Source organism: Bradyrhizobium sp. (assembly GCF_004799445.1).
Taxonomy (GTDB): domain Bacteria; phylum Pseudomonadota; class Alphaproteobacteria; order Rhizobiales; family Xanthobacteraceae; genus Bradyrhizobium.
This window is the reverse complement of sequence record NZ_SSNA01000137.1, coordinates 1-57263: the sequence shown is the minus strand read 5'-3', so window position 1 is coordinate 57263 and position 57263 is coordinate 1. Positions and strand designations below refer to the sequence as shown.

Annotated in this window: 52 protein-coding genes (1 of these 52 running past the window's edge); 29 read left to right on the top strand and 23 right to left on the bottom strand. The window is 62.1% G+C overall.

Translation table 11 applies throughout. The features are described from left to right. The 5 genes from E8A46_RS19000 to E8A46_RS18980 all read right to left on the bottom strand — a co-directional run. A protein-coding gene (locus tag E8A46_RS19000) for a gluconokinase (RefSeq protein ID WP_291564321.1) crosses the window boundary here: on the bottom strand, positions 1–457 show its 5' portion. The gene continues 62 nt to the left of window position 1, outside the view; only the first 457 of its 519 coding nucleotides appear in the window; its start codon is at positions 455–457; the stop codon falls past the left edge of the window. A 38-nt stretch (positions 458–495) separates the two neighbouring features. Next, positions 496–1236: a 6-phosphogluconolactonase gene (pgl, locus tag E8A46_RS18995; protein WP_291564278.1), complete on the bottom strand. Its 741-nt coding sequence runs from the start codon at positions 1234–1236 to the stop codon at positions 496–498. 2 nt (positions 1237–1238) lie between these two features. Next, on the bottom strand, positions 1239–2750 hold the full coding sequence (zwf, locus tag E8A46_RS18990) for a glucose-6-phosphate dehydrogenase (protein ID WP_291564275.1): 1512 nt from the start codon (positions 2748–2750) through the stop codon (positions 1239–1241). A 5-nt stretch (positions 2751–2755) separates the two neighbouring features. After that, positions 2756–3748, bottom strand: a complete 993-nt coding sequence (gene gnd, locus E8A46_RS18985; protein WP_291564273.1) for a phosphogluconate dehydrogenase (NAD(+)-dependent, decarboxylating) — start codon at positions 3746–3748, stop codon at positions 2756–2758. Between the two features lie 223 nt (positions 3749–3971). Beyond that, positions 3972–6818: a bifunctional transaldolase/phosoglucose isomerase gene (locus E8A46_RS18980; protein ID WP_291564271.1), complete on the bottom strand. Its 2847-nt coding sequence runs from the start codon at positions 6816–6818 to the stop codon at positions 3972–3974. Positions 6819–7153: 335 nt separating this feature from the next. Here E8A46_RS18980 and E8A46_RS18975 point away from each other — a divergent pair, with 335 nt between their 5' ends. Then, entirely contained in the window at positions 7154–8413 is a 1260-nt protein-coding gene (locus E8A46_RS18975) for an alpha-hydroxy acid oxidase (protein WP_291564267.1), read from the top strand. A gap of 161 nt (positions 8414–8574) precedes the next feature. Beyond that, positions 8575–9348, top strand: coding sequence for a hypothetical protein (locus E8A46_RS18970; protein ID WP_291564265.1), 774 nt, complete (start codon positions 8575–8577; stop codon positions 9346–9348). Between the two features lie 29 nt (positions 9349–9377). On the opposite strand, the gene E8A46_RS18965 is transcribed toward E8A46_RS18970, so the two are convergent. The 10 genes from E8A46_RS18965 to pqqA form a co-directional block, all read right to left on the bottom strand. Then, a complete protein-coding gene (locus E8A46_RS18965) occupies positions 9378–10433 on the bottom strand; it encodes a 2-oxoacid:ferredoxin oxidoreductase subunit beta (RefSeq protein ID WP_291564262.1) in 1056 nt (351 codons plus the stop codon). Continuing rightward, a complete protein-coding gene (locus E8A46_RS18960) occupies positions 10430–12277 on the bottom strand; it encodes a 2-oxoacid:acceptor oxidoreductase subunit alpha (protein WP_291564259.1) in 1848 nt (615 codons plus the stop codon). The genes E8A46_RS18965 and E8A46_RS18960 overlap by 4 nt, the downstream gene beginning before the upstream one ends. Then, positions 12247–14049: an FAD-dependent oxidoreductase gene (locus E8A46_RS18955; protein ID WP_291564256.1), complete on the bottom strand. Its 1803-nt coding sequence runs from the start codon at positions 14047–14049 to the stop codon at positions 12247–12249. The genes E8A46_RS18960 and E8A46_RS18955 overlap by 31 nt, the downstream gene beginning before the upstream one ends. Positions 14050–14296: 247 nt before the next feature. Then, complete coding sequence (locus E8A46_RS18950) at positions 14297–14971, bottom strand: DUF4286 family protein (RefSeq protein WP_291564253.1); 675 nt, start codon at positions 14969–14971, stop codon at positions 14297–14299. Positions 14972–14985: 14 nt separating this feature from the next. Next, positions 14986–15975 carry a prolyl aminopeptidase gene (gene pip / locus E8A46_RS18945; protein ID WP_291564249.1) on the bottom strand — a complete coding sequence of 330 codons (990 nt, stop codon included), beginning with the start codon at positions 15973–15975 and terminating at the stop codon, positions 14986–14988. After that, complete coding sequence (gene pqqE, locus E8A46_RS18940) at positions 15965–17173, bottom strand: pyrroloquinoline quinone biosynthesis protein PqqE (RefSeq protein WP_291564246.1); 1209 nt, start codon at positions 17171–17173, stop codon at positions 15965–15967. Before pqqE ends, pip begins: the two co-directional genes overlap by 11 nt. Next, a complete protein-coding gene (gene pqqD, locus E8A46_RS18935; RefSeq protein ID WP_291564243.1) occupies positions 17170–17481 on the bottom strand; it encodes a pyrroloquinoline quinone biosynthesis peptide chaperone PqqD in 312 nt (103 codons plus the stop codon). Before pqqD ends, pqqE begins: the two co-directional genes overlap by 4 nt. A gap of 34 nt (positions 17482–17515) precedes the next feature. Then, a complete protein-coding gene (gene pqqC, locus E8A46_RS18930; RefSeq protein ID WP_291564317.1) occupies positions 17516–18280 on the bottom strand; it encodes a pyrroloquinoline-quinone synthase PqqC in 765 nt (254 codons plus the stop codon). Positions 18281–18291: 11 nt separating this feature from the next. Beyond that, positions 18292–19221 carry a pyrroloquinoline quinone biosynthesis protein PqqB gene (gene pqqB / locus E8A46_RS18925; protein ID WP_291564240.1) on the bottom strand — a complete coding sequence of 310 codons (930 nt, stop codon included), beginning with the start codon at positions 19219–19221 and terminating at the stop codon, positions 18292–18294. Positions 19222–19391: 170 nt separating this feature from the next. Further along, entirely contained in the window at positions 19392–19472 is an 81-nt protein-coding gene (gene pqqA / locus E8A46_RS18920) for a pyrroloquinoline quinone precursor peptide PqqA (protein WP_009031067.1), read from the bottom strand. A gap of 302 nt (positions 19473–19774) precedes the next feature. On the opposite strand from pqqA, the gene E8A46_RS18915 reads away from it, so the two are divergent. The 8 genes from E8A46_RS18915 (at position 19775) to E8A46_RS18880 (ending at position 28577) form a co-directional block, all read left to right on the top strand. Then, the gene (locus tag E8A46_RS18915) at positions 19775–20032 is read left to right on the top strand and encodes a hypothetical protein (protein ID WP_291564237.1); all 258 of its coding nucleotides are present in this window, start codon (positions 19775–19777) and stop codon (positions 20030–20032) included. A 204-nt stretch (positions 20033–20236) separates the two neighbouring features. After that, positions 20237–21508, top strand: a complete 1272-nt coding sequence (locus E8A46_RS18910) for a PQQ-dependent sugar dehydrogenase (RefSeq protein ID WP_291564234.1) — start codon at positions 20237–20239, stop codon at positions 21506–21508. A gap of 77 nt (positions 21509–21585) precedes the next feature. Beyond that, positions 21586–22152, top strand: coding sequence for a c-type cytochrome (locus E8A46_RS18905; RefSeq protein WP_291564231.1), 567 nt, complete (start codon positions 21586–21588; stop codon positions 22150–22152). Between the two features lie 173 nt (positions 22153–22325). Beyond that, on the top strand, positions 22326–23729 hold the full coding sequence (locus tag E8A46_RS18900; RefSeq protein WP_291564228.1) for an amidase family protein: 1404 nt from the start codon (positions 22326–22328) through the stop codon (positions 23727–23729). A gap of 19 nt (positions 23730–23748) precedes the next feature. Beyond that, positions 23749–24225 carry a glutathione peroxidase gene (locus E8A46_RS18895; RefSeq protein ID WP_291564226.1) on the top strand — a complete coding sequence of 159 codons (477 nt, stop codon included), beginning with the start codon at positions 23749–23751 and terminating at the stop codon, positions 24223–24225. A gap of 17 nt (positions 24226–24242) precedes the next feature. After that, a complete protein-coding gene (locus E8A46_RS18890; protein ID WP_291564221.1) occupies positions 24243–24494 on the top strand; it encodes a DUF3297 family protein in 252 nt (83 codons plus the stop codon). 170 nt (positions 24495–24664) lie between these two features. After that, positions 24665–25834 (top strand): mandelate racemase/muconate lactonizing enzyme family protein, encoded by a 1170-nt coding sequence (locus tag E8A46_RS18885; RefSeq protein WP_291564218.1) that lies wholly within the window; start codon positions 24665–24667, stop codon positions 25832–25834. A gap of 373 nt (positions 25835–26207) precedes the next feature. Next, complete coding sequence (locus E8A46_RS18880) at positions 26208–28577, top strand: TonB-dependent siderophore receptor (RefSeq protein WP_291564215.1); 2370 nt, start codon at positions 26208–26210, stop codon at positions 28575–28577. 91 nt (positions 28578–28668) lie between these two features. On the opposite strand, the gene E8A46_RS18875 is transcribed toward E8A46_RS18880, so the two are convergent. Both E8A46_RS18875 and E8A46_RS18870 read right to left on the bottom strand, forming a co-directional pair. Further along, the gene (locus E8A46_RS18875; protein WP_291564212.1) at positions 28669–30030 is read right to left on the bottom strand and encodes a malonyl-CoA decarboxylase; all 1362 of its coding nucleotides are present in this window, start codon (positions 30028–30030) and stop codon (positions 28669–28671) included. Between the two features lie 292 nt (positions 30031–30322). Further along, positions 30323–31123, bottom strand: coding sequence for a helix-turn-helix transcriptional regulator (locus E8A46_RS18870; protein WP_291564209.1), 801 nt, complete (start codon positions 31121–31123; stop codon positions 30323–30325). A 62-nt stretch (positions 31124–31185) separates the two neighbouring features. On the opposite strand from E8A46_RS18870, the gene E8A46_RS18865 reads away from it, so the two are divergent. From E8A46_RS18865 to E8A46_RS18845, 5 genes are all read left to right on the top strand, one after another. Then, entirely contained in the window at positions 31186–32364 is a 1179-nt protein-coding gene (locus E8A46_RS18865) for an MFS transporter (RefSeq protein ID WP_291564206.1), read from the top strand. A 166-nt stretch (positions 32365–32530) separates the two neighbouring features. Next, on the top strand, positions 32531–33991 hold the full coding sequence (locus E8A46_RS18860) for a caspase family protein (protein ID WP_291564203.1): 1461 nt from the start codon (positions 32531–32533) through the stop codon (positions 33989–33991). Positions 33992–34307: 316 nt separating this feature from the next. After that, positions 34308–35615 carry an MFS transporter gene (locus E8A46_RS18855; RefSeq protein ID WP_291564199.1) on the top strand — a complete coding sequence of 436 codons (1308 nt, stop codon included), beginning with the start codon at positions 34308–34310 and terminating at the stop codon, positions 35613–35615. Between the two features lie 123 nt (positions 35616–35738). Next, on the top strand, positions 35739–36371 hold the full coding sequence (locus tag E8A46_RS18850) for a DJ-1/PfpI family protein (protein WP_291564196.1): 633 nt from the start codon (positions 35739–35741) through the stop codon (positions 36369–36371). 350 nt (positions 36372–36721) lie between these two features. Then, entirely contained in the window at positions 36722–37465 is a 744-nt protein-coding gene (locus E8A46_RS18845) for a transporter substrate-binding domain-containing protein (RefSeq protein ID WP_291564314.1), read from the top strand. A gap of 146 nt (positions 37466–37611) precedes the next feature. Here E8A46_RS18845 and E8A46_RS18840 read toward each other — a convergent pair whose 3' ends face one another. Beyond that, positions 37612–38409, bottom strand: coding sequence for a substrate-binding domain-containing protein (locus tag E8A46_RS18840; protein WP_291564194.1), 798 nt, complete (start codon positions 38407–38409; stop codon positions 37612–37614). Between the two features lie 221 nt (positions 38410–38630). On the opposite strand from E8A46_RS18840, the gene E8A46_RS18835 reads away from it, so the two are divergent. Genes E8A46_RS18835 through E8A46_RS18820 form a run of 4 tightly spaced genes read left to right on the top strand, consistent with a single transcriptional unit; the run spans position 38631 to position 42797 of the window. Further along, entirely contained in the window at positions 38631–39833 is a 1203-nt protein-coding gene (locus E8A46_RS18835; RefSeq protein ID WP_291564191.1) for an acyltransferase, read from the top strand. 39 nt (positions 39834–39872) lie between these two features. Beyond that, positions 39873–41006 (top strand): ABC transporter permease, encoded by a 1134-nt coding sequence (locus E8A46_RS18830; protein ID WP_291564188.1) that lies wholly within the window; start codon positions 39873–39875, stop codon positions 41004–41006. Beyond that, a complete protein-coding gene (locus E8A46_RS18825; RefSeq protein WP_291564185.1) occupies positions 41003–41716 on the top strand; it encodes an ABC transporter ATP-binding protein in 714 nt (237 codons plus the stop codon). The genes E8A46_RS18830 and E8A46_RS18825 overlap by 4 nt, the downstream gene beginning before the upstream one ends. 28 nt (positions 41717–41744) lie before the next feature. After that, complete coding sequence (locus tag E8A46_RS18820; RefSeq protein WP_291564181.1) at positions 41745–42797, top strand: efflux RND transporter periplasmic adaptor subunit; 1053 nt, start codon at positions 41745–41747, stop codon at positions 42795–42797. 50 nt (positions 42798–42847) lie between these two features. Here E8A46_RS18820 and phaZ read toward each other — a convergent pair whose 3' ends face one another. Next, positions 42848–44071, bottom strand: a complete 1224-nt coding sequence (gene phaZ / locus E8A46_RS18815) for a polyhydroxyalkanoate depolymerase (protein WP_291564178.1) — start codon at positions 44069–44071, stop codon at positions 42848–42850. Between the two features lie 207 nt (positions 44072–44278). Here phaZ and E8A46_RS18810 point away from each other — a divergent pair, with 207 nt between their 5' ends. Beyond that, on the top strand, positions 44279–44932 hold the full coding sequence (locus tag E8A46_RS18810) for a glutathione S-transferase family protein (protein WP_291564176.1): 654 nt from the start codon (positions 44279–44281) through the stop codon (positions 44930–44932). A 56-nt stretch (positions 44933–44988) separates the two neighbouring features. Here E8A46_RS18810 and E8A46_RS18805 read toward each other — a convergent pair whose 3' ends face one another. Next, positions 44989–45165 (bottom strand): hypothetical protein, encoded by a 177-nt coding sequence (locus tag E8A46_RS18805; RefSeq protein WP_291564171.1) that lies wholly within the window; start codon positions 45163–45165, stop codon positions 44989–44991. Between the two features lie 88 nt (positions 45166–45253). Between E8A46_RS18805 and E8A46_RS18800 the strand changes: the two genes are divergently transcribed. Continuing rightward, positions 45254–45688 (top strand): cupin domain-containing protein, encoded by a 435-nt coding sequence (locus E8A46_RS18800; protein WP_291564168.1) that lies wholly within the window; start codon positions 45254–45256, stop codon positions 45686–45688. Positions 45689–45992: 304 nt separating this feature from the next. Here the strand turns inward: E8A46_RS18800 and E8A46_RS18795 are convergent, their stop codons facing one another. Then, positions 45993–46199, bottom strand: a complete 207-nt coding sequence (locus E8A46_RS18795; RefSeq protein ID WP_291564165.1) for a hypothetical protein — start codon at positions 46197–46199, stop codon at positions 45993–45995. 182 nt (positions 46200–46381) lie between these two features. On the opposite strand from E8A46_RS18795, the gene E8A46_RS18790 reads away from it, so the two are divergent. The 7 genes from E8A46_RS18790 (at position 46382) to E8A46_RS18760 (ending at position 52283) form a co-directional block, all read left to right on the top strand. Beyond that, on the top strand, positions 46382–46786 hold the full coding sequence (locus E8A46_RS18790; RefSeq protein ID WP_291564163.1) for a hypothetical protein: 405 nt from the start codon (positions 46382–46384) through the stop codon (positions 46784–46786). Between the two features lie 225 nt (positions 46787–47011). Then, positions 47012–47845 carry an AraC family transcriptional regulator gene (locus tag E8A46_RS18785; RefSeq protein ID WP_291564160.1) on the top strand — a complete coding sequence of 278 codons (834 nt, stop codon included), beginning with the start codon at positions 47012–47014 and terminating at the stop codon, positions 47843–47845. A 156-nt stretch (positions 47846–48001) separates the two neighbouring features. Beyond that, positions 48002–48931, top strand: coding sequence for an SMP-30/gluconolactonase/LRE family protein (locus tag E8A46_RS18780; RefSeq protein WP_291564157.1), 930 nt, complete (start codon positions 48002–48004; stop codon positions 48929–48931). A 141-nt stretch (positions 48932–49072) separates the two neighbouring features. Beyond that, entirely contained in the window at positions 49073–49669 is a 597-nt protein-coding gene (locus E8A46_RS18775) for a GNAT family protein (RefSeq protein WP_291564153.1), read from the top strand. A 74-nt stretch (positions 49670–49743) separates the two neighbouring features. After that, the gene (locus E8A46_RS18770) at positions 49744–51387 is read left to right on the top strand and encodes a GMC family oxidoreductase N-terminal domain-containing protein (protein ID WP_291564150.1); all 1644 of its coding nucleotides are present in this window, start codon (positions 49744–49746) and stop codon (positions 51385–51387) included. Positions 51388–51440: 53 nt separating this feature from the next. Then, complete coding sequence (locus E8A46_RS18765; RefSeq protein ID WP_291564147.1) at positions 51441–51737, top strand: hypothetical protein; 297 nt, start codon at positions 51441–51443, stop codon at positions 51735–51737. 150 nt (positions 51738–51887) lie between these two features. Then, complete coding sequence (locus tag E8A46_RS18760; protein ID WP_291564144.1) at positions 51888–52283, top strand: cupin domain-containing protein; 396 nt, start codon at positions 51888–51890, stop codon at positions 52281–52283. Positions 52284–52837: 554 nt separating this feature from the next. Here the strand turns inward: E8A46_RS18760 and E8A46_RS18755 are convergent. Beyond that, a complete protein-coding gene (locus E8A46_RS18755; RefSeq protein ID WP_291564140.1) occupies positions 52838–54598 on the bottom strand; it encodes an adenylate/guanylate cyclase domain-containing protein in 1761 nt (586 codons plus the stop codon). 698 nt (positions 54599–55296) lie between these two features. Between E8A46_RS18755 and E8A46_RS18750 the strand changes: the two genes are divergently transcribed. Next, positions 55297–55500: a hypothetical protein gene (locus tag E8A46_RS18750; protein WP_291564136.1), complete on the top strand. Its 204-nt coding sequence runs from the start codon at positions 55297–55299 to the stop codon at positions 55498–55500. Between the two features lie 467 nt (positions 55501–55967). Here the strand turns inward: E8A46_RS18750 and E8A46_RS18745 are convergent, their stop codons facing one another. Next, positions 55968–56264: a hypothetical protein gene (locus E8A46_RS18745; protein ID WP_291564133.1), complete on the bottom strand. Its 297-nt coding sequence runs from the start codon at positions 56262–56264 to the stop codon at positions 55968–55970. Positions 56265–57263: the final 999 nt, after the last annotated feature.

The following is a 57263-nucleotide window of genomic DNA, read 5'->3' as shown; positions in this document are numbered from 1 at the left end:
CGTCTTCGACGATGCTCTCGACCGAAGCATCGATCGACACGATGACAGGGTTTTCGTCGCCAGCCGGCGGTTCCAGCGTCTTGAACTGGCTGTCCAACAGCCCCGGCGGCATGAAATGACCCTTGCGCCCGGCCAGCCGGTCCGCGATCAGGGCCGGCGTTCCGCAGAGGAAGACAATGCGGACGTCGCTTCGGCCATGCACCAACACGTCGCGATAGGCGCGCTTGAGCGCGGAGCAGGCGATCACGGCATGTCCGCCGCTCCGGCAGACCCTGTCGATCTCATCGGCGATCGCCTGCAGCCAGGGCCAGCGGTCCTCGTCGGTGAGGGGTTGGCCGGCGCTCATCTTGGCGACGTTGCGCGGCGGGTGAAACCGGTCGCCGTCCTCATACGCCCAGTTCAGCCGTTCGGCGAGCCTGGCCGCGATGGTGCTCTTGCCTGACCCGGATACCCCCATCACGATCAATGCGCATGGTGGCCCGCAAGCTTCGTCGTTCACGACGGTTCTCCGCCAAGCGCGGCACGATCCACCAGCAAGACCGTCTCGCCCGTGGAGCGCGCCCGCTTCGCCGGCAGGTTCTCGTCCGCGAACAGACGCGTCAAGATCGTGCGCTTCTCGGAGCCTGCGACTTCGAACAGCATTTCGCGGCAGGAGCCGAGCGCCGGCAAGGTCAGCGTGACCCGGGGCACGAACGGCTCGACATGGGCCTTGGGCACGCCGACCACCCAGCGTGTGGTCTCTTCGACGGCCGGATAATCCGGAAATAGCGATGCGGTATGGCCATCGGGCCCGACGCCCATCAGCACCACATCGAACAACGGCCGGGCGGGCTCAAGCTCGCGCGCGCCGTAGAAGGCTTGCAGCTCGTGCTCATAGCGGTGCGCGGATTCCTCGGGGCCAGCGGTGTCGGTCGGGATCGGGTGGATGTTGGCAGCCGGCGCATGGGAATCGAGAAAGATATCCCGCGCCACGCCCATGTTGTTGAGGGGATCGTTCGGGGCAACAAAGCGCTCGTCGCCGATGAACCAATGGACACGGTCCCAGGGGATCCGGCTGCGATAGCTGTCGGTCGCGAGCAACCGGTAGAGCTGTTTCGGGCTCGATCCGCCGGTCAGGCAAATCGCCGCCCGGCCACGGTTCGCGCCGATCCTTGCCAGCAGTCGCTCCGCGGCGGCGGCCGCAAGCGCAGCCGGATCGGCAACCCTGATAACCTTGCGTTGATTGTCATCGGCCATCGTCAGGTCAAATTCCGCCAGTTTCGGCCATCACGCTCGACCAGATCGTTGGCCTCTTCGGGCCCTTCGCTGCCGGGATCATAGATCTTCAGCCCCTTGGAGCCGGCCTTCTTCCAGGCATCCAGGAACGGCTGCACCGCCTGCCACCCGGCCTCCACGCTGTCGGCGCGCTGAAACAGGATGTTGTCGCCGATCATGCAGTCGTAGATCAGCGTCTCGTAACCGGTTGAGGGCTCGGCCCGGAAATAATCCTTGTAGCGAAATTTCATCTCGACGCCGTCGATCTCGATGGCGGGTCCGGGCACTTTGGTATTGAACTGCAGCGCAATGCCTTCGGTCGGCTCGGTGCTGATAATGAGAAAATTCTGCGACAACCGGTCCACGGGCGTGTCGCGGAACATGGCAAACGGCGCCTGCTTGAACTTGATCGCGATCTCCGTTCGTTTCACGCCGAGCGCCTTGCCGGTACGGAGATAAAACGGGACCCCGGCCCAGCGCCAGTTGTCGATCGTCAGCTTCAGCGCGGCGTAGGTCTCCGTGGTGCTGCCGGGGTTGACATCCTCGGTCTTGCGATAGTCCTCGATCTCGGTGTCGCCGACCTTGCCGGCGCGATATTGCCCGCGCACCGAATTGCGCAGGGCCTCTTCCTCGCTCTGGGTCTGGATCGCCGACAGCACCTCGGCTTTCTCCGACCGCACCGAATGGGCATCGAATTTCGCCGGCGGCTCCATCGCGACCAGCGACAGCAGCTGAAACAAATGATTCGGCACCATGTCGCGCAGCGCGCCGGTGGCGTCGTAGAAGCTGCCGCGGTGGCCGACGCCGAGCTTCTCGTCGACGGTAATCTGGATATGGTCGATGTGATTGCGATTCCAGATCGGCTCGAACATGCCGTTGGCGAAGCGCAGCACCAGGATATTCTGGACGGTTTCCTTGCCGAGGTAATGATCGATCCGGTAAATCTGGTGCTCTTCGACGAGCTTCAACAATTCGCTGTTCAGCGCTTTGGCCGACGCGAGATCGGTCCCGAATGGCTTTTCCACCACCAGCCGCCGCCACGCGCCGTTCTCGCTCAGCATGCCGGTGCGGCCGAGTTCCTGGCTGATCGGGAGGAAGGCGTTGGGTGGTGTCGCCAGATAGAACAGCCGGTTGCCGCCGGTCTTTCGTGCGGCCTCCAGTTTGTCGAGCTGTTCACGCATCTTATCGAACGACGCGGGGTCTTTCGGATCAGCCTCGATGCAGGTGATGCATCCGAGCAGGCGTTCGGCGATGGCCTCATCAACCTTGCGGGTGGCGAATTGGTGCAGGCCCTGCTTCAGGCTTGCGGTCAATTCCTCGCTCGACATGCCCTTGCGGGCGATGCCGACGATACAGAAATCGTCCGGCAGCAAGTCGTTTGCGGCGAGGTTGTAGAGTGCGGGGATCACCAGCCGGTGTGCGAGATCACCGGTGACGCCGAAGATCACGATGCTGCAGGAGTCGGGCTTTTTTTGTTTGGCTTGGGTAACCGTCATCTGTCTCAGGCCTTCGGACCGGGTTTTTTCGGCTCCCGGTGGCCGCCGAAACCGGCGCGCATCGCGGAGAGGATTTTTTCCGCGAAGGTATGCTCCTTGCGTGAGCGAAACCGCGCAAACAGCGCCGCGGTCAGCACCTCGGCAGGCACCGCTTCGTCGATCGCGGCGTTGACGGTCCAGCGGCCTTCGCCGGAATCTTCCACAAATCCCGAATAATTATCCAGCGTGTGATTATCCGCCAGCGCGGACGCCGTGAGGTCGAGCAACCAGGATGGGATCACGCTGCCGCGCCGCCACACCTCGGCGATATCGGCGATGTCGAGATCGAAGCGGTGCTCCGCCGGCAACGCCTCGATATTGGCATTCTTCAAAATGTCAAAACCCTCGGCATAGGCTTGCATCAGGCCATATTCGATGCCGTTGTGAACCATCTTGACGAAGTGTCCGGCGCCGACCGGACCGGCATGGATATAACCCTGCTCGATGCGCGGATCGCGTCCATCACGTCCGGCGGTACGCGGAATATCGCCGATCCCCGGCGCGAGCGCCGCGAAGATCGGATCCAGGCGATCGACCACCGCCTTGTCGCCGCCGATCATCATGCAATAGCCGCGGTCGATGCCCCAGACGCCGCCCGACGTGCCGACGTCGATATAATGGATGCCGCGATCCTTCAGGGCTTTGCCGCGGCGCACGTCGTCCTGCCAGAACGTGTTGCCGCCATCGATGATGACATCGCCACTCTCCATCAGTTTTGCCAGTGCATCGATCGTCGCCTCGGTGATCTTGCCGGCGGGGAGCATCACCCAGGCGGTGCGAGGTTTCTCGAGCTTCTTGACGAAATCTTCCAGTGCGCCCGAACTAACCGCGCCATCAGCCGCGATCGCAGCGACCGCCTTGGGATCCTTGTCGTAAACGACGGTCGTGTGTCCGTGCTTCATTAGCCGGCGGACGATATTGCCGCCCATCCGCCCCAAACCGATCATGCCGAGCTGCATTTTTGTAAATCCTTGGATTGGTTCAATTGACCTGGGGATTTTGCGTCGACATCACGGCAGCGGCGGTGAACTCGCTCTCCCATGGGGAGAGGGTTGGGATGAGGGGTACGCTCCAGCGAGGGACCGTAACCCCTCACCCGGATCGCCAAAGGCAGTCTGACCTCTCCCCACGGGAGAGGTCACCGAACCCCAACACCCTGCGTCCATCGTCATCAATTCAATTCTAGTTTAATGCATGCCTGATCGCGCTATCGAGCGCCTTCAGGCCGGTTTCGAGATCACCCTTGAGATGCACCCGCAGCGCGCGCCGGCCGCGCTCGGTTAGCACGTCGAAATCGCCGCGCGCCTGCGCCGCCTTGATCACGCCGAAGCTGGCCTTTTGGCCGGGCACGGCTAAATCCGCGGCGTCATCGGACGTGATCTGCAGGAAGACGCCGCTGTCGGGGCCGCCCTTATAGGCCTGCCCCGTGGAATGCAGGAAACGCGGACCGAATTCCGCGCAGGTCGCGACATGGCGCTTGTCGCGTACCGCAAGCCGCATGGCCTGCAGCGCGGCGATATGGGCGGCATCGCGCTCGATATAGGCAAGCAGTGCCACATAATCGTCGCTACCTGCGCGCGCCATGTGGGCTTTCAGCCACGAGCCGAGGTCGCCGTCGGCACCGGCCCTTCGCAAGTCGGCGGCATTTTTTTCGTCGGTATAGAGATCGGCCTCCGCTGACGACATCACCGGCTTTTCGGTGGGCAGCGCGCCGGATTTCTCGAACGCCGCGGTCAACTCGCGGGTCTTGATCTTGGCGGCCTCGACGTCCGGCTGGTTGAACGGGTTGATGCCGAGGATCGCACCGGCAACCGCGGTCGCCATCTCGAAGCGGAAGAATTCCTGGCCGATATGCGCGATTGATTTCATGACAATGCGCACTACCGGATGCCCGGCCTTTTCCAGCGCGGCGAGCTTGTCATCGTGCGGGGCGTCGCCTTTATCTTCGGTGCGCAGATCGATGAAGAACCGGTCGTTGCCGTAGAGCGCCGCATCGCCCAATGGTTCGCCTTCGATCGGGATCAACCCTTTGCCGTCCTTGCCGGTGGATTCGGCGATCAGCTGTTCGGCCCAGGCGCCGAAATCGGCTATTTTGCTGGACGACAGGATCGTCACCTTGTCGCGCCCTTCGAGGCCGGCCAGCCCCATGGCGAGGCCGAGCTGTACGCCGGGATTTTCGTGCGGCGGCACATCCGGTCCGCAGGAGCGCATCATCGAAAGCGTGTTTTTGATCAACGTGCGCACATCGATGCCGGCGGTCGCGGCCGGCACCAGCCCAAACGGCGACAGCACCGAATAGCGGCCACCGATCGAGGGATCGCCGTGGAAGATGCGCGCGAAGCCTTGCTTGGTCGCAACCTTCTCCAGCGAGGAGCCCGGGTCGGTCACCGCGATGAAACGATGGCCGGCCTTGTCGGCGCCGATCGTTTCGGAGACACGGGCGAAGAAGTAATCCTTCATCACGTTCGGCTCGGTGGTGCCGCCGGATTTGCTGGAGACGATGAAGACGGTATTGGCGAGATTGATCTTCGCCTGAAGGCTGCGGACCTGCGCCGGATCGGTCGAGTCCAGCACATGCAGTTTGGGAAAGCCCGGTTGCCTGGCATAGGTTTCGGCCAGCACTTCAGGCCCGAGGCTCGACCCGCCCATGCCGAGCACCACCGCATCGCTGAAGTTCTGCCCCTTCACGCGATGCGCGTAATCCTCGTAGTCGGCGACATCGGCAGCAGCCGGACTGTTCAGCCAGCCCAGCCATTTGTGCTCGTCCTCGCCGGTCCACACCGAATTGTCCTTCTGCCAGAGCCGCCGGATATTTGCCGACGCGCGCCATTTCTCGGTGCTCTTTTCGACGGCTTTCCCGAGGCTTGCGCCCAACGCCAGCTGTTGCCGGTCGATCCCGCCGCCGAGCACCGCCGCGCGCTTGTTGGCTACCGCCCCGTATAGCTTGTCGGCGGCATCCGCGAACAGCTTGACGCCGTCCTTGACCAGCTCGGCAGTGATCGCATCAAGCGAGATGCCGGACTTTTCGAGCTCGGCGAGGACGTGTTTGGCGTCCTCGACATTTTCCTCAAGGCTGTCGCGCGGCGTGCCGTGATCGCGGAAGGCGTCGAGCGTCGTCGGCGGCACGGTGTTGACCGTGTTGGGACCGATCAGCTCCTCGACATAGAGCACATCGCTATAGTCCTTGTTCTTGGTGCCGGTCGAAGCCCACAGCAACCGCTGCGGTTTTGCGCCTTTGGCCGCGAGCCGGTCCCACCTCGGGCCGGAAAACAGGCGCTTGTATTCCTGATAGGCGAGTTTTGCATTCGCGACCGCGACCTTGCCCTTCAGCGCGGCCAGCCGTTCCTTCTCGCTGGGGTCGTTGGCGCGCGCGATCCTTTCATCGAGCTGCTTGTCGACCGCGCTGTCGATGCGGCTGACGAAGAAGCTGGCGACGCTGGCGACATGGGAGGGATCGCCGCCGCCGGCGACATAGTTCTCCAGGCCGGAGAGATAGGCGTCGGCTACTTCGACGTAGACCTTCTGCGAGAACAACAACGTGATGTTGATGCTGATGCCTTCGCCGATCAGGTGTTCGATCGCGGGCAGGCCTTCCGGCGTCGCGGGTACCTTGACCATCAGGTTGTCGCGATGAACGGCCTTCCAGAGCCGTTCGGCCTCGGCGATGGTGCCTTTGGTGTCCATCGCCAGATACGGCGATACTTCGAGACTGACGAATCCGTCTTCGCCCTTCAAATGATCGTAAACCGGGCGCAGCACGTCGGCGGCGTGCTGGATGTCTTCGACCGCCAAATGTTCGAAAAGCTCGGCTACCGGACGATCGCCGTTTTTTAAGGCATGGCCGATCGCGCCGTCATATTCGTCCGAACTGCCGATCGCCTTCTCGAAGATCGACGGATTCGAGGTCACGCCCTTGACGCCGTCGGTATCGATCAGCTTCTTCAGGTCGCCCTTGGCGACAAAGCCGCGGGCCAGGAAATCCAGCCAGACCGCCTGGCCGTGGTTTTCTAGTGCTTTGACGGGATTCATGATGCCCTGTTTCTGTTCGAGCGGGTCTGTTGTCGGCTTGACCGCAACCTTCTCTGCCGGGACGCCGGATTGTCAACAAATAGACGGTTCTGATGGCGGGAATATGCGTATCCGAACAGGATAACGCCACTGCCGACATATCGATCCCCTCGGAATACGCCAGTCCAGTGGGCCCCCGGCGATGTGAAGGGCAGGGCTTGAGGTCCCGCCTCCTCATGCGGGGATCGAGAATGTGCATGCCTGGCCTGCCTGGCATGGCGAACGCCTTCCGAGCGGCCCGTCCAGCTGCTATCGTCCAACCATAAAAAAGAATAGTCGCAGGGGAGGATACTTCAATGACGTCGGGAATCGTTCGCGCCACCAGCCGCCGCCGTTTTCTGCAATATCTCGCCGGAAGCCCGCTGCTGGCATCCGGCGCGCTGGCAGCCTACGGCATGGAAGCCCCGTCCAAATTGCCCGATCCGATGATATGGGCGCCGCCGGGTAGCGACGATTTGATCGGTCGTCCAAAGGACGCCATCAACGTGTTCGACTTCGAACCGGTGGCCCGCAAGAACGTGCCGCCGGCGCATTTCGGCTACATGGCGTCCGGCATCGACGACGAGGTCACGCTGCGCGCCAATCGCGAGGATTTTCTCAAATTCCAGCTGATGCCCCATCGTCTCAATGACGTCTCCAAGGTCGACACCAGCATCGAGCTTTTCGGCACGAAATATGATTCGCCGATCTTCGTATGTCCGACCGGCGCCAACCAGTTCTTTCACCCCGACGGCGAGCTTGCCGTGGCCAGAGCCGCGCGCACCGGCAATCATCTGCAAATGCTGTCGACATCCTCGAATTTTTCCGTGGAGGACGTCACCAAGGCGCGCGGCGCGCCGGTCTGGTTCCAGCTCTATGCATCGCCGAGTTGGGAGGTCGCGCAGGCGCTGGTCAAGCGCGCCGACGGCGCCGGCTGTCCGGTCCTGATGGTGACGGTCGATCGTATCGCGGGCCGCAACCAGGAAACCCTGTTCCGTCTGATGCGGACCGACACACGCGAATGTTCCTCATGTCACGACCGAAGCAGTTTTGCCGCGCGGGCGGCCCGCCGGCACAATTATGACGGCATCGACCTCACCGGTATCAAGGGCGGCGGTGAGTCCTCCAATCTTAACTGGGATACCGTCAAGCGCATGCGCGACGTTACCCGCATGAAGATCATGCTCAAGGGCATCATCACGGCCGAGGACGCCGAACTGGCCGCGCAGAACGGGATCGACGGCATTCTCGTTTCCAATCATGGCGGCCGCGGCGAGGACAATGGCCGCTCCACCATCGACGCGCTGCCGGAGATCATCGCGGCGGTGAAGGGGCGCATGCCCGTCATCGTCGACAGCGGATTCCGCCGCGGCACCGACGCCGTCAAGGCGCTGGCGATGGGCGCGCAGGCGGTCGGTGTCGGCCGGCCCTATCTGTGGGGGCTGGGGGCTTTCGGCCAGGAGGGCGTGGAGCGGGTGCTCGAAATCGTCCGTACCGAGACGCGGGCGGCCATGCAGCAATGCGGCGCGCGCTCGGTGAAGGAGCTCAATGCGAGCTTCGTGCGCCGCGCGAGCTAGCCAAGGCGTTCTGGACGAACTGGAACCGGATTGCGTTCGCGCCGTTCATCGTGCCGGCACCAATGTCCGGCAACCGTCCGCCGCAGCTAGATTGGCTGGCGATCGATTTCGGTGGCGTGCCACACCGATCGCCGCCGACGCTTAAGGCAAGGAATCCCTAAATGAATCAGGACTTGCAGCGAAGCAAGGTTCCGGAAGTCACGCTGGTGTTCTGGTGCATCAAGATACTTGCGACGACCCTCGGGGAGACCGGTGGCGATGCGGTGTCGATGTCGATGGACCTCGGCTATGCGCTCTCTAGCTTGATCTTTATCGGCATTTTTGTGGTCGCCGTCGTCGCGCAGATTTCCACCAAAGCCTTTCATCCGCTGCTGTACTGGCTCGTTGTCATCGCCACCACGACCGCGGGCACGACGATAGCCGACTTCGCGGACCGCTCGCTCGGCATCGGTTATCCCGGAGGCGCCTCGGCTCTCTTCGTGCTTCTGATGGCGTCCCTGGCGGTGTGGTACTGGTCGGCCGGGTCGATTTCGGTCAGCACCATCGTCTCGCCCAAGATCGAAACGTTCTATTGGGTGGCGATCCTGTTTTCGCAGACGCTCGGCACCGCGCTCGGCGACTGGATGGCGGACACCAACGGGCTCGGCTACGAAGGCGGCGCGCTGGTTTTCACGGCGGGGCTCGCGGTGATCGCGGCGGCCTACTTCTGGACCGGCATCTCAAGAACGCTGCTGTTCTGGGGCGCTTTCATCCTGACGCGGCCGCTGGGCGCCACGCTCGGCGACCTTCTCGACAAGCCGCTCGAGGATGGCGGTCTTGCCATCAGCAGGTTTTATGCAACCGCCATTCTCGCCGCGGTCATCCTTGCCTGTGTTGTGTTTCTGCCCCAGCGGGCCGGCTCCCATGCAGAAAACGCGGATGCGGCGCGTTCCTGATCGCGGCAAACGGCCGGAAGACAGCTGGGCTAGCGCAGACTGGCGTTGATCTTGTCCAGCGCCGGGGTGCCGGGGCAGAGGTCCTTGGCCTCGAGCGTATTGAGCGGCGTTTCCACGGTGTTGAGATGGGTGTGGAGGTCGTCCGCGTCCGGATCGACGTAGAGCAGGCCGGTGACGATCTGGCCCTTGGCGGCATGCTTTGTCAGGAATGACATCGCGCCGACCCGGTCATGCGCGTCGTAATCCGCATCGATCTTGCGCAGCGCGATCTTGCTGCCGTCATGCTGCTCGACGACCTGCACCGTACCCGGCGCGTAATCCACCGAGATCGGCTCACGCCCGGTGATGACGTCGAGGCGGTTCACCGCATCGTTGTGCTCGCGCACATAGTCGAAGCTCTTGGTCGAACCGGCATGGTTGTTGAAGGCGACGCAGGGGCTGATGACGTCGATGAACGCCGCGCCCTTGTGCTCGATCGCGGCCGCGATCAGCGGCACCAGCTGGGTCTTGTCGCCGGAGAAGCTGCGCGCCACGAAGCTCGCGCCGAGCTGAAGCGCGATCGCCACCAGGTCGACGGCGTTGTCGGTGTTCATCACGCCCTTCTTCGACTTCGATCCGCGGTCGGCGGTGGCCGAGAACTGGCCCTTGGTCAGGCCGTAAACGCCGTTGTTCTCGACGATGTAGGTCATGTTGACGCCGCGCCGGATCGAATGCGCGAACTGGCCGAAGCCGATCGACGCGGAGTCGCCGTCGCCGGAGACGCCGAGATAGATCAGGTCGCGGTTGGCGAGATTGGCGCCGGTCAAGACCGACGGCATGCGGCCATGCACCGAATTGAAGCCGTGCGAATTGCCGAGGAAGTAGTCCGGGGTTTTCGAGGAGCAGCCGATGCCGGAAATCTTGGCGACGCGGTGCGGCTCGATCGAGAGTTCGTAACAGGCCTCGATGATCGACGCGGTGATCGAGTCATGGCCGCAGCCGGCGCACAGCGTCGAAATCTTGCCCTCGTAATCCCGGTGCGTGTAGCCGAGGCCGTTCTTGGGCAGTCCCGGATGATGGAATTTCGGCTTGGCGATATAGGTCATGACTTTACCTTGCGCAGCGGGGTGACCTGGAGCTGGTCCTGGTGGTCGCCGATGGCGCCGGCGATGAAGCGCGCGGTGATCGGCGTGCCGTCATAGTGGCGGATCGGAACCAGCCGTACCGGATCGATGCCGTTCTCGTTGACAATCAGCGAGCGAAGCTGCGCATCGCGGTTCTGCTCGACCACGTAGACGAAATCGTGGTCGGCGATGAAGCTGGCGACGCTGGAATGGAACGGGAAGGCGCGAATCCGCAGCCGGTCGAGCTGATGTCCGCGCGCCTCCAAAAGCTGGATCGCTTCATCCATCGCCGGAGCAGTCGAACCGAAATAGATCACGCCGTATTTGGTGGGCTTGGCGGCGTTGGCCTGCAGCGGCCGCGGCACCATGTCCTGGGCGGTCTCGAATTTGCGCACCAGCCGCTGCATGTTGTCGGCATAGACCGAACCTTCCTCGGAGTAGCGCGCGTAACGGTCGCGCGAGGTACCGCGGGTGAAAAACGAACCCTTGGTCGGATGGGTGCCGGGATAGGTGCGGTAGGGGATGCCATCGCCGTCGACATCGAGATAGCGGCCGAAGTCGCGGCCGTCCTCCAGCATCTCCGCCGTCATCACCTTGCCGCGGTCGTATTGCCGGGCGTCGTCCCATTTCAACGGGCGGCAGAGCCGGTGGTTCATGCCGATATCGAGATCGAGCATGACGAAAATCGTGGTCTGCAGCCGTTCGGCAAGGTCGAAGGCCTGGGCGGCGAATTCGAACGCTTCCGCCGGATCCTCCGGAAACAGCAGCACATGCTTGGTGTCGCCATGGGAGGCATAGGCGCAGGCGAGGATGTCGCATTGCTGGGTGCGGGTCGGCATGCCGGTCGAGGGGCCGGCGCGCTGCACGTTCATGATCACGGCCGGGATCTCGGCGAAGTAGGAAAGCCCGATGAATTCCTGCATCAGCGAGATGCCGGGGCCGGAGGTGGCGGTGAAGGCGCGCGCACCGTTCCATGACGCGCCGATCACGATGCCGATCGAGGCCAGTTCGTCCTCGCCCTGCACGATGGCGTATTTGGCGTTGCCGGTTTCGGGATCGTGGCGCAGCTTCTTGCAATGGCTGCCGAAGGCGTCGGCGAGCGAAGATGACGGCGTAATGGGATACCACGCGCACACCGTGGCGCCGCCATAGACCGCTCCCAACGCCGCCGCGTTGTTGCCCTCGATGAAGATGCGGTCGCCGACCTTGTCGGCCTTCTTGACGCGCAGGCCGATCGGGCATTTGAGGTTCTGCAGCGCCCAGTCGCGGCCGAGATGCAGCGCGTGGATATTCGGCGACAGCAGCTTTTCCTTGCCCTTGTATTGTTCGGCGATCAGCTGCTCGATCAGCTTCGGGTCCATGTCGAGCAGCGCGCACAGCGCGCCGAGATAGATGATGTTCTTGAAAAGCTGGCGCTGACGTGGGTCAGTATAGGTGGAATTGGTGATCGCGGTCAGCGGCACGCCGATCACGGTGATGTCGGTGCGGAACTTCGACGACGGCATCGGCTTGGTCGAGTCGTAGAACAGGTAGCCGCCGGGCTCGATCGAGGCGAGATCCTTGTCCCAGGTCTGCGGATTCATCGCCACCATCATGTCGACGCCGCCGCGCGCTCCGAGATGGCCGGCTTCGGTCACCCGCACCTCATACCAGGTGGGCAGCCCCTGAATGTTGGACGGGAAGATGTTGCGCGGGCTAACCGGTACGCCATGGCGCAGGATCGAACGGGCGAACAGCTCGTTGGCGCTCGCCGAACCCGATCCATTGACGTTGGCGAAGCGAACGACGAAGTCGTTTACGCTGCTGATCGGGCTTTGGACGGGCATGATGTACCTGCGTGGGTCATGTCGATGAGGTATTTCTGCATGTCCCAAGCGCCGGTGGGACAGCGTTCGGCGCACAGCCCGCAATGCAGGCAGACGTCTTCGTCCTTGACCATCACCCGCCCGGTCTTGAGGCCGTCGGCGACATAGAGGTCCTGGTCCGGATGCGGCGACGGCGCCTTCAGCCGCTGGCGCAGATCGGCTTCCTCGCCATTCTGCGTAAAGGTAATGCAATCCATCGGGCAGATATCGACGCAGGCGTCGCACTCGATGCACAGCGGCGCAGTAAACACCGTCTGGATATCGCAGTTCAGGCAGCGCCGCGCCTCGCCGAGCGCGAGCTTGAGGTCGTAGCCGAGTTCGACCTCCGCGCGGATATCCTTCAGCGCCACGACCTTGTCGCGGTGCGGCACCTTGAAGCGCTTGTCCTCGGTGGGGTCGTTGTCATAGCTCCATTCGTGGATGCCCATCTTCTGCGACGAGATCTGCACTTCCGGAAGCGGCCGCTCGGTAATGTCCTCGCCCGAGATCAGCTTGTGGATCGAGAGCGCCGCGTCGTGACCGTGCGCCACCGCCCAGATGATGTTCTTCGGGCCGAACGCGGCGTCGCCGCCGAAGAACACCTTCGGATTGGTCGACCCCATGGTCTTGGCATCGACCTTGGGCATGTTCCATTGGTCGAATTCGACGCCGCAGTCGCGCTCGATCCAGGGGAAGGCGTTCTCCTGGCCGACCGCCACCAGCACGTCATCGCAATTAATCGTCTCGTCCGGTTCGCCCGAGGGCACCAGATTGCGCCGGCCCTTGGCGTCGTATTCGGCCTTCACCTTCTGGAAGGTGACGCCGGTGAGCTTGCCATTGTCGTGAACGAACGCCTTCGGCACCATGAAATTGAGGATCGGAATGTCTTCATGGATGGCGTCCTCCTTTTCCCAGGGGCTCGCCTTCATCTCGTCGAAGCCGGAACGCACGATCACCTTGACGTCTTCGCCGCCGAGACGGCGCGCGGTGCGGCAGCAATCCATCGCGGTATTGCCGCCGCCGAGCACGATCACGCGTTTGCCGATCTTCTCGACATGACCAAACGACACGCTGGAGAGCCAGTCGATGCCGATGTGGATATGGCTTGCCGCTTCCTTGCGGCCGGGGATGGTGAGCTCGCGGCCGCGCGGCGCGCCGGAGCCGACAAAGACCGCGTCGTAATTCTCAGCCAGCAGCTGCTTCAGGCTGTCGATCCGCTGGCCGCCTTTGAATTCGATGCCGAGATCGAGAATGTAATCGGTTTCCTCGTCGATCACGGAATCCGGCAGCCGGAATTTCGGGATCTGGGTTCGCATCATGCCGCCGGCCTTCGGATCGGCATCGAACACCGTGCAGTGGTAACCGAGCGGCGCGAGGTCGCGGGCCACCGTGAGCGAGGCGGGACCGCCGCCGACGATCGCGATGCGCTTGCCGTTTTTCTTCGCTGACGGCCGCGGCATGCGGTGCTTGACGTCGTCCTTGAAGTCGGCGGCGACGCGCTTCAGCCGGCAGATCGCGACCGGGGTTTCCTCGACGCGACCGCGGCGGCACGCGGGCTCACACGGGCGATCGCAGGTACGGCCGAGAATTCCGGGAAACACGTTCGATCGCCAATTGATCATGTAGGCGTCGCTGTAGCGGCCTTCGGCGATCAAGCGGATGTATTCTGGGACGGGCGTGTGCGCGGGGCAGGCCCACTGGCAATCCACGACTTTGTGAAAATAGTCTGGCGCCGAGATATCAGTCGGTTTCATTCCTACCTTGTCCGCGCAAAAAAACTCGAGAATGGCGCGGCCTTATCTTTGCCTGCGAACGCTCAGCTGGCGTTTTTGTGGTTTTTGAATTGCATCATCAGCTTATCGTATTAAAGCCATTCAAGATGTTCCACAAAGGCAATTTTGCGCGATCTCCAGGTTTCATGCGTCGTGTCGCTAACGGAAGGATAAAAATACATTTATTTCGCAGTGCAGCATACGCGGCGCCTAAGTTTGATGCATTGATCTAGAACAACCCAATGTCGCTTCCAGCGAGGTCCCACATCAGGCTGTAAATGCCGGTGGAAATCACGGCGGATCTGAAAGGAGCGTCATCTCCTAAACGCGCCGCGGTGGCCGCAAATGCCGAATGCACATCTGTTGCGTCGATCAGCACGAACCAGTCGCCGGCACCTGCGCTCGCCGCCGAAGCAATTTCCGTGGTCGGCCCGGACAATGCAGGATCGCTTTCGATCAGATGCATCGAGATGACCCCGTCGAGGTCGAGCGGATCGAGCGCGTGCTGGAGTGATGCGCGTAACTTGCCCTCGCTCCCCGCGATCGGGCGAATGCGGACGATGCCGAGCGCGGCACCGCGGCCCTGTCCACGGCTGATGGTGATGCGGGCCACCGCGCGGACCATGTTCTGGAAACGTGCCATGGTCTTTTTCGACCATTCGGTCGGGTTGGCGAGCCGGCTTTTGTAGGCTGGGCTATCCAGCACCTCTATCGTGCTGGTCGAGTAGAGGCAGAGATATTTCGGCGAAGCGTCGTGCGCGATATAGCGTCGGGCTTCGAGGAAGCCTTCAATGGCGACGCGCTCCTGAAGGTGCTCGCGGTCGTACCAGCGATTGAAGTCCGCTTCATCCGATGCGTCGATGTCCATCGACGTCAGCAGCATGCCTTTTCCGGCCATCGGCATTGTTCGAAAATCCCCTAGCGCGTGATTTTGGAGGCGATGTCCGCGATCGCCTTCATCACCGCGTCCCTGACGCCGGGATCGTACAGCGTGTGGCCGGCGCCTTCGATGATGCGAATTTCGGATTGCGGCCAGCGCGCGGCGAGCGCGTGCGACGTCGAAGGCGGGCAAAGCAGATCGTAGCGGCCTTGCACGATGACGCCTGGAAGCCCATCGAGCTTGCCGGCTTGTTCGAGAAGCTGGTCCGGTTTCATGAAACAGCCATTGGCAAAATAATGCGCTTCCATGAACGGCGTCGCGGGCAGGGCGCCATTCGATTTCAGCGACGAAGGATCGAGCCGCGTGCGCGAGGGCATGTGCTCGGATAGAATTCGCTCGGCGTCATGCCAGGCGCGGGCGAACGAGCCGTGGATGGCGGGATCGACGTCGAGAATCCGCCGCCAGTACGCTTCAAGCGGCGTCCCGCGTTCCGCCTCGGGTAAGAGGCCGACAAAATCGTCGCTGAGGCCGGGATGGAAGCGCGGCAGCGCGTCGAGAAACCCGCCTTCGAGCTCGCTATGGGTGCCGAGGAAGGTCGCGCGCAAGACGATACCCGAAACCCGGTCGGGGTGGGCCTGCGCATAGGCCAGCGCCAGTGTCGCGCCCCAGGAGCCGCCGACGATCATCCAGCGCGGAAAGCCTAGTCTCTCGCGGATCATTTCCATGTCGGCGATCAGATGCGGCAGCGTATTGTGCTCGCGGCGGCCCTTGGGGCGGCTTCGGCCGGCGCCGCGCTGGTCGAACAGGACCGCATGGAAACGCTCGGGATCGAACAGCCTGCGGTGATCGGGCTGGCAGCCGCTGCCGGGTCCGCCATGCAGATAGACCGCTGGCAAGCCGTCGGCGCGGCCGACGGTTTCGACATAGATCTCGTGGCCGTCGCCTACGGCCAGTTGCTCCGACGTCAGCGGCGCGAATGGGTCGGCGCGCTTGCCGGCGGACCTGGCCGCGTCGGCGTCAGGCGCCATGGTCGTCTTCCGCCTCCGGCGTGCCGCCTGCAAAATTGCGATAGATGAAGCGGTTGTGGTCGGCGGCCGCTTCCTGCTCCGCCAGTTTGAAGATCTGCTCATGCAAGGGCGACAGCGTGCAGGCCGGGTCGGTATTGCCGGCGTCGCCGGTCAGCGCAAAGGCCTGGCAGCGGCAACCGCCGAAATCGACTTCCCTGAATTCGCAGCTCTTGCAGGGTTCCGGCATCCAGCCGGTGCCGCGATAGCGGTTGAAGGCCTCGGAATTCTGCCAGATCCAGGCGATCGAATGATTTGACCGCACCGATTCGAATTCCATCCCGGTAATGCTCTCGGCGGCATGGCAGGGCAGTATCTTCCCTGCCGGCGAAATGTTGAAGAACTGCCGGCCCCAGCCGCCCATGCATTTCTTCGGCCGCAGCGCGTAATAATCCGGCACCACATAGTCGATCGCGAGCGTGCCTTTCAGCCGCGCTTGCGCTTCCTCGACGAGGCGGCTGGTCTGTTCGATCTGTTCCAGCGTCGGCATCAGCGCGGCGCGGTTCTTTAGCGCCCAGCCGTAATATTGCACATTGGCGACTTCGAGCCGGTCGGCGTCGAGATCGACCGCCATCTGGATAATATCAGGCAGCTGGAACAGGTTCTGGCGGTGCATGACGGCGTTTACCGTCAGCGGCAAATCCAGCTCGCGCGTCCATTTCGCCACTTCGATTTTCCTGGCGTGCGCGCCTTTGAAACCGGCAACCCGGTCGGCAACCACGGGCTCGTTGCCCTGAAAGCTGATCTGCACATGGCTCAGCCCGGCGTTGGCCAGCGCGGCAAGTCTTTCGCGGCTCAAGAGCACCGCCGAGGTGATGAGATTGGAGTACAGCCCGACATCGCTGGCATGCTGGACGAGTTCGACCAGATCCTTGCGCGCGGTCGGTTCGCCCCCGGAGAAATGAATCTGCAGCACGCCGATCTCGGCCAGTTCGGAGAGGACCTTCTTCCATTCTTCCGTCGTGAGCTCGCTGCCGCCGCGATCGAGCTCGACCGGATTGGAACAATAGGGGCATTGCAGGGGGCAGCGATGCGTCAGTTCGGCGAGCACCGCCAATGGAATACCGAAGGTCTCCGCGGTCGATCCACGTCGCTGCAGTGCCGCGAGCCCGTCGGCGGGATCGCTGGCCACAACGTTGGCGTCTGTAAGCGTCGGACTCATGATGTCCTCTCGCGCGCTTCGGTGAGGAAACCCTTGTCGGCCAGATCCTGCAGCATGGCGACGACGTCGGTGGCGATCGCGCTGCGTTCAGCGGCGTATTTGGCGGCGAGCTGGTCGACCATATCGGCGACGCTGCGAAGGCCGTCGCAAAGCTGCAGCACCTCGACCGCGATCTCGTCCGGCGCCAGCACGCGCTCCGGCGCCAGGATGACCCAGACCTGCCGCGTCTCATCAAACCTCAGCTTCGCGTGCCGCGGCAGGACCGGGCGGCTCGCTTCGCTGACGCTGATGTGGCGTGGGCTTGCCATGGCTTGTTTCCTAGCTGGCCTTGAGCTGGTCTCTCTAACTGGTTTTGGGCACAAACGCGCCGGGCGGAATGTGGCCGTCGACATAGGCATGATACAGCGCGTCGAGCTGAACCCATAGCACATTGGTCTTGAAGATCAGCGCATTGCAGACCGCTTCGCGCTCGGCCTGGGTCTTGGCATGGGTCCTGACATAGTCGAGCGCGAAGTTGGCATCGCGCGGCGCCTGCGTCAGGCGCCGTTTGAAATAGCTCATGATATCGGGATTGACGAAATCGTAATGCGCCAGCATGCCCGAGATGCGTTCTTCGTGCAGGTTCGGCGCGAACAGTTCCGTCAGCGAGGAGGCGATGGCCTCCAGCGGGCTCTTGTCACGGACGAAATGGACGTAAGCTTCCACCGCGAAGCGCGTCGCGGGCAGGATGCCCTCGGTGGATTCGACATAGGTGCTGTCCAATCCCAATCCTTCCGTGAGCTTCAGCCAGCGCTCGATGCCGCCTTCGCTGCCGACGTCGCCGTCGTGGTCTTCTATCCTGTGCCGCCATTCGCGACGGGTGCCGATGTCGCGAAAACGCGAGATCACCACGGCGTCCTTGATCGGTATCGTGCTCTGGTAATAGTAGCGGTTCAGCGCCCAGGCCTGCACCTGTCCCTCGTTCAGCTTGCCGCCGTGCAGTAGCCGGTGAAAGGGATGCAGGTTGTGATAGCGCGCGGCGCCGATCTGGCGCAGCGCCGCTTCCAGCTCATCGGCGCTGTTCAGCGAGGTTCTGCCACCGAGTGAAAACGCGGTCATCCCTTCCAGGGTCATGGCGTTCAAAGCGTGATCTCCGTTCCATCAGCGGGAATTTGCCAGCCGGCCTGCTCGGCGATCTTGCGTTCCGCGGAATCGTGCAGCAGCGCCGGATTGGAATTGTTGATATGCAAAAATATTTTCCTGTCGATGCCAAGGCCGGAAAGCGCTGCGATCGCCCCGGTATCCCCTGACATCGCGATATGTCCCATGCCTTGCCCGGTCTTGTTGCCGAGGCCTGCCAGGATCAGTTCGTCGTCGCGCCACACGGTGCCGTCGAAGAACACCAGCGGTGCGCCGGCAAGCCGCGATTTAAGGTCGTCGGTGACGTCGGCGCAAGCGGCAAGGAAATAGAAGAACTTGCCCGTCGCCTTGTCCCGGATCCGAAGACCGAGCGTGTCGCCCGCGCCATCCGCTCCTGCCGGGTGGACCTTGCCCTCCAGATACCACGCACTTTTGCCGGCAACGGCGAACGGCAAGATCTCGATGCCTGAGGGTGAACCACCGGGCAGCACCGGCTCGAACGTCTGTTCCACCTCGATCGGCTGGCGTCGCACGTTCTTCTCGTTGAGCACGTTGAAGATGCTGTTGGAGTTCAGGATCGCCAGCACCTTGCGGTGCGCATAGATCGCAAACGGCCAGCCTTCGCGCATCGACAACAGACCCGCGACCGCGTCGATTTCGCCGTTGGTCAGGATAACGCCCGCTATCGGGCTGTGACGAAGCTTGCCGGGGGCGGGGTGAAGCTGCGGTGTCGCGATCAGTTGCTGGCGCAGATCCGGCGACGCATTGATCAAAAACCAGTGATCGCCATCGGCGCTGATCGCGATCGAGGCCTGGGTGCTCTGCAGCTCGGGATGTCTGGTCCGCGCCGCCAGACAAACCGGGCAGCCACAATTCCACTGTGGAATGCCGCCACCCGCCGCGGCGCCCAAGACGACGACGCGAAGCATGATCCGTCTCCTGGAATTCTCTCAACGCGAAATTTTCCAGGCTTGGGTATTTGAACAAGCTTGGATATTCGAAAAACTTCAAAGGTGGACGCGGGCACAAACAACGTTCCACGTCAGGAACGTGTCAACCCGCGGTCCACCTTAGTCAAGGATGAAGCAGACGCCGCCGCTTACTTGCGGGCAGCGCAGGCATACATATTGATTTCCATGCCGACCGGCACTTCGACGATCTTCGGGGTCTTCCAGGCCATTTTGGCTCTCCTTGTCAAACCGGACGAACTCCGCCCTGCCAATAAGGTAATACGGATCGAAAAGTTCGCCAGCAAAATCTTTTTATCCCAAAGTTCCGCCCGTTTTATGCTGCGCTGCAACAGCAAGTCACGGGCTTGTGCGAGCGCACGTCAAACCAATGATGGATCAATGGGTTCATATCGCGGCCAATAGATGCCGACGGCGGTCCGACCCGCGGCGGCGATTCCAGATAAAGAAATAAGGCACTTGTGAGAGGTCGATGACGCCCCTCCGGAGCCCTCAACCGCAATAGGTCTGACCCATGCCGCGATACTTCTTCAATACGCGTATCGGCGAAGAATTGATCGCCGACCCCGAAGGCGAAGAACTGCGCGACCCCGATCGCGCGTGGGAAGTCGCCCGCGCGATGATCCAGGAACTGCTGAAAACCGAGGGCGCGGAGGGCGGCCTGCTGGGGGCGGTCCTTGAAGTGACGGACGATGAAGGTGACACGGTGCTGGAGTTTCCGTTTACGGAGGCGCTGTTCGACGTTTCCGACGTTCCCGTCACAAAGCACTGATATCAAGTCAGCGCGGTTGGAGGCGCCACACCGCTGCCTTGCCTCTATTCCAGCCATGCGGCTCCGCGCGACCGGCTATTTCCGGGATGTTTCCGATTGCGCGCCGGTGGAAAAATATTCAAGAGTGTGCGCATGAAGGCCACCGGCACGGGCAGGTTCTTGCCCATGCAAAGGTTCAAAGGCTTCCACAAAGGGGAGAACACTATGAGGATCTGCTCATCGGCGCCGCGCAGCCTGCTGCTGGCTGGTGCCTTTTTAGGAATTTTGACATACGGCGCTGCAGCGCAGCAGCCGGCCAGTCCGCCCGCTGCGGCACCCGCCGCCGCGCCGGCGCTGCCGCCAGGCTCGCCCCTGCTCGGACGGCCGGACAACGCAGCGGCGGCGAAGCTTGCGCCGGTCGCAGCACCTCCGCTCGCCGCCGCGCCCGACAAGCTGCCGCTGGCCAAGCTGAAAGTCCCGGCCGGCTTCAACATCGAGGTCTATGCGGCCGGCATGGCCAACGCGCGTTCGCTGGCGCTGGGCGACAAGGGCACGGTTTTTGTCGGCAGCCGCCTGCTCGACAAGGTCTATGCCATCGTCAACAAGGACGGCAAGCGATCGGTCAAGATCGTAGCCTCCGGTCTTTACCGGCCCAACGGCGTCGCGTTCAAGGACGGCACGCTGTACATCGCCGAACTCTCCAAGATTTCCAAGATCGAGAAGGTCGAAGACAATCTCGACAATCCGCCGAAGCCGACGGTGGTCTACGACAACCTGCCCAAGGACGAAGCCCACGGCTGGAAGTTCATCGCCATCGGACCTGACAACAAGCTGTATATTCCGGTCGGACAGCCCGGCAACAACGTTCTGCATGACGCCGACCACGGCCAGATCCGGCGGATCAACCTCGACGGCACCGGCGCCGAAGTCGTCGTGCTTGGCGTTCGCAACAGCGTCGGGTTCGACTGGAATCCGGAAAACAAGCAGCTCTACTTCACGGACAACGGCCGCGACTGGCTGTCGGAAGACGTTCCGAATGACGAGCTCAATCGCGTTACCAAGGTCGGCGAGGACTTCGGTGCGCCTTACTGCTATCAGGGCAACATCCCGGACCCTGAATTTGGCTGGGGACATTCCTGCAGCGAGTTCACGCCACCCGTCGGCCTGATGGGGCCGCACGCGGCTGCGCTTGGCATGCGGTTCTATACCGGCAACATGTTCCCGAAGAGCTACAAGAACGCCATCATCGTGGCCCGGCATGGTTCCTGGAACCGGACCAACAAGTTCGGCGGTGACGTTGTGGTTGTGCATCTCAACAAGGACGGCACGGTCAAGAACATCGAGCCGTTGATCACGGGCTTCCTGGAAGACAATAAGTATGTCGGCCGGCCGGTCGACGTGATGCAGATGAAGGACGGTTCGCTCCTGGTCTCCGACGACTGGAACGGCGCCGTCTATCGCATCAGCTACGGCAAGCAGAAGGTTGCCACGCAGTAAATCGCGGACAACAATCGGGGGCAGCGTGAGCTGCCCCCGATTTTCGTTTTTTGGACGGTGTTGCTCAGGATGGATCGATGCGAAGGGTAATGATGGCGCTGGCGTTTGCATCGCTGGCTTTTTCGGCGAGCGCCGAGACGATCGAACAGCGGGCCGTTACCTGTTTTGCCTGTCATGGCGAGCACGGCCAATCCGAGACCGAAAATACGCCCTCGCTCGGCGCCCAGCAGGCGCCGTACGCGCTGATCCAGCTTTTCATGTTTCGCGAAAAGCTGCGGACGTTCGAGCCGATGAACGAGATGGCGAAGTCGTTCACCGACGACGATCTTCAGAAGTTTTCCGATTTTCTTGCCAAGCTGCCGAAGCCGGCGCCGCCGGCCGATGCCGGCGAGCCGGCGCGAATGCAGCGTGGGTTGGCGCTGGCGCAGCAGAATAGATGCAACAGCTGTCATAATGCCGATTTTTCCGGCAAGGAAAACGTGCCCCGCATCGCCAACCAGCGCGAGGATTATCTCGCCAAGACGCTCAGTGAATACAAGGACAACAGCCGCCACGGCTATGACGGCACCATGGCGGACGTGATGGGGTCGGTCAGCAAAGAGCAGATCGCCGAACTTGCGTATTACATCGCCCGCGTCCGCTAGAGCGCTTTCGAGCGAAGTCGATACCGGTTCGCGTGAAGAAAACGCGTCAAAACAGAAAATTAGAGCAGGTCGACTCTGATTCAATCAGAACCGACCTGCTCTAGGCCGCCAGGGCTGCGGTATGGCGCTGCGATCTGAGCGGCGCTACAAGTTTCGGCGAGATGGAGTTGGCCATGGAAGATCTCTGGCGCCTGCCGGCTACTGAACTTGCCGGCCTGGTAAGGTCGAAGAAGGTTTCGGCGAAAGAGGCCGCGTCCGCCGCGCTCGCCCGGTTGGACGCCGTCAATCCAAAGATCAATGCGGTTGTCGACCACCGGCCGGAAGAGGTGCTGGCGCAGGCCGCCCTGATCGATGCGGCGATCGCGCGCGGCGAAGACGCCGGCCCGCTGGCGGGGGTGCCTGTCACCATCAAGGCCAATATCGATCAGGCAGGGTTCGCCACTACCAACGGCCTCAAGCTGCAGCGCGACGTCATCGCGCGCACCAACAGTCCCGTGGTCGACAATCTGCGCAAGGCGGGTGCGGTGATTCTCGGGCGCACCAACTGCCCGGCGTTTTCCTATCGCTGGTTCACTACCAACCTGATCCATGGCGACACCAGAAATCCGCGCGATCCGGCGATCACGCCGGGGGGCTCGTCCGGCGGTGCGGGGGCGGCGGTGGCTTCCGGCATCGGCCATATCGCGCACGGCACCGACATCGCGGGATCGATCCGCTATCCCGCCTATGCCTGTGGCGTGCACGGCCTGCGACCGACGGTAGGCCGCATCGCGGCCTTCAATGCGTCGCTGCCCGAACGCGCCATTGGGCCGCAGATCTCGGCGGTATCCGGTCCGCTGGCGCGCACCATCGGCGATCTCAGGATCGCATTGGCGGCGATGTCCGCTTACGACGCGCGCGATCCCTGGTGGGTGCCGGCGCCGCAGCAAGGGCCTGCCATGCCGAAGCGGGCCGCGTTGTGTCTTCAGCCGGACGGGCTGGAGACCGTGGCCGAGGTGAAGGCGGCGGTGGCGGATGCGGGCAAACGCCTGGAGCGCGCCGGATGGAGCGTCGAGGAGATCGCGGCCACGCCGCCGTTGCGCGAGGCGGCCGAGCTTCAGACCAAACTCTGGCTTGGCGACGGCTATGAGGCCCAGCTTGCTGCCGCCGAGCGTGAGGGCGATCCCGGCGCGCTGGCGTGCCTGCGCGGCAACCGGGCCAAGGTTTTTCCATTCGATGCTGCCGCGTTGTCCGGGGCGCTGACGCGGCGGGCGACGCTGGCGCGCGAATGGCTGCAGTTCTTCGAGACCTATTCGGTGCTGTTGATGCCGGTATCCGCCGAACTGCCGTTCCCCGATGGGCTGGATCTGCGCGACGACGCCTCCTTCGCGCGGGTTTGGCGGGCGCAGCTGACGCAGATTGCGATTCCCTTCATGGGGTTGCCTGGGCTAACGGTGTCCACGGGTTTGGTGGGGCGGATTCCCGTCGGCGTTCAGGTGGTTTCCGGTCGCTACCGGGAGGATTTGTGCCTGCTGGCGGGTGAGGCGATCGAAGCCGGTGGAACGCCGTCGGCGCCGGTCGATCCCGTCAGCAATTAAAGGGGCTTAAAGAAATACCATGGCCAGCATTTACGATTTCACGGCAAAATCGCTCGCCGGCGAGGATGTTCCGCTGAAGCGGTTCGAAGGTCAGGTTCTCTTGATCGTCAACACCGCGAGCGCCTGTGGATTTACCCCGCAATACAAGGGCCTCGAGGCGCTGCAAAAGACTTTCGCTTCGCGCGGCTTTTCGGTGCTCGGATTTCCGTGCAACCAGTTCGGGCGCCAGGAACCGGGCGACGCCGCGCAGATTCAGCAATTCTGCGCCACCAACTATGCCGTCAGCTTTCCGCTGTTTGACAAGATCGACGTCAATGGCGGCAACGCGCATCCGCTGTATCAATATTTGAGGAGCGAGAAATCCGGGCTGCTCGGCTCGTCGATCAAATGGAATTTCACCAAATTCCTGGTCGACCGTTCGGGCAAGGTGGTGGCGCGCCACGCGCCGACCACAACCCCGGAAGCCCTTACAAAGGAAATCGAGGCGCTATTGTGAACGAGAAGAACCAGACCATGACGACCGATCAATTGCCGGACCGGCTTTCGAGCGATCCGAAAAGCCCCTACTACGACGAAGCGGTGCTGGCGCGCGACGTCGGCATTCGCTTCAAGGGCATCGAGAAGACCAATGTCGAGGAATACTGCGTCAGCGAGGGTTGGGTGCGCGTGACCGCCGGCAACGCCAAGGATCGCTACGGCAATCCGCTGACCATCAAGGTCCATGGCCCGGTAGAGCCGTATTTTCGCGACAAGGGAACGTCCTGAGTTTCTTCTTCCGTCATTGCGAGGAGCGAAGCGACGAAGCAATCCATTCTTTCCGCTGGTGCAGCAATGGATTGCTTCGCGGAGTTTATCATCGGGCGCGCATTCGCGCGACCCGGTGGCTCGCAATGACGGTGTAGACAGTTCCCGCCATCTCCCGAAAGCCAAAGCCAATGTCCGTCCGCATCGTCGACATCCGCGAAGTGACAAAACCGATCTCCTCGCCGATCCGCAACGCCTATATCGACTTCACCAAGATGACGACGAGCCTGGTCGCCGTCGTTACCGACGTCGTGCGCGACGGCAGGCGCGTGGTCGGCTACGGCTTCAATTCCAACGGTCGCTACGGGCAGGGCGGATTGATCCGCGAGCGGTTCGCGCCGCGGCTCAAGGAGGCCGATCCGAAGACCCTGCTCAACGAGGCCGGCGATAATCTCGATCCGGACAAGGTCTGGTCGGCCCTGATGTCGAACGAAAAACCCGGCGGCCATGGCGAGCGCTCGGTGGCGGTCGGCACCATCGACATGGCGGTATGGGATGCGGTGGCCAAGATCGCCGGCAAGCCGCTGTTTCGGTTGCTCGCCGAGCGTCACGGCCGCAACGCCAATCCGCGGGTGTTCGTCTATGCCGCCGGCGGCTATTATTACCCCGGCAAGGGCCTGTCGATGCTGCGCGGCGAGATGCGCAGCTATCTCGACCGCGGCTACAACGTCGTCAAGATGAAGATCGGCGGCGCGCCGATCGCGGAAGACCGCCTGCGGATCGAGGCCGTGCTCGAGGAGATCGGCAAGGACGCGCAACTCGCCGTCGACGCCAACGGCCGGTTCGATCTGGAGACCGCAATCGCCTACGCCAGGATGCTGCGCGACTATCCCCTGTTCTGGTACGAGGAGGCCGGCGATCCCCTCGACTTCCAGCTGCAGGCGGCGCTGGCGGAATTCTATCCGGCCGCCATGGCCACCGGCGAGAATCTGTTCAGCCATCAGGATGCGCGCAATCTGATCCGCTATGGCGGGATGCGGCCCGACCGCGACTGGCTGCAATTCGACTGCGCGCTGTCCTACGGGCTTTGCGAATATCAGCGCACGCTTGGGGTTCTCAAGACCCACGGCTGGTCGCCGAGCCGGTGCATCCCGCATGGTGGCCATCAGATGTCGCTGAATATCGCCGCCGGCCTCGGCCTTGGTGGCAACGAGAGCTATCCCGACCTGTTCCAGCCCTATGGCGGTTTTCCGGACGGCGTTCGCGTCGAGAGCGGTCACATCACCATGCCGGATTTGCCGGGCATCGGCTTTGAGGGGAAATCGGATCTCTATACGGAGATGAAGTCGCTGGCGTCGTGAGAATGTTGTGAGGTGGTACTGCCGCCCGCTGCCCGTTCGTGGCGCAGCCCGGTCTCGGCCAGTCAACCCGAGATTTAGAAACGATCCAAACGACAACACCATCGCGGCCGGCGAGAGGTCGATCGGGCAGCAACTGATCTCGTCGTTTTAGAATGTATCGAACAATACAGCTCGTTTTTTTGCGCTGGAGAAATTGCTCGCTCCACAAACCATTGTGCCGCAGCGATTTCCTCGATTCAGTGAATTAGAAATTTTCTAAGAAATAATTCCGGCGAGAGTGATTCTAACTCGCCTGTCTCGACACATTGCTCCCATTTCGCCATGAGCCTTCACACGCCGCAACAGACGCGGCGCGACATTGGGGGCAGCTGCCGTGAAGAGTTCGTTGAAGTCTAAAATCCGTCTTGCATCCGCGGTGCGGCTTCGCTCGGCGAGCTATGTCGTGCTCGGCGTATTGGTCGGTGCGCAGGACACCCGGGCCCAGACGGCAGCGGCGCAGCAGGCATCCGGAACGTCGCTCCCGCCGGTGACGATTACCGCTCCCGAAGGCAAGCGCCGCGCCGATCTTGCTCCGGCTCAATTGCGCGCCACGCGCGGCAGCGCCCAGCGCCGGTCGCAAACGGCGCACCGGCCGGAGACGAGCCCGGCGCCGAAGCCGTTTGCGGTGTCGCAGGACGCCCGCACCGGCACGACCGGCTATTATTCCGACAGCACATCGGTCGGCACCAAGACCAACACGCCGCTGCTGAACATCCCGCAATCGGTCAGCGTCCTGACCAAGGATTTCATTCAGGACCAGAGCACCCACGGCATCACCGAACTGACGCGCTACGTTCCGGGCGTCGCGGTGCATCAGGGCGAGGGCAACCGCGACGAACTCGTCATTCGCGGCGTCGATTCCAGCGCGAATTTCTTCGTCAACGGTTTCCGTGACGACGTTCAATATTATCGCGATATCTACAATACCCAGAGCCTCGAAGTGCTGAAGGGTCCCGCCGCGCTGGTGTTCGGACGCGGTGCGGGTGGCGGTGTGGTCAATCGCACGCTCAAGGAAGCCGACGGCACCAGGGTTTATGATGCGAGCGTGCAGACGGGCTCTTACGGCGATCGCCGGGTCACGCTCGATGCCGGCCAGGCCATCAACGAGAACGTCGCCGTGCGCCTCAATACGTTCTACGAAGGAAGCGATACATTCCGTGACTACGGAAACCTGGAGCGCTTCGGATTCAACCCGACCGTCACACTGAAGCCGGATGACGATACCAAGATCAAGCTGAGCTACGAATTCTATCACGACAGGGAAGTCGCCGATCGCGGCAATCCGTCGTTCGGGACCGGGACGCTGTTTAATCCGACGGCGCCGTTCGCACCGAACGGCAATCTTTCGGCGTTCTACGGCAGCCCGCAATACAACAATACCAGGGCGGACGTGCAGACCGGAATGGCGGTGATTGAGCACGATTTCGGCAACGGATTGACCGTCAAGAATTCGTCGCTGTACGCCGATTTCAACCGATCCTACCAGAACGTCTATCCCGGCAGTTCGGTCGCCGCCAATGGCAGCTTCAGCTATAACGCCTATAACCACGTCACCAACCGCGAAAACGCGTTCAACCAGACCGACTTCATCTACAAGACGATGACCGGTCCGGTCCGTCACACCATCGCGTTCGGAACGGAGTTCGATCGGCAGACCGGCCTCGATCTTCGCAATACCGGCATCTTTGCCAGCACCGGAACCAACGCGGCGCCGGGCAATGCGCTCGCTCCGACCTATTTCGGCCCGGTCAGCTTCATTCACCAGCTTCCAGGCGCGTTTTCGCCCGGCGTTACCGCGGCCGATTCCGACAGCAAGTACCGCCTCAATATCGAATCCGCCTATGCGCAGGACCAGATCGATATCACGCGCTGGCTTCAATTGATCGCCGGTGCGCGTTTCGACCGCTTCGAACTCAGCGCGACCGATGAAAACACCGCGATCTTTCGTACCCGCACCGACGATCTGGTGTCGCCGCGCGCCGCTGTCATCGTGAAGCCGGTCGACAATCTGTCGGTCTATGGCGCCTACAGTATTTCGTATCTGCCGTCAGCCGGCGATCAGTTCAGCGCGTTGAATACCGGGTCGGCGCTGATCCCGCCGCAGAAGTTCGAAAACACCGAAGTCGGCGTCAAGTGGAATATCTTTCCGCGCCTGCAGTATACCGCGGCGATTTATCAGTTGAACCGTACCAACGTGCCGCTGGCAATCGGCGGCGGCCTGTTTGCGATCAGCGGCCTGAACGTCATCAAGGGCTTCGAGACGGCCTTGACCGGCTATGTCACCAAGGATTGGCAGGCGACACTCGGCTACGCCTACACGGATGCGCGAATCGGCAGCAATACCAATTCCTCGACAGCGGCCAATCCGGCCCCACCGACGATCCTGGCGGGCAATCGCGTTCAGCTCGTGCCGTTCAACCAGGTCTCGCTCTGGAACAAGTATCAGATCGATTCAATGTGGGGCGCCGGGCTCGGCGTCATCTACTTCTCGGATTCATTCGCGTCGTCGGACGACTTCGTGAAGCTGCCGGGGTTTGTGCGCGTCGACGCCGCGCTTTACCTGAAGATCAACCAGACCTGGAGCGGGCAGCTCAATATCGAAAATGTCTTCAACCAGGGTTATTGGGCGAGCGCCGACGGCGACAACAACATTTCTCCCGGTCAGGGCCGCACCTTCCGGTTGGTGGCCAGGGCTAAACTCTAGAATTGAAGGACCTCAGAATTGAAGGACTTGGAATTGATCGCCGGCAGCAGGCAGGAAATCATCTCCTGCCGCGCGCCGGTCGGCCTCGAGGCTACGACAGCCGCATGTCCAATAGCCGCCGGCCCTCGTTCTTGAGCAATTTCTTCACCGCGCTGGAAGCCGCGACCGTGCCCTGGTTGGCATAGGCCTCGTGGTTCTTCTCGATGTCCTCGAGGCGATAGAGGTAGTTGACCATGATGCCGGCGGATTCGCGCAGGCCCTTCGGCGAGAGATCGCCGAGCCAGTCGATCCGCTCCAGCCGCGCGCCGTTGCCGAGATGGAATCGGGCCACCGAATCGATCAGCCGGCCCTTCGGCGTGCGCGCTTTCAGGAAATAATAGGCCGCGAGCGGCTCAACGACCGAACGCAGTTGCGTCGCGATTTCCGCATTCTCGAACCAGTCCGGCCGCTCCAGATTTTCGAGCAGCACCCGCTCCTCGTCGCTCACGGGAACGTCGCTGGCCTTCTTCAGCCATGACATGAAGCCCGGCACCGGCGACAGCGTCACGAAATTCTCCAGCTTGGGCAATTCGCGGCGCAATTCCTCGACCACCTGCTTGATCAGGAAATTGCCGAAGGATATTCCGCCCAGGCCGCGCTGGGTGTTGGAGATCGAATAGAACACCGCGGTGCGGGCGCGCTCGATCGGCACCGGTTGGCGGTCTTCGGCGAGCAGCGGCGCAATGGCGCCGGGAATAGATTCCGTCAGCGCCACCTCGACGAAGATCAGGGGCTCATCGACAAGCGCGGGATGAAAGAACGCATAGCAACGCCGGTCGGCGGGATCGATGCGCCGGCGCAGATCGTCCCAGTCCCGGATCTCATGCACCGCCTCATAGCGAATGATCTTTTCCAGAATGTTCGCTGGCGTCGACCAGTCTATCCTGCGCAGCACGAGAAACCCCCTGTTGAACCATGAGGCCAATAAGTGCACGACGTCGCGGTCGAGCGCGGCAAGATCCTTGTCGCCATTCATGAGATCGAGCAAGTCGGCGCGCATCGACACCAGTTCGCTGGTGCCGCCCGGCGCGCGGTTGAGCCGGCGGATCAGTTCCTGGCGCCGCGGCTCGGAAGCAAAATGCAGATCGCTGGCGTCGGCATCATTCGGCTGCGAACGCCAGCTCTCGATCGCGTGCGCCAGTTTCTCCCGGTCCGGACCGTAATGGCGGGCCAGATTTCCGAAGAACGAAAGCCGGCCGGTCTCGTCGAGGTGATGGTAGCGATCGAGCACCTCGCGCGCCATCGCGGTGCCGGAAGCCTCGCCCCGGCCCGATAACAACGCCTCGCACAACTCGATCAGGTCGGACGCGTCTTGCTTGTCGTCGGACGATCCGGCACGGCGGAGCAGGGTGCGGCCGCGCTCGGAAATCGAGGCGAGAAGATCGGAGAAGAAGGCGTTATTCCTGGCGGGCATGTCGAATCCAGATGGAGTGCAATTGTGACATGGATTTAAGATAAAGCCGATCACAATCAAGCGCGCGACGCGAAGCAGCACAAAATACCGTCACGCCTATCTAACAACAACCGTCATGGCCGGGCATAGCCGTCCGAAGGACGGCGTCGCTTTCGCTCGCCTATGCCCGGCCATCCATCTCCTTCGAAAAATGGGTTTTATCAAGATGGATGGATACGCGGGTCAAGCCCGCGTATGACAGCCATGATATTTGAAGCGTCTTGCCCCTCTTCAATCAAGCGCCAAATCGGCCTTATTTCATGGCCAAAAAAGCGGTGGGGGTCTTGCCCGTCACCTGCCGGAATGCGTGTGAAAAGGCCGGCACGCTGGCGTAGCCGAGCCCCGCGGCGAGTTGCTTGACCGAGACGTCGGCCTCGGTCGACAGCCGTTCGATCGCGGCGGCGATGCGCGCGCGCTGGCACCAGCTCTTGAAGCTCAGTTGCGTTTCCGACGAAAACAACCGTGATAACGTCCGCACCGAGGTTCCGACCATGCGCGCCAGCGCCTCGATCTCATGCGCAGCGGTGGGATCGGCGAGCACAATGTTCGCCGCGCGCCGGCAACGCGGCTCATGCGGCAGCGGAACGAAGGTTGCGGAATCGTCGGCGTGATGCAGTTCGAGCACGGCCAGCCTGATCAGGAGCGCGGTGCGGTCGGGGTTATGGCGTTCGTCGAACAAGGCCAGGATCGACTCGTGCAGCAACCGTGACACCCGCACCACGAATTCCGCGCCGAGGCGTGCGCGGGGCTTTTCGCGTTTCAGCCACGCCAGATCGAAATACAGCGTCCGCATGTCGATGTCGGCCAGCACGTCGATGGCGTGTTCGAGCCGGGCCGGCACCCATACCGCGCGATCCGGCGGCACCAGCCAGCGCCCCTTCGGGGTCGTGACCTGCATAGTGCCGCGGGCCGCATAAACCAGCTGCGCTTCGCGGTGCATGTGGGCGTCGAGCCGAACGCCCTTTTTGTAATGACGCGCGACGAGGTGGACACCGTCGTTGGTCGTGCGGTGGCTTCCCCTGATGGCAACGATTGGCGTTTCGACGATACCCATTGGCCGCATCCCGTCAGCACAAGACCGTATAACCTACTTCAAAACGCGAGGGGAGTAGAGCCATGAACAGCCCGGCCCGGGTGATCGGCTTCGTCAACGCCGCCCATTTCATCGACCATTATTCGATGCTGATCTTCGCCGCGGCCGTGATCGTGATGGGGCCCGCGCTCGGCATGGCCTATTCGGAGCTGTTGCCTTACGCCACACCGGGCTTCGTCGCCTTCGGCGCCGGCTCGCTCTTGACCGGCTGGCTCGGCGACCGCTGGAGCCGCCGCCACATGATGGTGATCTTCTTTACCGGCATCGGCGCCTCGATGATCGCGGTCGGCCTCGTGCAGACCAAGCTCGAACTCGGCGCGGCGCTGTTGTCGATCGGCCTGTTCGCGTCGATCTATCATCCCGTCGGCACCGCGATGATCGTGTCCTATGCCGACCGGCTCGGCCGCGAGATGGGCCTTAATGGCGTCTGGGGCAATCTCGGCGTGGCGTCGTCGGCGCTGGTCACCGGCATCGTCGGCCAGTATCTCGGCTGGCGCTGGGCCTTCATCATTCCGGGCGCCGTCACGATCCTGCTTGGTGCAGCCTTCATGTGGACGGTGGTTCACGAGGACCGCTCAACCGTCAGGCAGGCCGCGGCGCAGGCCCGGGTCGCGAGGGGGGACATGTGGCGGGTGATTGTGGCGCTGTTGATCGTGGTGATCGCGATTTCCACCACCTTCAACGCGGTGACGGTGGCGCTGCCCAAATTGTTCGCGGAGCGTTTGAGCGATCTTACCAGGAGCCCGGCGCTCTTGGGTGTGATCGCCGCCTTCGTCTATGTGTTCGGCGCGATGACGCAGTACACCATCGGCAAGCTGATCGACCGCTATTCGCTGAAGGCGGTCTCGCTGCCGCTGTCTTTTGTGCTCGCACCGTTCTTGTATGTGGCGGCGGAGTTGTCGAACCTGCCGCTGATCATCGCCGCCATCGGCATTGTCATGGGCGCGTTCGGCCAGGTCACGATCAACGATGCCATGGTCGGCAAATACACCAGCGAAGAATGGCGCTCGCGCGCTTATGCGGTTCGCTATTTCGTCGGCTTCACCGCCGCGGGCGTGTCGGTAGGCCTGGTGGCGTGGCTGTATCAGCAGGGCGGTTTCGTCACCATGCTGCACGCGTTCGCCGCCTTGTGCATGCTGGTGATCGCGGCCGCGATCATCCTGCCGGCTGAAATTGAGGTGCCGGCCGCCGGCGCGAACTGAGCGACGGCCCGTTGCGCGCTGGGTGAACGCGCGCAGCCGCGACAGCCCTGCTGTCGCTTTAATCAGGTTTCCATCTCCCCTGTGAGGTAGCTCACATATGTCGCATTGTTGCGGATGTAGGAAGGCTGGCATCATGTGCCGAAACTTTCTGCGAAGAGGTGTCATCATGCGCCGTCCGGTTTTTCGCGATTTGTTGCTTTTGTCTGCGCTCTTGCTGTTTTTCCAGATTTCGACCGGCCGTGTCGCCTCGGCGGAAAGCCGCGTGGCGCTGGTGATCGGCCAGTCGAGCTATCGCGCGGTGCCGGGGCTGCCTAACGCGGCGAACGACGGCAAGCGAATGGTGGAGTTGCTCGGCAGCGCGGGCTTCGACGTCACCGCCGCTCCCGATCTGGCGCAGAATGACATGCGCCAGACCATCAGTGACTTCGCCGCCAAGGTGGCGGCGAGTGGACCCGATACGGTCGCGCTGGTGTTTTATGCCGGCCATGGCCTGCAGATCGACGGCGAGAACTATCTGGTGCCGGTCGATGTCGATCCCAAACGCGACGCCGACATTCCCCTGCAGGCGGTCCGGCTCAACGATCTCATGAACACGTTGGGGGCATTGCCGACGCGGATGCGTATCTTCATGCTCGATGCCTGCCGCAACAACCCGTTCCCGGCGCTGAACCAGACCGCGGGCCACGGGCTTGCGATCGTCAACACCAAGGCCGGCGCACCGGGCTCCTTCATTTCGTTTTCGACCTCGCCGGGTGCGGAGGCGGAGGATGGCAACGGCGCCGACAGCCCTTACACGACGGCGGTGCTCTCGGTCGCAAAGGAGCCAAATCTCTCGATCGAGGAAGCGTTCAAGCGTGTCCGTGTCTCGGTGAACCAGGCGACCGAAGGCCGGCAGATCCCGTGGGAAAGTTCGTCGCTGACGAGCGACTTCAGGTTCTTTCCAGGAGACAAGGGTTCTGCCGCAGGCGCGGAGGCGACGAAACCGCAGGCACCGGTGCTGCGCAACGCGGATGACTGGCGACGGGATATCGGCGGCAAGGACCCGAAGATCGCCTATGAGCTGGTGATCGCGGACGACTCGGCCGCGGCCTATGAGGCTTTTGCCGCGCTGTTCGCCCAATCGTCGTATGCGCCGCGTGTGCGCTCGCTGCTTGAGCGCCGTCGCGAGATGCAGGCGTGGGAAGTCGCGGTCGCAACCAACACGTCCGCATCGTTCGAGGCATTCCTGGCGAGCCATGCGAGCAGCGATCTGGCCGCTACCGCGCGAAGGTTGCAGATCCGCGTCCTCAACCGCTCGCTCGGGGCCAGCGCTTCGCTTGCTCCGACCAATGTTGCCTTGGGGCCGACCTGCCCATGCACCACGCCGCCGGTACAGCCGCTCATCAAGAAGGTCGAGCCGACGCCGCCGGCCAAGCGGGTTGATACGACCCCGCCGAAGCGCAGGAAGCCGCGTGGCGGTGACGACGATGTCGTCGTCGAACGCGGTCCGCCCGGCCCGCCGCCGGGTTACGTTCCGCCGGGCATCATCGTCGAAAGCATCGGGATCGGTATCGGCGGCTTTGGAGGCGGCTATGGCGGCGGCATGCGCGGCGGCATGGGCGGTGGCGGGTATGGTGGTCGAAGATAGCCACGCTGCAAAATGGCTCGCCTGCGGATCGGCTTGCCGCGACCGTCGAACAGAGAAGCTCCGTCGATTGCCACGCTGGCGGCAAGACGGAGCTTTCCCGTTTCCGAATATGATTGAGATCTGAAATCGGCATTGCCGCGCTCGCTCTCGTGGCCAGGACAGTAACGCCGGACCGTTTTCGTCCAAGCCGGGGGGGTATCAGGGCGCACCGGTCCGGACCGGGATAGACGAGGGGAGGCTAACCCGGCATGCTGCTTGCATCGATTTTAGTCATTCTCCCCATCTTTTGGGGATTCGCGCATGAGCCGGAGGCCAAATGACGATTACCGCCGCGACGCCGATCGTCGGCATTGAGCGCTCGAAGATGAATTCGATCGTGTTCGCCAGCTGTTTTGGCACCATCATCGAATGGTATGATTTTCTGATCTACGCCACCGCGGCGGCGCTGATCTTCAACAAGGCGTTCTTTCCGACCTTCGATCCGCTCGCCGGCACCCTGGCCGCGCTCGGCAGCTATGCCGTCGGCTTTCTGGCGCGGCCGCTGGGCGGCGCGCTGTTCGGCCATTTCGGCGACCGGCTGGGCCGCAAATCCATGCTGGTGCTGACGCTGTTCATCATGGGGCTGAGCACCTTCTGCATCGGGCTGTTGCCGACCTACGCCTCGATCGGGGTACTCGCGCCGATCCTCCTGATCCTTTTGCGCATCATTCAGGGCATCGGCCTTGGCGGCGAGTGGGGCGGCGCGTCGCTGATGGTGCTCGAGCACGCGCCGGCCGACAGGCGCGGCTTTTACGCGAGCTTCGTGCAGATCGGATTCCCGATCGGGCTGGTGCTGGCGACGCTGGTATTCGCGCTTGTCACCAAAATGCCTGACGCCGATTTTGCGGCCTACGGCTGGCGCATCCCGTTCCTGATCAGCATCGTGCTGCTCGGGGTCGGGACCTTCGTTCGATCGCGGGTGCCGGAGACGCCGGTGTTCGAAGGACTCAAGATGCGCGGCGGCCTTTCCAGCAATCCGGTTGTCGAGGCGGTCGGCAAGAACACCAGGACATTTCTGATCGCCGTCGGCCTGAAACTCTCCGAGGTATCCTGGGTCTACATGCTCACCGTTTTCGTCGTCGGCTACGCAACCACCAAGCTCGGCCTGCCGAAGCCGATGATGCTCGACGCCGTGATGTATGCCGCGCTGCTGGAACTGATCAGCCTGCCGCTGTTCGGCTGGCTGTCCGACAGGATCGGCCGGCGGCCGCTCTACATTTTCGGCGCGCTGTTCACGATCGCCTTCGCATTCCCGCTGTTCTGGATGGTGGAGAGCAAAAGCACGGTGCTGATCTTCGCCGCGGTCATGATCGCGATGAACTTCGGTCACGGCATGATGTTCGGGCCTGAATCGGCCTATTTCCCCGAACTGTTCGGCTCTCGCGTCCGCTACAGTGGCGCTTCCTTCGGCTTCCAGGTATCGGCGGCGATCGGCGGCGGCTTTGCGCCGATCATCGCCACCGCGATGGTCGGATATCTCGGCGGCACCACCGGCGTGTCGATCATGATGATCGTGCTGGCGCTGATTACGCTCGCCGCAGCCCTCGCCGCGCGCGAGACCAAAGGCGGTCCTTTGGCGGAATAGAGCATGATCCGGACCCGAAGGGCCGCGTTAGCGCAAAGTGGGAACCGGTTTTCCCTCGCGACAAACGCGTAGCGTTTGCGCGGAGATCATGCTCCTACAAATGGACAGAACGGATCGGGCGCCGTGCAGTTTGGCATTTTCATCTATGACGGCGTCGAACCGATCGATCTTGCAACTTTCGGCGTGCTGTCGATGGCGCGCCGGATCGCGCCCGAGATCGAGATTCACACCATCGCACCCCGCGCAGGGCCGGTCGCGCTCGCCAATGGGCTGAAGGTCACGGCCGATTTCGGCATCGACGATGCGCCGGCTTGCGATCTCGTCATCATCACCGGCGGCCCCGGCTGGACCGCGCAGGCGAAGGCGCCGGCGACGCTTGACTATATCAGACGTGTCCACGCCTCGCGCCGCATTGCCTCGGTCTGTACGGGCGGCATGATCCTGGCCGCGAGCGGCGTGCTGGATGATGGACCCGCCACCACCAAGCGCGAGGTGGTGCCCCCGGAAACCTCGCCGCTCGAGGTGATGCGCGCGAGCTATCCGCGGATCGACGTGCGCGAGGCGATGCTGGTGGATACCGGCGCGGTGGTGACCGGCGGCGGGGTGACGCTCTGCATCGACACCACGCTTCATCTTCTGGCCAGCATGCTCGGCCCGCACGTCGCCGATGAAACCGCGCGCATCATGGAATATCAGCGGGCCTGGCGCGCCAACCGTGAGGCCTTTGCGCCGGTCCTGACCGGGAATAAGGGATGATGATTTTGAACTGAATATGCGAGGGCGTTGGGTTGACCTCTCCCCGCTTGCGGGGAGAGGTCGGCGCGTAGCGCCGGGTGAGGGGGACTCTCCGCGAGCGTGATCCGTGGAGAGTCCCCCTCACCCCGACCCTCTAAGAGCGAGCTTCGCTCGTCTCGACCCCGCGAGCGGGGAGAGGGAGGTATGCTCACCAATTTTTCATCGAGATTTGGGTGTCTTGGCCTGCGCCGATCGACCATAATGGCCGGCGAAAGCCCGCCTGCTCAACAACGGGCTGATGGGAGCAAGAGTCTATGCGTGATCACACGTTGCCGCGTATCGCCGGCCTCATTCTGGGTGTCTCGATCTTGATGACCGGTTCTGCCCGCGCCGATGCCTTGAAGGACGAAATCGCGCCGACCGGCAAGCTGCGGGTGGCGATCGGGATCAGTCCGGCCGGCGGCGCCTACTGGTCCACCAGGACGGAAACCGGAGGGTATGCGGGGGTGCCGGTTGATCTCGGCAAGGCCATGGCGGACCAGCTCGGCCTGCCCGTCGAATATGTCGCCTACCCGAATTCCGGACAGATCACCGACGCCGCGTTGACAGGCGCCTGGGACGTCAGCTTCCTGCCGAAGGACCCCGAGCGTGAGACCAAGATGCTGTTCGGGCCGATCTATGAGGTCACGGACGCCACCTACATCGTCAAGCCGGGGTCGGCGATCACGAATTTCGCGACGCTCGATCAGCCCGGCATCAAGGTCGCGGCGGTCAACAACACCACCACCATGCGCGGCGCGCAGGCGCATCTGAAGAACGCCAAAGTTGCGGGCTACCAGACCTATGACGAAATCTTCAACCTGCTGAAGAACGGCGAGATCGATGCATTCGCGCTGTCGCGCGGCCAGCTCGAGGCCATGGCCAAGAAGATTCCGGGTACGCGCGTGCTGGATGAAACCTTCAAGCAGACCGTGACCGCGGTCGCGGTGCCGCTAAACCACCCGCTGGCGCTGGCCTATGCGACCAAGTTCATGGCCGAGGTCAGATCCAACGGCGTGTTGCGCAAGGCTTTTGACAATAACGGATTGAAGGACACACCGCTGCGGGGGCAGTAGAAAGGAGCGCCTGCGCGTGCTCAGCCTCATGGTTCGAGACGCGCGGCTTTGCCGCGCTCCTCACCATGAGGGCCTAAGCCCCTCATCCTGAGGAGCGGCTACTTGGCCGCGTCTCGAAGGATGAGGCCAGCGCTCGCGAAAGTCGGCTAATTCGTCCCGCCCGCCGCGATCGGCTCCAGGCCGCTCTTGATGATCGTATCTGTCGCCGCCGGAGAGGCGAGGAACTTGATCAGCGCTCTGCCGGCCTCGGGCTCTTTCGACACGCTGGCGATCCCTGCGGAAAACACCGTGATCTTCTGCAACTCGCTTGGCAGCGGCCCGATGATGTCGATGCCGGTGACGGGTTTCAATTCGCTGATCTGTTGCAGGCCGATCTCGGCGTCGCCATGCGCCACGATTTCGCCCACCGGCGTGGCGGGAATCTTGCGGGCCTTGTCTTTCATCTGCTCGGCGATGCCGAGCTTTGCGAACATCTCGGTCGAGACATAGACGCCGCTGGCGCTGTCGGAATAGGCGACCGATTTCGCCGCCAGCAGCGCCTGTTTGAGCGCGTCTGGCGATGAAATATCCGGTTTCGGCGCACCCGCCTTCACCGCAACCCCGATCGGCGATTTCACGAGATCGACGCGGCTGTCGGCGACGACCTTGCCCTGCTTGATCAGGTCGCCCAGCGCATAGCCCACCAGGATCAGCACGTCGGCGGGCTCGCCGCGCTCCAGCCGGACCGGGATCGCATTGACCGTGGTGCCCATCGAGGGCCCATAGGCCGTGATCACCTTGTGGCCGGTCGCGCGCTCGAATTCCGGCACCAGCGCGTTATAGGCCGCCGTCAGTCCGCCGGAGATCATCACCCGGATCTCGGCCGCGCCGGCTGTGCCCGTGAACCACAGGACGCCGGCGATGGCGAGCGCAAGGCGGCGGAAATTGGTGGATGTCGATCTCATGATTATTCCTCCCGGGGACGGCTCTTGATTGGCCGGCACTATTACGGGAGCGAACGCATCGTGCAAAGGGGGGTGGCCCCGGGCTCCACGAAGGGGCGCGCCACCGAATCGTCACTTTAAAGGCGAATTGCGCACCAAATATTTGGCAGGAGTGCCATATCGTGGGGACGGGGGCGCGGTCTCGTGCATATATTGCGAGTGGGGCGCGAGGCCGCACAACGATGAGCAGATCAAGCATTGCCCTTGTCAATCTTCGGGCGGTTGTCATCCTGATCGTGCTGGCGTTCCATTCGGTCCACCCTTACCTCGCTTCCCTGCCGCCAGCACCCTATCCGTTCGACAGCGCGCCTTATCTGTGGCTGGCTTTTCCCATCGTTGACGGCCAGCGATGGTTCGGCTTCGACCTGTTCTGCGCCTGGCAGGATGTGGGTCTGATGACCCTGATGTTTTTCCTCTCGGGGCTGTTCGTGCCGTCAAGCCTTGCGCGCAAGGGAAGCCGTAAGTTTTTGTCGGACCGTCTGCTGCGGATTGGCCTGCCGTTGGCGCTGGCCGTCATTTTTCTTGCGCCGCTCGCCTATTATGCCGCCTATCGCAGCACTGCCGTCGACCCCGGCCTCGATGCCTATCTGCAACATTTGCTGGCGCTGCCGTTCTGGCCATGCGGACCGCAGTGGTTCCTGGGCGAGCTGTTGGTGTTCAATATTCTGGTGGCGGCGATGCATCAATTCGTTCCAGGATGGGACCAGCGTCTTGTCCAGCTGATGGCCTCGGCCTTCGGCAATCCGGTGCGGTTCCTTGCCGTTCTGGTGACGCTCTCCGCGCTGGCCTACATTCCCCTGGTGCTCGCCTATTCACCCTTCGAATGGGTGAATATCGGCCCGATCGCGTTTCAGCCCAGCCGACCTTTGCACTACCTCGTCTATTTCCTTGCCGGCGTGGTGGTCGGGACCTATGGCCTCGATCATGGATTGCTCGACTGCGATGGGGCTCTGGCGCGGCGCTGGCCGGCTTGGCTCGCCGCAGCCTTTGCCGGCTTCCTGCTCTGGGCCGCCCCGACCTCGGTGACGATGGCCGATTGGAACAATGCTCCCCTGATCGAAAAACTCGCAGCCGGCCTGGGCTTTGTAGTCGCTTGCGCGGCGGGCTGCCTGTGTTCGCTCGCGGTCTGTCTGCGCTTTGCGCATTGGCGCCGGCGGGAGTTCAATAGCCTGTCGGCAAATGCCTACCGCATGTATCTGATCCACTACACGTTTGTGGTCTGGCTGCAATATGCGGTGCTGGGCACGGCATTGTTTGCGATCGTCAAGGCGACGATCGTGTTCAGTGCCACCCTTATCCTGAGCTGGGCCATCGCTGCCGCCATGGGCGGTTTGCTGCCATTCTCGCAACTGAATGCGACCATACGCGGACTCCGCCGCGCGTGATGACCGAATTGACACCGGACGGAAAGTAATCGAGCCAACATGCCATTGGTCTTCACCCTCGCATTCCGAAATCTGTTTCATGACCGGCTGCGTTTGATTGCGACGGTGATAGGGATCGTGTTTTCCATCGTTCTGGTGACCGTCCAGATGGGCCTGTATCTGGGCTTTGGACGCATGGTGACGACGATGATCGATCATGCGTCCGCCGATCTCTGGATCATGCCGAGAGGAACCAAGTGCTTCGAGGATCCGTCCCTGTTGAACACGCGTGAGCGCTATCGCGCGCTTTTAATCAGCGGAGTGACGGAGGTCATTCCCGTCGTGATCGGATTTGCGGATTGGCGAATGTCGAGCGGAGAAATGACCCCCGTTTTCGTCATTGGTTCGGATCTGCGGTACGGCGGCCTGGAGCCGTGGAACCTGGTGGAAGGCCGGATCGAGGCGCTGTCGAGACCGAAAGCAGTCGCGGTCGACCGGACCTATTTCGATCGTCTTGGCGTCTCGGGGATCGGGTCAACCGCCGAAATCCGGGAGCAACCCGTACGCGTGGCTGCCGTCACCAACGGGATCCGTTCCTTCACCACGACGCCGTTCGTTTTCCTGGATGTCAATCGGGCGCGGACTTACACAGGAGTTCCCTCCGGGAAGGCCAGCTATCTCCTTGTACGTCTGAGCCAGGACGCCGATCGCGGTCGCGTTCGCCAGGAGATCGTGTCGAACATCGCAGACGTGGAGGTCCTGACGCCTGCCGAGTTTCGCGAGCGCAGCCGCAAATTCTGGCTATTCGGCACCGGCGCCGGCGCCGCGCTCTTCGCCGGCGCACTGCTCGGCGTGATCGTCGGGACCGTCGTCGTCGCCCAGACGCTTTATTCAAGCACGAAAGAGCACCTGACCGAGTTCGCCACCCTTCGCGCCATCGGTTCGTCCAAACGGTATATCTACAAGGTAATCGTGTGGCAGGCGCTGCTCAGCGCGGCAATCGGCTTCTCCATCGCGGCCCTCATCGGCAACGCCATCGTGCGATTGACCGCGGCGACAGCCTTGCCGATCGTCATCACCCCCGCACTTCTTGTCGGCCTGTTTCTGCTTACCGTCGTCATGTGCGTCGGGTCGTCCATTGCGGCGATCGTTCAGGTCACCCGCATCGATCCTGCCACGGTGTTCGCGCGATGACCGAACCATTGCTCGAGGCGGTGGATGTGGCGAAGGACCTCGGCAGCGGCGCGGCCAAGGTAGCCGCGCTCAAGGGCGTAACCCTTTCGCTCAAGGGCGGCGAACTGACTCTGCTGATGGGGCCTTCCGGGAGCGGCAAGACCACGCTCTTGTCCATTCTTGGATGCATGTTGAGGCCGACAGAAGGTACCGTTCGCATCTGCGGACACCCCACCGCCGGCGCTGGACCCGAGGACCTCGCGCTTCTCAGGCGAGAGCATGTGGGTTTTGTCTTCCAGTCGTTTCATCTGTTTCCGACATTGTCTGCCACCGACAATGTCCGCCTCGCGCTCGATGTGCGCGGGCAGCCCTCCAGGGCGGCAAGAGTAATGTCACGCGAGGCGTTGGCGAAGGTCGGCCTGGCCCATAAGACAAAGGCCTATCCACGCGAACTCAGCGGCGGGGAACAGCAACGCGTCGCGATCGCTCGCGCCATTGTCGGAAACCCGTCCATCATCCTTGCGGACGAGCCGACGGCCGCTCTGGACGGCGAGAACGGCCGGGCGATCATGAAGATACTTGCTGAAATCGCCGGGGAACAGGGGCACGCCGTGCTGATCGTGACGCACGATCCGCGTCTCTTGCCATTTGCGGATCGGGTCGTTCACATCGAGGACGGACGGATCACCGGCGAAGAACCCGGCGGCGCAAAACTGCCGAGACTGCAATGAAATCAAAAACGCGGGAGGGCGGCTAGCCATGTCGAAGCGCCGGACAGCCTGGATCGTCGTCCTGGGTCTGATTGCAGTCGGCGGAATCTTCACCGCGATTCCGCTGATCACCCCCATCAAGTCGGCATTCTGGGGTATCTCGGTCGACGAGCCGAGAGAGAGGCACTGGCAAGCAATTGCGCCCGGGCGCATCGAAGCCTGCTCCGGGCAGATAAGGGTCGCAACCGCGGTGATCGGGGTCGTCGACAAGGTGCTGGTGAAGACTAATGACAAGGTGTTTGCCGGCGAACCGCTGATCCATCTCGCTGACGATGAACTCCGGGCACGGCAGGCGGCGGCGGAGACGCAAGTCGCCATGCACGAGCGCGCGCGGGATGAAAGATCGGCGACGGGCAGCGCGAAGTCGCGGCGCAAAGCCGGAGATGCCGTGGCCGATGCCGAACGGGCGCTCTACGACGCGCGATCTGCCGTTGATCGGGCTGCCACGAAGTTGCGGGTCAGCGGCGGACCGGACGGCGATCTGACCGCTGCCCGCCTGGCTTTGACACGCGCTCAGAATGAACTGTTAACGCGAAAGGAGCAGCTTCGTGCAATCATCGACGACGACGCTCCTTTGCCGACCGCGCTCGAGGGCCAGCTCAGTGTTGCCCGGTCGGAATACGCCATCGCGCGATCCGCCCTCGATAAAATGACGGTGCGCGCCCCGATCGACGGCACCGTGCTCCAGGTCGATGTGCACCCGGGCGAGTTGGTGTCCCCCGCTTCGCCGCAGCCGCCGTTGCAGCTCGCCGACCTCTCCGCGCTGTGCGTGCGCGCAGAACTCGACGAACGCGACCTCGCGTCAATCAAGGTTGGGCAGGCGGCAACTGTGCGTACAGTCGCATTTCCCGGTCGCGAGTTCATGGGAACTGTGTCCTTGATCGCTCCGCTGGTAGAGCCTGGCCGCCTCGAACCGCCCGGATCGCGCAGCCCGACCGAGGTGGATGTGGTTCGGGTCATGATCGGATTGGCGGGATCGGGAGATCTCACGGTCGGAATGAAGGCCGATGTCTACTTCCGTTCCGGAGAAGCTCTTAATTGACAGGCGGTCGGACGGCGCCTTAACGGGAGAGGTGAGGGCTCCGCGCCAGCTCACGAATTGACGTGCACGAAATCCCGCAACAGCGGATAGATTTCGGTGTTCCAGCGCCGGCCCGAGAACACGCCATAGTGCCCGACGCCGGCTTGCATGTGATGCACCTTGCGATAGGCGCGCACCCCGGTGCAGAGGTCCTGTGCGGCGAGGGTCTGGCCGATCGAGCAGATGTCGTCCTTCTCGCCCTCGACCGTCATCAGCCCCATCTTCTTGATCGAGGCGGGATTCACCGGGCGACCGCGATAGGTCAGCTTGCCCTGCGGCAACAGATGCTCCTGAAACACGTCGCGGATGGTTTCGATGTAGAACTCCGCCGGCAAGTCCATGACCGCGAAATACTCGTCGTAGAAGGTCTTGATGGTTTCGGCCTTCTCCTTCTCGCCTTTCGCCAGATGGCCGGCAAGATCGATGTGCTGCTTGATATGGCGCTCGAGGTTCATCGACACGAAGGCGGTGAGCTGTACGAAACCGGGATAGACCTGCCGGAACGCGCCCTTGCATTGAATCGGCACGTAATTGATCAGATTGTCCTCGAACCATTTCAGCGGCTTGCTCTTGGCGAATTCGTTGACCTTGGTCGGCAGGATGCGGGTGTCGATCGGGCCGGCCATCAGGGTCAGCGTCGCCGGCCGCGCGGGGTGATCGTCCTCCGACATGATCGCGGCGGCGGCGAGCGCCGACACCGACGGCTGGCAGATCGCCACCATATGCGCGCGCGGGCCCAACTGGTCGAGGAAGGTGATGAGGTGCTCGGTATATTCGTCGAGGCCGAATTTGCCCTGATCGCGCGGAATGTCGCGCGGGTTGTGCCAGTCGGTGATGTAGACGTCGTGATCCTGAAGCAGGGTCTTCACGGTGCCGCGCAACAGTGTCGCGAAGTGGCCGGACATCGGCGCCACCAGCAACAGCCGTGGCTGTTCCGGGGAATTTTCCTTCTTGAAATGCAGCAGCGAGCCGAACGGTGTCGCGTAGGTGACTTCCTCGGTCACCTCCAGCTCCTGATTGCCCACCAGCACCTTGTCGATGCCGTAGGCCGGGCGGGTGTAGGTGAGGGAAGTGCGCGAGATCAGCTCGAGGGCGGCGGCGAGCCGTCCGAACAATCTGTCGGACACGCCCTGCGGGACCAAATTGAGATATTTCAGCGCGTTCGCGGCCCCGATCCGCCATGGCCCCGTCAGGTCCATGTGGTTCTGATAGGCCTGATACATCATCGACATCATCCGGATCCGCCCCTGCCCATGCTGCCATGCAATATCGAAGCCAAAGCGGAGTCAAATAGCCTAAGAAACTGGCACGTCGCTTGCTGTTGAAAAGCTTCGGATTAAAGATTCGGGCCAAGCTGCGAAGCCTGGATATTGGGCACTTTGCAGCGGATCGCCGGCCAAGACGGGCCTCGGCCGGCGTTCACGCGTTAAGGGAAAAGCCACATGGCAAAAGCGACACTGACCATCAGCAGCAAGAATTACTCCTCGTGGTCGCTGCGTGGCTGGCTGCTGACCCGATTTTCCGGACTCGAATTCGAGGAGATCGTCACCGCGCCGGATGATGCGTCGGCGCGCGCCGAAATCCTGCTGCTGTCACCGACGATCCTGGTGCCTTGCCTGCGGCATGACGGCGCCACGGTATGGGATACGCTGGCGATCGCGGAATACCTCAACGAGGTCATGCCCGATGCCGGCCTGTTGCCGAAGGACCGCGTCTTGCGCGCGCATTGCCGGTCGATCTGCGGCGAGATCCATTCCGGGTTCACGACGCTGCGCGCGTCGCTGCCGGTCAACCTGAAGGGTCATTTCCCCGGCTTCAAGATCTGGTCGCGCGCGCAGGCCGATATCGACCGGGTGTGCGCGATCTGGCGCGAGTGCCTGGCGAGATCGGGCGGCCCGTTCCTGTTCGGCGAGCGCACTATGGCGGACGCCATGTATGCGCCCGTCGTGACCCGCTTCATGACCTATGACGTCAAGCTGGAGCCGCGGCTGAACGAGTATGCCAGCCTGATCATGGCGCTTCCGGAAATGCAGCAATGGATCGAGGCCGCCAGGGCCGAGCCCGCTGACATCGAGGAGCTCGAGGTGGAATATTAGGCAGCGCGGGCCATGAGCTGCCTGTTTGAAGGGCTCAAGCATCGGGCATGCCGTGCTCAACTTCCTGCCAGCCAGGGCGGTTTCGCGACCCGCAGCGACATGCCGGCGATGCCGCGCGAAAAATCCAACGACTGAAATTCCGGTCCGCGTCCAACAGCTTCGACGTCTTCAACGCCGCGGTTTTCGAAATTGCCGCGGTGCAGCGCGGCTGGCGTGATTTTCGCATGACGCAATCAAGCTTCGAACGCGCCGATCCGCGCTGCCAAAAAATTGGACGCCGGCGATTGTCGCGACCAACGCGAAGGAACGGTGGAGGTTCAGATGAATCAGCACGCGGTCGTCAGCAAATTTTCCCACGTCAAGCCCGGCGACACTGAATTCAAGGGCGGGGGCCTGCGCGACTTCTTCCTGTATCGCGATCTCGGCATTGCGGCGGCGACCGGCGGCCAGGTGATCTGCCATCTGGTCAAGGCCAATGCGGAGATGCCGCCGGAAGACGGCACCGGCTGGCATCGCCACGACTGCGATTTCCAGATCGTGATCATGATGAAGGGCTGGGCGCGGTTCATGTATGAGGACCAGCCGACGCTGGTGCAGGCCGGCGACGTCGTCCATCAGCGGCCGGGGATCGTGCACTACCTGTTCGATTACTCGCCGGACATGGAGTATCTCGAAATCGTCAGCCCGGCGGATTTCAAGACCGTCGATATGCCGCCAGCCACCGACAAGGTGCCGGCGGTGACACCCTGGAAGTAGCGCTTCCGCGCGACCGCCGGAAGAATTAACGTTTTAGGCGGTCGCGGTGACGTGCCCGGATCGGGCCGGTCTGGATGTGGTGCGCCGCCCGCCCTCGCGGCCGATATCTAGCCGTGAACATCGGCGTACACCGGGCATCGGCTGATTCGGGCGCGATTCGTTCCGCGCGCGTTCCGAACCTTAAGAGTAGGACGGCTTGCGTCACGTTTTGACACAGCGCGAGCGGCTTTCGGAGCTGATCTTTGCTTTTGACGCGTTTCCTTTGCGCCAACCGGTCCCCGCTTCGCCTGAAAACGCGCTCAAATCAGGGGCGGCGCAGCCGCCAGCCGACCACCGTTGCCTCGACGGCGCTGCCCGATTCATGGTTGCGCCAGGCGCCGTCGACATAGCGGCAGGCGAACGGCAGCTGATAGGTGCCGCTATGGTCCTCGCATAGTACCTGGACCGGCTGATCCGGCGGCGGTTCTCCCGCGCCGTTGAATTCAGCCAGTCGTTTTTCGCGCGTCGCCATTTTCGTCCTTCTCCATCAGTGGCGCCAGGCGCCTCGCTTGCCATTCACACCCGGCCGGCCCGAATCCGGATGCGCCCGATAAAACCCTACCCGCGAATGAGGTTTCCGTGTGTTATCGTCGATGGCTTGCACCTGGCTCGCAACAATTTGACCTGACAAACGCGAATATAATGAGGCTCTCGATGATCGGCCGGATCTTTCTCGCGCTGCGGGTGATGGCAGGGTTCCTGGCAGGAATCTTGGCAGGATTCCTGGCGCCGTGGGTGTTGATATCCGCAGGCCGTGCGCAGGACGTTCCCGGCATCGAAATCTGCACCGTGGAAAAGACCATGGAGCGGCGCACCAGTTGCCTGCAGAGCAATGTCGATTTCCTGCAGAAGACGATCGCAAAGCTCGCCGCCGACCATGCGCAGAAGCTCGATGCCGCAAACCGCCAGATCGACGGTTTGAAGGCCACCGTCATCTCGCTGCAGAAGGTCGTTGAAGATCTGCAGGCGGCCGAGAGGAAAACGGCGGAGGCCTTGAAGAAGAAAGCCGACGCGCCGCCGGCCAAGGATGGGGCGGCGGCGAAGGAGGGCGGGAAGTAATTCGGTATTGGCATCCCGTCATTCCGGGATGGTGCGTCAGCACCAGACCCGGAATCTCGAGATTCTCCGATGTGCAATAGCACATCGTAGCTCGATGCTTCGCATCGCCCGGAATGACGGTCTCTTCCTGAATTCAGTTCCAGCGCCCGAAAGCGCAAGGACTGTCAAACGCCGCGCCCGCGAAGCCATCACAATCGGCGCGCTTCGAATGAAGGCTTGTCGTCCATGAATCCTGCCCAGAGGGCGCTCTGGTTTGTCGAAAGCCACCTGGCCTGCGAACTGACCCTCGACGAGATCGCGGGCGTCGCCGGAATCTCGCGCTTTCACATGGTCCGGGCGTTCGCCGCCGCGACGGGGATGTCGGTGATGCGGTATGTGCGTGCCCGCCGCCTCAGCGAGGCGGCGCGGGCGCTTGCCGCCGGCGCGCCCGATATCCTGACCCTGGCGCTGGACGCGGATTACGGCTCTCACGAAGCATTCACCCGCGCGTTCCGCGACCATTTTGGCGTTACGCCCGAAACGGTCCGCAGCCTCGCGCGCATCGACCACATCGGGCTTCAGGAGCCGATCCAGATGGACTCAACCGCGTCAGACAATCTTCAGGTCCCGCGTTTTGAAACCAGCAAGCCGCTGCTCGTCGCTGGTCTCGGCGGGCGTTACTCCAGCGAAAACGGCGCCGGCATTCCCGGCCAGTGGCAGCGTTTTCACCAGTGCGTCGCGGACATTCCCAACCGAATCGGGAAGCTGGCCTTCGGGGTCTGCTGCAATGGCGACGATGCCGGAAATTTCGACTACATCGCCGGCGTCGAAGTGTCCGACTTCTCCGATCTGCCGCGCGAATTCGCGCGTGTCTGGATTCCGGAAGCGCACTACGCGGTGTTCACCCACAGGGACCACATCTCGACCATCCGCCGCACGGTCAATACGATCTGGAACCACTGGCTGCCGGCGTCGGGACTGAAGGCCGCCGACGCGCCCAACTTCGAGCGCTACGACGAAAGCTTCGATCCATTGACCGGCGATGGCGGGCTCGAAATCTGGGTGCCGGTCAAGGACTAGACGCCTGTTTTGCAGCGGGGCAGCCCTGCGCGCTGATAGGCGTGGTGATTGCTTGCAAGCGATGGCGACTTTGCCATAACGTCGCGCAACGAAATTGTAGCGCGTGCGAAATCCGCCTGCGCTCAAGAAAACGCTCAAGAAAGGCGGGGGGATTTGATGCCTGATGTTCGCGTTCTCGCCAGCGGCCTGGAATTCCCGGAAGGCCCGGTGGTGATGCCGGACGGATCGGTGGTGCTGGTCGAAATCCGCGGGCAGCGGTTGACACGGATATGGCCGGACGGTGCCAAGGAGGTGGTCGCGCAAATTCCAGGCGGCCCCAATGGCGCGGCGATCGGTCCCGACGGCAAATGCTACATTTGCAACAATGGCGGCTTCAGCTGGATCGCCTCGCGCGGCACCATGATGCCGGGCGCGCCGGGCCCCCACGAATATATCGGCGGCTCGATCCAGCGCGTCGATCTCACAACCGGCAAGGTGGAAACCCTGTTCGACAGATGCGGCGAGCACCCGCTGAAAGGGCCGAACGATCTGGTGTTCGACCGGCATGGCGGACTCTGGTTCACCGATCTGGGCAAGCGCCGCGCCCGCGACATGGATGTCGGCGCGTTCTACTACATCAAGCCCGGCATGACGGAGATCGTCGAAGGCTCCTTCGGCATGCTGCCGGCTAACGGCATCGGCCTGTCGCCGGATGAAAACACCGTCTATGTCGCGGAGACGCCGACGGCGCGGCTGTGGGCCTTCGATCTCGCTTCGCCCGGCGAGGTCAGGCCGCGCGACGTGATCTATCGCGGCGAGCGCGGCAAGCCGATCGCGGGGCTCGGCGGCTACCAGATGTTCGATTCGCTCGCGGTGGAGGCCGGCGGCAATGTCTGCGTCGCCACCCTGATCTCGGGCTGCATCTCGGTGATCGCGCCGGACGGCAGACTCGTCGAGCAGGTGCCGACCGGCGACCGCGTCACCACCAACATCGCCTTCGGCGGGCCGGAGCTGAAAACGGCCTACATCACGCTGTCCGGCAAGGGCGAACTGGTCGCGATGGACTGGGCGCGGCCCGGCCTGGCGCTGAATTTCTTGAACAAGTGATGGAAAAAGAGGTAGCCCCTTTCGCCATCGCATCCAACGTCGTCATTCCGGGATGGTGCGCCAGCACCAGACCCGGAATCTCGAGATTCCGGGTTCGATGCTTCGCATCGCCCCGGAATGACTGAGGCTGAAGGAGGAACAATGCCCTGGCTTGAACCGGTGACGCTGAGCGGCCCGCATGCGCAGCTCAAACCGCTTTCGCATGATCATATCGACGGGCTGACCGAGGCCGTGAAGGACGGTGAGTTGTGGAAGCTCTGGTACACCTCGGTGCCAAGGCCCGAAGACATGCGCAAGGAGATTGACCGCAGGCTCGCGCTGCAGGCGGCGGGCTCGATGCTGCCGTTCACCGTGTTCGATGCCGAGGGTGAAATCGCGGGCATGTCGACCTACATGAACGTCGATGCCGCGAACCGGCGCGTCGAGATCGGCTCGACCTGGTATGCCAAGCGCGTGCAGCGCAGCGCGCTCAATACCCAGTGCAAATGGCTGCTGCTGACGCATGCCTTCGAACAGCTCGACTGCATCGCGGTCGAATTCCGTACGCATTTCTTCAATCATCAGAGCCGGCGCGGCATCGAGCGGCTCGGCGCTAAGCTCGACGGCATCCTGCGCAGCCATCAGATCGCGGCAAATGGCACGCTGCGCGACACCGTGGTCTACAGCATTATCGCCGCCGAATGGCCGACGGTGAAGGCGCATCTGAATTATCAATTGAACGAGAGGGCGCGTGCGTAGCGTTTTCGAGCGAAGTGGGTACCGGTTCGCGTGAAGAAAACGCGTCAAAAGATGAAGACGCTGAAGGCTGGACGATGGATACATTCGACTATGTGATCGTGGGCGCGGGCTCCGCGGGCTGCGTGCTGGCGAACCGGCTGAGCGAGGATGCTGCCACCAGGATCTGCGTGCTTGAGGCCGGCCCGAAGGATTGGCACCCGTACATCCACCTGCCGGCCGGCTTCATCAAGACCTTTCACATGCGCAGCATCAACTGGGCCTACCAGCAGGAGCCGGGTCCCTGGACCGGCGGCCGCAGCATCTACGCGCCGCGCGGCAAGACGCTCGGCGGCTCCTCCTCGATCAATGGTCACATCTACAATCGCGGCCAGCGCCAGGACTTCGACACCTGGGCGCAGCTCGGCAACCGCGGCTGGGGCTATCCGGATGTGCTGCCCTATTTCAAGCGGCTGGAGCGGCGCATCGGCGAGGGCGAGGACGCCTATCGCGGGCGCGAGGGCAATCTCACCGTCACCACCATGGAGTGGCAGGATCCGCTGTGCGAGGCGTTCATGGCGGGCGCGATCAGCCTCGGCATTCCGCGCAACCCCGACTACAACGGCGCGATACAGGAGGGCGTCTCCTACGCCCAGCGCACTATCAAGAATGGCCTGCGCGTCAGCGCCGCGACCGCCTTCCTGCACCCGGCGCGGAAGCGCGGCAATGTCGATGTGCGCACGCACGCGCATGCGACGCAGATCATCTTCGAGGGTAAGCGCGCGGTCGGCGTGCGCTACGTCAGGGGCGGCAAGGGCGGCACGTCGCACGAGGTGCGCGCCAGGAAGGAAGTGATTCTCGCCGGCGGCACCTACAATTCACCGCAGCTGCTGCAATTGTCCGGCGTCGGTTCGCCGGATTTGCTGCGCCCGCTTGGCATCGAGGTGCGCCACGCGCTGGCCGGCGTCGGCGAAGGGTTGCAGGACCACTACGCGCCGCGCTCGGTCGCCCGCGTCAAGAACATCAAGACCATCAACGAACGCCGGCGCGGCCTTAGCCTGGTGGGCGAGGCGATCAAATGGGCCACCACCCGGCGCGGCCTGCTGTCGCTGTCGCCGACCATGGTCTATTGTTTCTGGCACTCCGGCGAGACCACCGAGAGCTCCGATCTGCAACTGACATTCACACCGGCGAGCTACAAGGAGGGCGTGCAGGGGCAGCTCGAGGATGAGCCCGGCATGACGGTGGCGTCCTGGCAACAGCGGCCGGAAAGCCGCGGCTATGTCCGCGTCCGTTCGGCCGATCCGTTCCAACAGCCGATCATCCAGACCAATTATCTGGTCGCCGATCTCGATCGCCGCGTCGTCGTTGCCGGCATGAAGCTGGCGCGGCGATTGCTCAAGTCAGATCCGCTCGCGCCCTATTACGCGCATGAGGATTTCCCCGGGCCCAACGTGCAGACCGACGACGAATTCCTCGAAGCCGCCACCCAGCGCGGCACCACGACCTTCCATCCCGGCTGCACCTGCCGGATGGGTCCGGCCGATGCGCCGTGGGCCGTGGTCGACGACCAGTTGCGCGTGCATGGCTTGCAGGGCCTGCGTGTGGTCGATGCCTCGATCATGCCGCGGATGATCTCGGCCAACCTCAACGCCTCCACCATGATGATCGCCGACAAGGCGTCGGATCTGATCCGCGGCAGGAGCGCGCCGGAGGCGGCGGTCGGCTCGATCGCTGGCTAGCGCGCGGACTGATATATTGGCGTCGGCAAAGAGCGGAAAAACCGGGGGCGATCATGATAGTGTTGAGGACCGGCGTACTCGCGGTCGCTCTCGCCATTTGCACGTTAACGGCCGCTGACGCACGGCCCGGGGTGATCAAAGTCGAAACCTATGCCTGTACGGGTTGGGGAGCCGCACACGAATATACGATGCAGTCGCTGACACCGAAAGGCGGGCAGATCAGCAGGAACTGCCCCATTCGGCTGCCAGTAGGCACCAAAGTCGATGTCATCAAGGACGACGACGACGGCTACGCCGTCGTGACGCATCGCGGAAAGACATGGTGGGTCGACGGCGAAAGAGTGCGGTGAGCGGCCGAATGGCTGAAATTCAAATCAGGACTTCGAGTAAAGGAGGCACGTCCGTGACTGACGCGTAGATCCGGAACGGACATCGTGAAACTTGCGAGCGAATGCACCGTATGATATTTTCGCCGCAAGGTTGAACAAACGAGCCTGGTCATGGTCCGAATGCTATTAATTGGAGCGATGCTGCTGGCTGCTGGAGCTAGTGTCTGCGCCCAGGAAGCCGGGGTTCAGCGCAAGATCCTGCTGACCGAGGATGGGCCACCAGGGTTCCAGACCGTCGTGAACGCCCTGGAGTTTGCCCCCGGTGCGCGCGAGCTCAAGCATGCCCATCCGGGCCCATTGAGCGGATACGTCTTGGAAGGCACGCTCGTCTTCGAACAGGAGGGGCGCCCTACGGCCAGCTACAAGGCGGGTGAAGCCTTCTATGTTGAACCTGGCAAAGCTCATCTCGTCATCAATTCCAGCGACGCGCCAGTCAAGCTTATAGCGATGCTCGTTGTCGAGAAGGGCAAGCCTCTGTCAAGCCCGGTCACGGAACAGGGCAAGTAAGGCTGCCGCAGCAAGCCGCCTCCTTCATTCGTTCGCGATGTCGCCTCTTGGCGCGTAGCCCCGGTTATCCTGGTGCAGCGCCGTGTCCGCAGTTGCAGGTAGGCCGACGCCCGGCCCGGGGTGATCAAGGTCGAAACCTATGTATGCACCAGTTGGGGAGCCGCGCACGAATACACGATGCAGTCACTGACGCCAAAAGGCGGGCAGTTCAGCAGGTACTGCCCTATTCGGTTGCCAGTAGGCACGAAAGTCGATGTCATCAAGGACGACGACGACGGCTACGCCGTCGTGACGCATCGCGGAAAGACATGGTGGGTCGACGGCGAACGCGTGCGGTGACCTGCCGAGTGGCTGAAATTAAAATCAGGACTTCGAGTAAAGAGCTCACTTCAGTTGCTGGCACGAAACACACTCGGTGGCGGCGTCTCGCGATGTCCGTTCATCGGGTCAAAGCAGAAATAGCGCGGAAGCGCCGCTACTTCCGAGTCTGACCCGTTTTGGACGTGAGCCCAGGCGCGGTCGTTTCGTTCAACCCGCAGCCGAGACACGCAACGTCACTCCGGAAGCCCTGCTTTGCGGAGACCCTCGGCGAACGTGGCGAGGTCCTCAGCTCGGCGAAATGGTGCCAAATATTTGAGATTGGAGGGCCGCAAGTCGGGGTTAAATTCGAGCGCCCGTGCGATGGCTTTACGTGCTGGCTCAAGTCGCCCAGCGAGCGCGTTGCTGGCCGCGGAAATGCAGATTGCCAGCAGGAAAGTCGGATTGTCGCGCATTGCCCTTTCGGCGCATGACGACGCCACGTCGCATCGGTTCGCGAGAAAATGGGCATACGCCATGGCTCCGTGCATGCCGTACATGGACGGGTCGAGCGGGCTCAGGCGCATGGCACGCGCAACGTGTTCAAGTGCCAGGTCCGGCTCACCTCTCCAAACTCTCAACCAGCCACTAAGCGTCCAAGCTTGGGCAAAGTTGGGACTGACCGCCAGTCCGCGATCCATAAACGCCGCCGCATCGTCGAATTCCTGGGCAACAAAGGCGAGTGCATATCCACCCATAGACAGCGCGATGGGGTCATCTCCACCGAGCTGTACTGCTCTCCGGGCCAGCCGCGTAGCTTCCGCACTCTCGTGCACAGGCTCGATCATCCAGCCACGCGCCTTGCGTTGTACGTAGCACCACGCGGCCATGCCATAGGCGCTCGCCAGACCACGGTCGAGCTCAATCGCTTTGCAAAAGAGCTCGAGTGCCTCGCGGTTCGCTTCCATTGTCCATCGACGAACTTTCGCCAGTCCCCTCAGGTAATAATCGTACGCCGTCAGATTTTCGGTTGGTTTGCGCTTGGCCCGCTTGACCTCCTCAACCTGCAGCTTCGGGGCGATTGCACTAATGACGCTGGCGGTCACATGGTCCTGTAGATCGAACATATCTTCGAGCGCACCCTCAAAACGGTCTGCCCAGAGATGTGCTCCGGTTTCGGCATCGATGAGCTGACCGGCGATACGAATGCGGTTTCCCGCCTTGCGCACGCTGCCTTCGAGTACGTAGCGCACTCCAAGCTCGCGGCCGACCTGCTTCACGTCCACGGGCCGGCCTTTGTAAGTAAAGCTCGAATTGCGCGCGATCACAAACAGCCAACGAAAGAGCGACAGCGCCATCGTGATATCCTCCACGACGCCGTCTGCGAAATACTCCTGCTCCTGGTCGGTACTTAGGTTCTGGAAAGGTAGTACGGCAATCGAGGGTTTGTCCGGGAGCGCCAAGATGGGTCTTTGGCTTGCGGTCGCACCGCGATCCCTCACTCTGAAAACGCGGACCGGGCGTCCAATGTTCTTGAGGTTCTGCTCGCCAGCATCATCAAACACGATATCGAGTTTATCGCGGAGTTGTCGGTGGGCATCATCCGAGACACAAATGCCGCCCGGCTCCGCAATCGCTTCGAGACGTGCTGCTATGTTGACACCGTCGCCGAATATGTCCCCGTTATCCTGGATAACGTCGCCGAGGTTGATACCGATACGGAACTCAATTCGATTGTTCGGCGGTACGTCTGAATTGCGTTCCGCCATGCCGCCCTGAACCTCGACTGCACAGCGCATCGCGTCCACAACGCTATTGAATTCGGCTAGGAGCCCATCGCCGGTATTCTTGACGATGTGTCCGCGATGGGCAGCAATCTTTGGATCAATTAAAACCCGCAAATGCTCCTTCAGCCGGACGTGCGTGCCTTCCTCGTCCATGCCTGTCAAACGGCTATAGCCGGCGACATCGGCTGCGAATATGGCTGTAAGCCGTCGCACTAGGTGTTCTGGGGCCAAGGGATTCTCCCGCCGAGGCGTGAAGCGTCTAACCCTACCGGTTTGAGCCGGCACCTGTTTGAAAATGTTAGCGACAATTGGCTTCAAATACTATCACACTCATCGAACCAAGGCGTGTGCCCGCGTGGCCCACGGCATGATCGGACAAGGCGGTCGATGTCTGTTTCGGGGCACCTTCGAGACATGTCGGCGGACGCAACAGATCTCCGTTAAGCGGGGAAGACCGAAAGTGGCCGACCGGTCGCCAAAAGGCGCATTGACCCAATCCGGACATGCCGCTGATTGCTCCAAGCGGACGCAATAAACACCACCTTGATCGTGGGCGGCGAAATTTGGCGTTTCGCGCGCAAGCAAAGTGCACCGGACGTTTGCCTATTGCTTAGACCGTGCCGTGCTCAAATTTCGAGACAAATGGATATCATTTCAGCGCAAACAATATTTGCCGCTGCAGTACAATTGGATTCGCACTTACGATTTTTAATGCATCCGGTTGTTCTGATGATCTCGATCTCTGAGCCGCGCCTTATGATTTGAACAGCGGCTGGAGCTGCTTCGTCCGTCCAGTTCCTGTCCGTGAGATTGAGCGGAAGCTCAAGGATGCGTCCACGGTAAACATTTCTTGAAATGTGATTTTGATCACAAGCGCCTTTTGCAACTTGCGTCACTGTCGTCCCCAATGTCATTGCGGAGTTTCAACGATGAGACACGCTCCATTCATTGCGACAAGGTTTGCTTCCTTCGAAACCGAACGCGAGCAGTCGAAGGCGCGAAAGAGCATTTTCAGAATAGTTGTCGAAGCGTTGCATCACTCGCGCCGGCTACAGGCGGAGCGCACTATCCGTCAGTACCGTCACCTGGTCCACAAAGCCGAGAGCAATATTCCCTGCGAGCAGAACAAATGATTTGGAGCCAAACAACATGACGGTGAGTGAGGGATGGCTACGGCGTGACAGGCCGGTGCAATTGCGCGCATCTGTCGGGAAGATTCTGGTTGCGATCGTATTGATCGCATTCCTTGTTCTTCACGTTATCGGCGGAAGGATATTGCAGCGGTCAAGCACGCAAAACGATGCCTTCGACGTCGTTCTCAATCGCGCGATTGACTGAACGCACGAGACGGAGAATCTCATGATAGGACATGCCCGACGCGGCGCGCGCAAGACCGGCTTCCGTCGCGGGAGAAGCTGGCGTTCCGGCTTCGGCTTCCAGTCACGCACCAACTTCTGCGCCTCGGCGATCTGGGCGGGCGTCATTTTCTCTGCCGCCCCGCCAGCGCCGAGGCTACATGCGCAAAAACCGCATCAGACCGGAGTCCGACGGTGGCTACTGTCTGCGACAGACCCCTTGCGTTGCGGGCTTGGTATATTGCTTATCCGGGGCGGTAGTCCCACGGGGAGCAAATATTGGGGTCGCCCGTTGTCTCATAGGAGTCGACGACATCGCCGGCCATGGTGACGTGAATTATGCATGGGTTGAGTGTCTGACCCTTGAACCATGTATAGATTTTTCGTCCCTCTATCGTCTGCTGCTGTTCCGGAGGACCAAGCCTGACCTGGACGGCGCTAAGCGGCTGCCCCTTAAAATCGTTTCTGGCAAGGTTGATGCCCGGGTTCGTCATTGAGCAACTGTCCGTGGCCATGACCGCCAAGATCACGAGATAGCGCATTTGTCTGACCTCTCATTCCAGCCGCGAGTTTCCACGACAAAACGGCCCCGGGACTGGGACCGTTACCCGCGAACAGCCAGGGGCTGCGTAAGATGGGGGCGCGAGTATCGTTAGACTAGCAGGCTGCGCGCGATTCCATCCTTAAATCTTTTTGACAGTATGTGTCCTGATGTTTCGTCCGCTTATCGCCTACTCGCACGTTTGCGACATGCCGACGAATACTGCGAATGTCCGTAGTTCGGGGAAGACCTGAAGTGGCCGGCATTTGGCCAAACTGACGGGACTAACCCTGAACGGACATGGCCGGCCAAATTTGCCAATCATTATATTTCTGGATGTGAGCAATATTGACCCGCAGCTCTGGAACACAGTAGATCATGTTGGTTCCATCACCGCCTCTCTTTGGCGCCTATCGGTGACTGAGAGTTTTGCTCTTCCGCCTGACCTAGGGTGGAATGCAATGACCGATTACCCTGCCGCAATCCCGCTGCTCGCAATTCAGCGACTCCGCTGCCCGAATTGCCGAGCGCGCATGATGCTCGCGCGCATCTCGCAAGGACCCACAGGGTTTGAACTTCGCAGGTTCGGACTGCTCGAAGTGCGATCACTTCGAAAAAATCGTCATAGCGTCAGATCCAGTCAAATCCGGGGTTGTTTGCTGGTTTGCTGGCGAACCACAGCCGCCTACGTTAGGCTATGCCTCCGCCCGACGCCGCAAAGCCCAGGTCGAAAATACTTGATCGCGCTCTTTCGCTGGTCGCAGCATTCATTGTCGTCGCAATCATAATGGTCGCCCGATACTGATCTCATTGTGCCGCTAGATTCAGCATATCTTTCCGTGGTGGTGGAACTCGGGAAACCGAAATGCCTTGTCAGGAGTGTGACTTATAGAGAGCCGGCCAGAGGCATCAATGAGACAGTGGATCATAGCACTCGGATTCACGGCCCTTCTACAGCTTCCAGCAGCTGCGACTGAGGTTAAGCCGGACGTGATCAACG

Excerpts from the sequence above, each read along its gene's own strand:
- pgl (WP_291564278.1), bottom strand. The coding sequence starts at position 1,236 with ATGGCCGATGACAATCAACGCAAGGTTATCAGGGTTGCCGATCCGGCT.
- zwf (WP_291564275.1), bottom strand. The coding sequence starts at position 2,750 with ATGACGGTTACCCAAGCCAAACAAAAAAAGCCCGACTCCTGCAGCATC.
- gnd (WP_291564273.1), bottom strand. The coding sequence starts at position 3,748 with ATGCAGCTCGGCATGATCGGTTTGGGGCGGATGGGCGGCAATATCGTC.
- E8A46_RS18980 (WP_291564271.1), bottom strand. The coding sequence starts at position 6,818 with ATGAATCCCGTCAAAGCACTAGAAAACCACGGCCAGGCGGTCTGGCTG.
- E8A46_RS18975 (WP_291564267.1), top strand. The coding sequence starts at position 7,154 with ATGACGTCGGGAATCGTTCGCGCCACCAGCCGCCGCCGTTTTCTGCAA.
- E8A46_RS18970 (WP_291564265.1), top strand. The coding sequence starts at position 8,575 with ATGAATCAGGACTTGCAGCGAAGCAAGGTTCCGGAAGTCACGCTGGTG.
- E8A46_RS18965 (WP_291564262.1), bottom strand. The coding sequence starts at position 10,433 with ATGACCTATATCGCCAAGCCGAAATTCCATCATCCGGGACTGCCCAAG.
- E8A46_RS18960 (WP_291564259.1), bottom strand. The coding sequence starts at position 12,277 with ATGCCCGTCCAAAGCCCGATCAGCAGCGTAAACGACTTCGTCGTTCGC.
- E8A46_RS18955 (WP_291564256.1), bottom strand. The coding sequence starts at position 14,049 with ATGAAACCGACTGATATCTCGGCGCCAGACTATTTTCACAAAGTCGTG.
- E8A46_RS18950 (WP_291564253.1), bottom strand. The coding sequence starts at position 14,971 with ATGCCGATGGCCGGAAAAGGCATGCTGCTGACGTCGATGGACATCGAC.
- pip (WP_291564249.1), bottom strand. The coding sequence starts at position 15,975 with ATGGCGCCTGACGCCGACGCGGCCAGGTCCGCCGGCAAGCGCGCCGAC.
- pqqE (WP_291564246.1), bottom strand. The coding sequence starts at position 17,173 with ATGAGTCCGACGCTTACAGACGCCAACGTTGTGGCCAGCGATCCCGCC.
- pqqD (WP_291564243.1), bottom strand. The coding sequence starts at position 17,481 with ATGGCAAGCCCACGCCACATCAGCGTCAGCGAAGCGAGCCGCCCGGTC.
- pqqB (WP_291564240.1), bottom strand. The coding sequence starts at position 19,221 with ATGCTTCGCGTCGTCGTCTTGGGCGCCGCGGCGGGTGGCGGCATTCCA.
- pqqA (WP_009031067.1), bottom strand. The coding sequence starts at position 19,472 with ATGGCCTGGAAGACCCCGAAGATCGTCGAAGTGCCGGTCGGCATGGAA.
- E8A46_RS18915 (WP_291564237.1), top strand. The coding sequence starts at position 19,775 with ATGCCGCGATACTTCTTCAATACGCGTATCGGCGAAGAATTGATCGCC.
- E8A46_RS18910 (WP_291564234.1), top strand. The coding sequence starts at position 20,237 with ATGAGGATCTGCTCATCGGCGCCGCGCAGCCTGCTGCTGGCTGGTGCC.
- E8A46_RS18905 (WP_291564231.1), top strand. The coding sequence starts at position 21,586 with ATGCGAAGGGTAATGATGGCGCTGGCGTTTGCATCGCTGGCTTTTTCG.
- E8A46_RS18900 (WP_291564228.1), top strand. The coding sequence starts at position 22,326 with ATGGAAGATCTCTGGCGCCTGCCGGCTACTGAACTTGCCGGCCTGGTA.
- E8A46_RS18895 (WP_291564226.1), top strand. The coding sequence starts at position 23,749 with ATGGCCAGCATTTACGATTTCACGGCAAAATCGCTCGCCGGCGAGGAT.
- E8A46_RS18890 (WP_291564221.1), top strand. The coding sequence starts at position 24,243 with ATGACGACCGATCAATTGCCGGACCGGCTTTCGAGCGATCCGAAAAGC.
- E8A46_RS18885 (WP_291564218.1), top strand. The coding sequence starts at position 24,665 with ATGTCCGTCCGCATCGTCGACATCCGCGAAGTGACAAAACCGATCTCC.
- E8A46_RS18875 (WP_291564212.1), bottom strand. The coding sequence starts at position 30,030 with ATGCCCGCCAGGAATAACGCCTTCTTCTCCGATCTTCTCGCCTCGATT.
- E8A46_RS18870 (WP_291564209.1), bottom strand. The coding sequence starts at position 31,123 with ATGGGTATCGTCGAAACGCCAATCGTTGCCATCAGGGGAAGCCACCGC.
- E8A46_RS18865 (WP_291564206.1), top strand. The coding sequence starts at position 31,186 with ATGAACAGCCCGGCCCGGGTGATCGGCTTCGTCAACGCCGCCCATTTC.
- E8A46_RS18860 (WP_291564203.1), top strand. The coding sequence starts at position 32,531 with ATGCGCCGTCCGGTTTTTCGCGATTTGTTGCTTTTGTCTGCGCTCTTG.
- E8A46_RS18855 (WP_291564199.1), top strand. The coding sequence starts at position 34,308 with ATGACGATTACCGCCGCGACGCCGATCGTCGGCATTGAGCGCTCGAAG.
- E8A46_RS18845 (WP_291564314.1), top strand. The coding sequence starts at position 36,722 with ATGACCGGTTCTGCCCGCGCCGATGCCTTGAAGGACGAAATCGCGCCG.
- E8A46_RS18840 (WP_291564194.1), bottom strand. The coding sequence starts at position 38,409 with ATGAGATCGACATCCACCAATTTCCGCCGCCTTGCGCTCGCCATCGCC.
- E8A46_RS18835 (WP_291564191.1), top strand. The coding sequence starts at position 38,631 with ATGAGCAGATCAAGCATTGCCCTTGTCAATCTTCGGGCGGTTGTCATC.
- E8A46_RS18830 (WP_291564188.1), top strand. The coding sequence starts at position 39,873 with ATGCCATTGGTCTTCACCCTCGCATTCCGAAATCTGTTTCATGACCGG.
- E8A46_RS18825 (WP_291564185.1), top strand. The coding sequence starts at position 41,003 with ATGACCGAACCATTGCTCGAGGCGGTGGATGTGGCGAAGGACCTCGGC.
- E8A46_RS18820 (WP_291564181.1), top strand. The coding sequence starts at position 41,745 with ATGTCGAAGCGCCGGACAGCCTGGATCGTCGTCCTGGGTCTGATTGCA.
- phaZ (WP_291564178.1), bottom strand. The coding sequence starts at position 44,071 with ATGATGTCGATGATGTATCAGGCCTATCAGAACCACATGGACCTGACG.
- E8A46_RS18810 (WP_291564176.1), top strand. The coding sequence starts at position 44,279 with ATGGCAAAAGCGACACTGACCATCAGCAGCAAGAATTACTCCTCGTGG.
- E8A46_RS18800 (WP_291564168.1), top strand. The coding sequence starts at position 45,254 with ATGAATCAGCACGCGGTCGTCAGCAAATTTTCCCACGTCAAGCCCGGC.
- E8A46_RS18795 (WP_291564165.1), bottom strand. The coding sequence starts at position 46,199 with ATGGCGACGCGCGAAAAACGACTGGCTGAATTCAACGGCGCGGGAGAA.
- E8A46_RS18790 (WP_291564163.1), top strand. The coding sequence starts at position 46,382 with ATGATCGGCCGGATCTTTCTCGCGCTGCGGGTGATGGCAGGGTTCCTG.
- E8A46_RS18785 (WP_291564160.1), top strand. The coding sequence starts at position 47,012 with ATGAATCCTGCCCAGAGGGCGCTCTGGTTTGTCGAAAGCCACCTGGCC.
- E8A46_RS18780 (WP_291564157.1), top strand. The coding sequence starts at position 48,002 with ATGCCTGATGTTCGCGTTCTCGCCAGCGGCCTGGAATTCCCGGAAGGC.
- E8A46_RS18775 (WP_291564153.1), top strand. The coding sequence starts at position 49,073 with ATGCCCTGGCTTGAACCGGTGACGCTGAGCGGCCCGCATGCGCAGCTC.
- E8A46_RS18770 (WP_291564150.1), top strand. The coding sequence starts at position 49,744 with ATGGATACATTCGACTATGTGATCGTGGGCGCGGGCTCCGCGGGCTGC.
- E8A46_RS18765 (WP_291564147.1), top strand. The coding sequence starts at position 51,441 with ATGATAGTGTTGAGGACCGGCGTACTCGCGGTCGCTCTCGCCATTTGC.
- E8A46_RS18760 (WP_291564144.1), top strand. The coding sequence starts at position 51,888 with ATGGTCCGAATGCTATTAATTGGAGCGATGCTGCTGGCTGCTGGAGCT.
- E8A46_RS18750 (WP_291564136.1), top strand. The coding sequence starts at position 55,297 with ATGAGACACGCTCCATTCATTGCGACAAGGTTTGCTTCCTTCGAAACC.
- E8A46_RS18745 (WP_291564133.1), bottom strand. The coding sequence starts at position 56,264 with ATGCGCTATCTCGTGATCTTGGCGGTCATGGCCACGGACAGTTGCTCA.